The following is a 56,856-nucleotide window of genomic DNA, read 5'->3' as shown; positions in this document are numbered from 1 at the left end:
TCTGGACGTCGCGATATACGCGTCTGGCGATGAGACCCGAGAATCCGGGCAACAAATCCAGGACCTTGCCAGTATTGCCTTGGCTGCTGCCTCTCCCGAAGCGGATTACCGTGAATTCCCCAAGCAGTTTGAGCAAATGGTCAAGGGCACACCTTACACCGTAGACGCGGTTAAGTTCGAAGCCGGTATGGCCGGATTGCTAGGCGTTTGGTTTCGGGCGACACCGCAGTAGGTACGCGCAGCCCAGCGGCAAAGGTCAACCCGCCCTTGACCAGCAGCGGGTGACCTGGCACCAAGTTAGTTGCAGCAAGGAAGAGCGATCCCGTCTCGGGTGGGCGCTCAGCGCGGATTAACGACGGCAGCTGAAGTGCGCAGTACCAGCACGCCGCCTAGCGCGATCACCAGGGACAACAGGTACAGCGCCAGGCTGGCGCTGTGCGTGTTATCACGCATCCAGCCGATCAAATAGGGGGCGACAAACGCGGCGACACTTCCCAGTGAGCTGATCAGGGCGAGCCCCGGGGCGAGTATCGGCCCTGCCAGATAGGCCGGTGGTAGCTGCCAGAACATCGGCAGCGCGCTGCTTGCCCCCATGCCTGCAATCGACAAGCCGACAATGACCAACAGTGGCGACTGCGGTTGTAGGCCGGTCAGGGTCAATCCCAGCGCACACATCAAAATGGGCATGCACAGGTGCCAACGCCGCTCTTTGTAACGGTCGGAGGAGCGCCCGATGGCCACCATGAAGAAGCAGCCCGCCAGGTAGGGCAGGGCGCTAAGCAGGCCAATATTGCTATCGCGAGAGATGCCCGAGCCATGGATCAGAGTGGGCATCCAGAACGCGAGGGTGTTGACCGCTAACATCACTGCGAAATAGATCGCCACCAGCAACCAGACTTGCGAATTGCGTAAGATACCGCGCCAGGAACTGATCTGTTTGCCGGCTTCTTCAAGGTGTAACGCCTGGCGTAGAGCGTGCTTCTGATCCTCAGTAAGCCAGTGAGCATCTTCTACCCGGTCGTCCAACCGTGCCAGCACGAGCAAGCCCAGCAGTACGACGGGAAGCCCCTCGAGAAGGAACATCCACTGCCAGCTTTTCATTCCGGCGGTGCCTTGCAGGTGTTCGAGAATCCATCCGGAGAGCGGCCCACCGATTACCCCGGCCATCGGCACTGCAATGGCGAACAGTGCCGTGACCGAAGCGCGGCGTTCGGCCGGGAACCAGCGATTGAGGTAGACCAGGATACCGGGGAAGAAACCAGCCTCGGCCACCCCCAGGGCAAAACGCAGGGTATAGAAACCTTGAGCGCTTTCGATCAGTAGCATGGCGCTGGATAGAAGCCCCCATGTCACCATCATGAAGGCGATCCAACGCCGCGGACCAAGCTTGTCCAAGACCATATTGGCCGGTACGCCGAACAGCGCGTAGGCGACGAAAAACAGGCCCGCACCGAGGCCGTATACGGTGTCGGAGAATTGCAGGTCGGCACTCATTTGCAGTTTGGCGAAGCCGATGTTGATACGGTCCAGATGGGCGAAAATATAGCTGACCAGGAGCAACGGCATCAGCCGCCAAGTGATGAGCCGATAGGTACTGTTACTGGCTTCAGACAGCGGCAAGGATTCGATGGTCTGACTCATTGGACATACCTCGTGGGATGAACGTGAAGGGGATTACCAGAGCTTCAGGGTGTAGGAGAGAATCAGACGGTTCTCATCGATGTCGCTGGCGTAGCTCGACCGGTAGACCGCGTTGCGCCAACGCAGGCTCAATCCCTGGAGGCTGCCACTCTGAATGACATAGGCGAGGTCGGTGTCGCGCTCCCATTCCTGGCCGCTGCCGCTGCTGGTGCGAATGTCATCGCCACTTACATAGCGGCTCATGAAACTCAGTCCGGGTAATCCCAGGGCGACGAAATCAAAGTCGTACCGCGCCTGCCACGATTGCTCCAGGGCATTGGTAAACGTACCAATGGTCACCAGGTTGGCGGTGTAAGGAGGGGTGTAGCCGTTGAGGGTGGGGAAGGCGTCGTCACCGTACATACGCTGGTAGGCCAAACCGACCTTGTGCGCGCCGAAGGCCAGGGTGCTCATCACGTTGAAGTTTCGGTTGTCGACACTGCCAGCCTTGGCGGAGCCTGCGCTGTCGCTGTCGAAGAAACGCAGGTCGGTGAGCAGATTCATGCTCGGGCCCAGTGCCAGTTTGTGCACCAGGCCGTAGAAGTTCTGCTGGTATACGTCACGCAGCTCCCCGCGAAAGACGCTGGCGCTCAAGCCGTGACCGACGTCGTAACTGGCGCCGAGTACATCGAAGGCGCCGCTGTCGAAGTCAGCACTACGCCCGGCCAGGTACATGCGGTCGCTGCCGGCGGATTCTCTAGTACGTGAGCGCCAGAGTTGGCCCCCGGTCAGGGTCAGTTGCGGTATTTCACGGGATTCCACCAAGGCCCCATCGAATGTCTGCGGCATCAACCGCGCGTCATCACGAAAGACGACGGGGAGGGTTGGGGTGAGAATGCCAACATCGAGCCGGGTTTTGGACAAGCGCAGCTTGCCGGTGACACCCATGTGACTAAAGTCGTCCACGGGTCGCTTCGAGTGTGGCCCGAACGGCAGGGTGCCATCGCCGCTGCGACCGCGCCCGGAGTCGAGCTTGACGCCCAGCAAGCCGAGGTAGTCGAGACCAAAACCGACCGGCCCTTCGGTAAACCCCGATTGCATCCTAAGCATGAAGGCTTGTGACCAGTTGCCCACCCGAGATTGCTTGGCAGCGCTTTGGCGAAAATCGCGGTTCTGGTAGAAATTGCGCAGTTCCATACTGCCCTGGCTATCGGCGATGAAGTCGGCGTGAGCCAGCACTGGTAACGTCAGTCCGACCGCCAGCGCTAGGCGCTGGAGGAAGATTGCACGCACGGGTTTGAGCATCTCTTTTCTCTTTTATTGTTGTTATGGCTGGTGTTTCAGCATGCCTAGCGATTGCGTGGTTGGCGCTCGGCGTCGGCGCGTTTTTTCAGGTAGATACGGGTGGCTACAGCAGGGGCATCACTGGCCACAGATATTTCGTAATGTTGCTCGTCAGGGTCGTCGAGCACCGCCTCCAAAGCCCCGAGACCTTCGACATCCTCATTGAAGGCGGCGAAGAGTTGCTCGTGCATGAACTCGCCCAGTGACTCGTCGTGTTGGGCGAAGTCGCGCCCGTGGACGATGAAGTAATGCAGGCTGTTTTTAGTTTCCGGGGTCAGAATGTGCGCGGTACGAATGTGGAACTGTTCGCGGCGTTCGACCGGCAGTGCACTGTCGTAGAACGTAACGCTAACTCGGTGCAAGGCTGGCGAAAGAAACTCTGAGGTGGCAATGCGTGCAGCCGTTGCACAACCTTCCAGCCCTGTAGTCTTGCCCCAGACTGGCGCCAGCGTGGTTGGTACGACCTCGCGGATCAGCGTGTAGTGACCTTCTTTGAGGTCAAGCTTGTACGGCGCACTGGCATAGTCTGGAGTGCCAATGGTGTTGGCATGGAGAAAGGTCAGGTGGGTCAGGTCCATGAGGTTCTCATGCATGCTGACGTAGTTGCCCGGGTGATGAAAGTAACCGGAAGTACAGGCCCAGGCCGGATCGTCAATCCACTCTTGATGCGGGATGTTCGCCGCATTGGCGAGGGTTTCATCGCCCAGCCAGATCCACAACAGCGGACCTTGGCGTACCAGGGGATAGCGCCGTACGCCAATACCGCGCGGGCAGTTCTTTTGCGAGGGTACATGCGTCAGGTCGCCGGCCTGGTCATAGCGAAAGCCGTGGTAGCCACAAACGATGTTGTCGCCCTCAAGGTGGCTGCGCGACAACGGGAATGAACGGTGAGCGCAGCGGTCTTCGAGGGCGATCGGCTCTCCCGCCTCGGTCCGGTACATCACCACCCTGCGGTCCAGCAGTCGGCGACCGAGTAAATGCCGGCCGACTTCATGGTCGAAGGCGGCGACATACCACTCGTTGTAGATGAACGGTGTTTCACGATCGGCCATGGTCTCGCTGGCTTTGCGAGCGTGCGCGATCAGGTTGTCGGTGGGTAGTGACATCGAAAAATACCTCTTGGGGTTTGCGGCAAATCAGAGATCCAATTCCAGGCTTTCGCTTAGCGCCCGTGAGACGCAGATCATCAGGCTACGTCCCTCGGCCTTGTCGGCATCCGAGAGGATCAGGTCACGGTGGTCCGCCTGTCCGGCGCAGAGGGTGGTCTGGCAACTGCCGCAAATGCCGGATCGGCAAGAAAACGGCAGCTCGATTCCATGGGCCTCGAGGGCTTCGAGAATGCTTTGCTGTGGGGGCACCCAAAGGCTGCGACCGCTGCGGCGCAAGTGCAGGGTGAAACCTTCATCACCGCGATTACCTTCGGCGCTGGTTGCCGGGGCGCTAAAACGTTCGACATGCAGGCGCTCGGCACGTGGGCCGGCCGCTGCTTGCAAAGCGTCAAGCAAGGGTGCCGGGCCGCAGCCATACAAGTGCTCGCCGTCGCGCAGGGAGTCGAGTAGTGCAACGGTATCGAGATGGCCGCCGGCCTCGTCGCTAAAGTGCAGGTGTACCCGTTCTGTATCCAGCTCGCGTAGCGTTTCATAGAAGGCTGCCCGCTGCCGGTTACGGGCGCTGTAAACCAGGCGCCAGTCCTTGGCATGCGCCTGGCACCAACGAACCATGGCGAGGATCGGGGTAATGCCGATGCCCCCGGCAACCAAGCAGTAACGCTGTAGTTGCTCATCCAGCGGGAAGTGGTTGCGTGGCAGGCTGCTGACGAGGGTATCGCCCAGGCGCAGCTGTTGATGCAGGAAACGCGAACCACCACGGCTTTGCGCTGCCAGGCCCACTGCGATCAGGTAGCGGTCGCGCTCACTGGGGTCGTTCAGCAACGAGTAGTGGCGGGGCTGCTTGTCAGCAACCAGGATCTCCAGGTGTGACCCGGCGGTGAAGGACGGTAGCGGCCGACCATCGGCTGCGCGTAGTTCGATCAGCACGACGTCCTTGGCTTCGGCGGCAAGGTGAGTGACGCGCAGGCTCAGGGGATGAAGGTCCATGGGCAAATCCAGTCATTGTTGTCGTTCCAGCTTACGAGCGAGCACATGACGAGACTGTCCTCCGTGAGGTGGACAAGGTGGTTACAGATTGCTTGCAGATCTATTGTTAATACGTTAACTATATGACCTGATACAGACGCCCATCCCATAAAAACAATAGCGATCCATGAGCGCCATGATTCGTCTCAGCATCCCGCAGGTTTCAACCCTGCCTCAGGACATTCGTCATTTCAGCGAGTTGGCCTGCACCCTGGGCACGCCTAGCTTCCCAGGTGCGCTTCTGACGTGCCTTGGTCAGTGGGCGGATTGTCAGCATTTTTCGGTCTTGCGCATGGCGGGCGAACGACCGCAGCTGCTTGTTGCCGGAACTCGACACCATGATGCAGGGCTGGTGCTGCGCTGCGGTCAGGTCTACATAGAGCGCTATCATCGACATGACCCCTTGTTCGAGCCGTTGAAAGCCGCACCGGGCCAGGTCGGTCACCTCTTGGCTCAAGACATTCGTTTCATGCCGTACCGAGAAGCCATCTACCTGCGCCACGGCATGATCGAACGGCTGTCGAGCGTGTACTTGGACGAACAGGAGCGTCCCGTGCTTTTCAACCTTTACCGCCATCGTGACCAGGGTTTTTTCAGTGACCGTGAATTACAGATGTGCGAAGCCCTGAGCCCGGCGCTACTGCAACTGCTGCGGGGGCATTTGGCGCTGACCGGCCTGCACCCTATCGTCGACCATCCGCAACGGCTGCTCCAGCATTGCCCAGAGCTCACTGCACAAGAGCTGAATATCTGTAGCCGTTTGCTTCAGGGAATGACCCATGCTGGCATAGCCGCTGATCTGGGCCTCAAGGAAAGTACGGTGAAGACCTACCGCAACCGGGCATTTGATCGACTAGGGATCAACTTCCGTAGCCAGTTGTTCGCGCTGATCGCCTCATCCGCTGGGGGCAGATAGCGCCCTTGAATACTCAGAAAAATCCTTAGCGCAGCCGGTCCAATTCGCAGGCAGCGCGACAAGTTGTCTGCTTGACTTTGCCAGAAGGGGCTTGAATGCGGTAAAGTTGACGCCACGGTCAGCTTTATAGATTTTTACGCCGACCTTACTTACGGAACGTCCAAGATTCCGCCCCCCAGTTTCTCCTGTACCCGAATTCGACATGGGCAGCCCGTTGCTGCCCAGAGGATGAGCCATGTCCAACCGTGATATATCCCGGCGTGCCTTGCTCCAAGGTGGGCTGATTGCCGGTGTCGGCGTAACCCTGGCACCGCTCGGCAGCCAGGCGTTTGCCGCACTGATGGAAAATGCTGTGACCACTTCGCCGCAGAAATGGATGAACCACGACGGTAAAGCGCGCTTTCGCAATGATGCGCTGTCCAAGGTGTGTGGCAACAAAGTATTCGCCCGCGACATTCGCGCCAAGGACATGCCCGGCTGGCCGCAGCAGCAGGGCCACGCTTTACTGCTCAAAACCATCAAGGCCGACCGCATTTATGAGGGCCATGATCTGTCCTGGCTGGGCGCCGAGTTGCAGCCGGATCGAATCGTCACGGCTGCTGACCTGGAAAAAGACGGCATCGCCTTCCCTGAAGCCCATTCACCGGACCCGTTGCTGCCGCCTGGCAAGGTACCGATGTTCATCGGCCACCCCGTGGCGATCCTGATCTGGAACGATTTCGAGCGGTATCGCCGAGCCAAGCAGAAACTGCAGTTCAACGATAAGGCCATTCGCTACGGCGCCCAGGCGCCTCTGTACCAGACCGACCCCTATGGCAGTTTCCGCTTCGTGCGGGTGGGCGGCAAGACGCCCTATGAGGACGATGAGTTCTCCAGCCTGAAGAATTCGATGCTGTTCCCGACCATTCTCAACCGCAAGCCGGTCTGGTCCAAGGAGCCCAAGCAACACGGTGACCTGACCGAGCAGGGGTTGTTCTATGCCACGCGTATGGCTGAGCAATTGCAAAGCCCGCCGCAGGAGTGGCTGGTGTTCGACGAGCGCTACAAGACGCCTTCGATTGAGCCGGCAGCACTGGAACCCGACAACGGTAACGGCTGGTACGACCCGCAGAGCGGCACCTTGCACTTCGTCGTCGCCACTCAGTGCCCGTTTGAAGTAGCCCACGAATGCGTGCACATGATCAAACCGTCGCGCTTCGCCCTGAACACGCTGAACATGCACCCTGGCTACACCGTCGGCTACGGCTCCAAAGACAACAACATCTTCGTTTTCTACGCAGCCCTTGCCGCGCTGTACGGCGCCGGCGTGCCAGTGCGCCTGGCCAACGACCGCTACGAACAGTTCCAGAGCGGTATCAAACGCCACCCGTTCGACATTCATTACCAGCTGGCAGTGGACAAGAAGGACATGACCTTCAAGATCTTCCGCGCGGACATGAGCGTTGATGGCGGTGGCCGCGCCAACTACAGCTCTTCGGTGGCGGCGGTGGGGGCCACGGCCGCGCAGTCGATCTACTACATGCCGCAGAACGACCTGGCTGTGACCGCGTACCACTCCCGTGGCGTCGAGGCGGGCTCGATGCGTGGTTACGGCACCCTGCAGACAATGGCGGCGACCGAAATGATGGTCGATGAGATCGCTGAACGCCTGGGCGTGGACGCTATCGAGTTGCGCCGGGTCAACGCCCTCAAGTCTGGCATGAAGAACACCCAGGGCGCTGTGCCCGCCGGTGCCTTGCGCCTGCACGAAATCCTCGACAAGGCCAGTGCCCACGACGGGTGGAAACACCGCGATGCACACAAGAAAACCATGGACGCCAAGGACCCGGATAATTGGTACGGCGTTGGTTTCGCCATTTGCCAGAAGGACTTTGGTACCGGGGCAGAGGCACCGATGGCCAGCATCGAGTTCACGGCTGAAGGCCATATCAGCCTGCGCCACATCGGCACTGAACTGGGCACTGGCATGTCCACGTCACAAGCCTTTGTGGTAGGTGACTTCCTCGGACGTTCGGCTGACGAGGTGACAACAGCTGAAACCCAATGGCCGGAGCTGCAACTGGCCACCAGCGGCAACCCCTATCTGATCAGCCAGGCTGAGCAAGATGCCGCGTTGCGCAACCCGCGGTGGGTCGGCAAGCTGGCCTCGCCGTCGTCGGCGACCAACTCGGCGTTTTACTTCAGCCATGCCACCCGCGAAGCGGCGCGTGTACTGTTCAATCACGGCTTGTGGCCGGCAGCGATGGCGATCTGGCGTCAAGGCCCCTTTGGCGGCCAGGCTAACCCCCTGGTGGTGCGCCGCGAGAACGCGGTGTGGGTTAACGGCGCGCTGACTGGCAACGGTCTGTCACCGATTCCGTTCGCGGAACTGGCGAAAAAAGCCCATGAGATGGGCTTGGTCACCGGCGTCAGTGTGCATGGCTTTAACCGCTGGAGCTGGGCTGAGGCCGATTTCGTCATCGACGGCGTGCGCGATCGACTGCCGCTCGATGCGTTGGCAGTGAAGTATGGCGACGGTGCGCCACCGGTGAAGAAAGCACAGATGGACAGTGCCGGTTACCACCTGTTGGATCGCCAGAACGCGGCCTATCCAGCCACCCAACTCAACAACGCCATGGTCACCTACTACAGCCCGGTGGCGACCCTCGTTGAAGTGAAAGTGAACAAGGGCAGTGGCGAAGTACAGGTCCTCAACCACCACAGCTGGGTGGAGTGTGGCCGTGTGCTGGTGCCAGAGCTGGTCAAAGGGCAACTTGAAGGCGGTATCGCCATGGGCATCGGCCATGCTCTGATGGAGGAAATGCCGCTTTACGAAGGAGGACCGGGGGAGGGTGACTGGAATTTCAACCGCTACCGCCTGCCGCATGGCAAAGACGTAGCGGTGTGGCAGCAGACGTCGGATATCCTGCCGCCGCTGTCACCTACCGACCCCTCCAAGGGCATCGCCGAAGTGGTGATGATCCCGGTGGTTGGCGCTATCGCCAATGCCGTCGCGCATGCCATTGGCAAGCGCGTACGCGACCTGCCTATCACTCCCGCTCGTATCAAGGAGGCCCTCAATGGCTAACCGTTCGCTTCAACTGACCTTGAACGGTCAATCCGTCGGCCCGGTCGAGGTTCCCGAGGACCTGGCGATGATCGACTACCTGCATGAATACCAGAACCTCACCGGTTCGCGCCTTGGCTGCGGTCAGGGCATCTGCCATGCCTGTGTGGTGATCGTCGACAACCCCGATGGCACCAGCGAGGAAGTACGCACCTGCATCACCGGCGCCAACTATTTTGACGGCAAGAAAGTGCGCACCATCGAGGGCCATGCCAAGTATGACGACGCGGGCGAACTCAGTGAACTGAACCCGATTCAGCAGAAGTTCGTCGACCGCTTTGCGTTCCAGTGCAGCTACTGTGCACCTGGTTTCGTCAATGCCGCCACCGTGCTGGTGGAGAAGGCCCAGCGCCAAGCGCTGAAGAAAAGCGAGCTTGAAGGGGTCATCGAGGCCAGCCTGGGCCACCACATCTGCCGCTGCACGGGGTATGTGCGCTATTACGAAGCCACTCGCGAGGTGCTCAGCGACCTCGGCCTGGTCAAGGAGGGTTGAGTATGTTGCGTGTCTTTTCCGGTCTCGCCCTGGCCGTTGGCGTTGCCCTGTCAATCACCGCGCAAGCGGCAGACCCTGACCAGTTCAAACGCGGGGAGTACCTGGCCCGCGCTGCCGACTGCATGGCGTGCCATACCGCCGAAGGCGGGGCGCCGTTTGCCGGTGGCCTGCCAATTCATTCACCCTTCGGCACCATCTGGGGCAGTAACATCACCCCGGACAAGGCGTTCGGCATCGGCGGTTACAATGCTGATGAGTTCTTCGCGGCCCTGACCCAAGGCAAGCGCAAAGACGGGGCCAATCTCTACCCGGCAATGCCCTATACCTCCTACCATCTGATCACGCGCGAAGATTCCGATGCCATCCACGCGTACATGATGAGTGTGGCCCCGATTAACCGTCCGGCGCCGGAGACTCGCCTGAGCTTTCCGTTCAATGTGCGTATGGGCCTGTCGGGCTGGAACATGCTCTACGGCAAAAGCGTCGAGTTGCAAAGTACCGAGGGTAAGAGCCCAGCGTGGCAGCGCGGCCAGTACATGGTCGAGGTGCTTGGCCACTGCGGCGAGTGCCATACCCCCCGCAACAGTATCGGTGCCCTGCAACAGGACAAGCGCCTGACCGGTGGACTGCTCAACGGCTACCTGGCCCCCAGCCTGCTGGCGCAGGACCTGGCTGAACGAGGCTGGACCACACCTGACCTGACAACCTTCCTCAAGCACGGCATGAGTGCCCAGGGCACTATGTTCAACGAGATGTTCCCAGTGGTGCACCACAGCACCCAACACCTCGAAGACGCCGACTTGGCGGCGATGGCCACTTACTTGCTAGGTGACCAGCCGCCACCGGCCAAGGTGGTCAATGCTGTGGCGTTGGAGCAGCTCAGTGATAGCGCCAAGCGCGGCCGTCAGCAGTACTTCAACGTTTGTGCCGGCTGTCATGGGGTCGAGGGGGAGGGCAAGCCACACATTGCCGTGGCCATGCAAGGCAATACGGTGCTGCGCCAGGCCGATTCCCGCAACCTGGCCAAGGTGATCCTCGACGGTATCGGCGAACAGCAGTTCACCGGCTTTGAACGCATGCAGCCAATGCCGGGGTTTGCCGACAAGCTCAGCGATGAACAAGTGGTTGATCTGATCAACTACCTGCGTGAGGCGTGGGGCGGCTTGCCTGGTGATCTTGGCGTACAACAGCTCGCGCAGCTGAAGGCAGAGTGATCTGTGCAACATCTTGACCTGCAAGTGGTTCGCCAGGCGCTGAAATGGTCTGGCGCAGGCCAACGTGTATGGCTGTGCACAGTCTTGTGCACTTACGGTTCGGCGCCTCGTGCGCCGGGCTCTTTGCTCGTGGTTAGTGACAGTGGGCAGTGGCTGGGTTCGTTGTCGGGTGGTTGCGTTGAAGATGACTTTCTCGAGCGTGTGGCCCACGGCGAGTTTGCCGAGCCGGTCGCCGTGGTGCGGTATGGCGACGCCCATGATATGCGGTCGAACATTCGTCTACCGTGTGGCGGTGTTCTCGACGTGCTGGTGGAAAACCTGCCCGCCGATTGCGATGTACGTGCTCACTTGAGCGCGCTGCAGTCGGCACTGCTTGGTCAGCGTCGAGTGCAGCGCGAAGTGGATTTGCGCGATGGTCAGCGCCGGCTGAACGAAGATCACCACCAGGGCCCTCGGGTGGAACGCGACGCCGTCAGCGTGCGCCTGCGCGTCGGCGCTGCGCAGCGGCTGTTGCTGGCGGGTTATTCCAGCGTTGCGCACTTCTGCGCCCAGTTCGGCAAAGGCTTGGGCTTTGACGTCATCCTGTGTGAGCCCCGGGAAGAAGTGCTCGAGGGTGTCGTGCTCGACGGGATCGAAATACGCCGAGAACTGCCGTCGGTGTTCATCGCCAACCGCGGTTGCCATGCCGACACTGCGGTGGTCGCACTGACCCACGACCCGAAAATTGACGACCTGGCCATGCTTGAAGCCGTACGTACCGAAGCGTTTTACATTGGCGTGATGGGCTCGCGCATCACCTCGGACAAACGCCGTGAGCGCCTGCAGCGCATTGGCGGCCTGGGCGAGGCTGAACTGGCGCGCATCCACGCGCCGATTGGCCTGAATCTGGGCAGTAAAACCCCAGCGGAGATAGCCCTGGCCGTGCTCGCCGACATCGTGCGCATTCGTAGTGGTATTGCTCGGGAGGAACTTTGAGCGTCGTGGCCTTGGTTCTGGCCGCCGGCCAGGGTACGCGCTTTGGCACCGACAAGCGACGTGCAGGCCTGGCGGACGGTCGCAGCCTGCTGGTGCACAGCGTCGAACGCGCCCGGACGGTGTTTGATGACGTGCGCGTGGTACTGCGCGAAGGTGAACAAGCGCAAGACTTTGGCCTGCCAAGCGAATGCCGGGTTGTCTACAGCCCTGAGGCTGCGCAGGGTATAGGACACAGTCTGGCTGCCGGCGTCGCCGCGCTGGTCGACAGTAGCGCGCAGAGTGTCGCGATCTTGTTGGCAGACATGCCCTGGATCGCGCCAGCGACCCTCAGCCAGTTGGCTGTTGCTGCGACGGCTTCGACGATTGTTTTTCCGCTCTATGAGGGGCGGCGTGGCCACCCGGTGTTGTTTGGGCGCGATCTCTGGCCCGCCCTGACACAGCTCAAAGGTGATGAAGGTGCACGCTCGGTGCTGCAGGCGCATGGGCAGTGTTGCGTCATTGTAGCGGTGACTGATCCTGGAGTGCTCGATGATGTGGATACGCTGGAGGTACTCAAGAATAGGGAGTAGTCGACTGCCACCGACTTTGTCCTCATTGGATTCACTTCACGGGGACTGTCGCGACGATGATCTACTGAATAAACAATCCTACCCACATCGAAGCAATGATCACTAGTTGGCCGATGATGACGTAGGCTGCAAATTTTGGCCCGCCACTGATCCAGGCCAGAACACACTTGGCCAGCGTGTTGCTGCTCATGGCCGTCACTGAGGGTAGCGCGATGTCAGTTATCGGTAGCTGCCCGGATTTCACCACCGAAGCGATGGAGGCTGCCGTAGCATGTGCGTCGGCCAGACCACTGATCAACGCAGCAATCAGTACGCCGCTGTGTCCAAAGACATAGAGCAGGCTTGAGGACAGCAAGGTTATTCCTGTTACCGCTGCAGTCACCGCCAGGGCGACTTTAAGGCTGAAGGCGCCATCAACGACGTTGGTGGTGGTGCTTGGCACAATAGAGGGTTTCCAGGGTGCTAGTAGCAAGGAGCCATAGACCACTGTTGCCAGTGCCGCCAGCAAGACCGGCGCCCACAAGGCCTGCAGGTACGCTAGATCAACGGTTCCCAGTACCAGGGACAGCATTGCAATCGTCGCCAGATTCGAGAATATCGCTGCCGCACTCAGCGCTTTGACCGACGCCTGTTCGCCACGGGCCAAGTGGCCGATCAGGGCGATGGTTGCCGACCCCGAGGCGAATCCTGAAGCAATGGCGCTCAGGGTATAGCCGTAGCGCGCTCCCATCATCCGCAAGGCAATATGCCCCAACGCTTGTGCACTCATCAGCAGCACCGTCAGGGTGCAGATTGTACGGGGATTGATGGCGCCGAACGGGCCGATGAAGCGGTCGGGCGTCAAGGGTAAAATGACCAAGGCGGCGGTCAGGAGGATCAACCCGTCACGCACTTCAGTTTCAGTCAATTGGTATAGGGCAAAGCGATGCAGCTCCTGACGAAGCGCCAGAATTACGGTAAGCACGACGCTGACGGCAACAGCCAGTCCGGGCTGCTCATGGCTTAAGGCGCCGAGCATCAAGACAATTAGCAGCGCGACTTCGCTGGTGATGCCTGAGTCCATGCCCACGTGTTTCCAGTAGGCAACGGCGATGATGATCGCCAGGGCAAGCGCCATAATGCCAACGAGCATCGCGCCCGCCACGGCCATACAGACATAACCCAGTACCGAGGTAATGGCAAAGGTTCTAAACCCGGCAAAGGCGCGACGTTCGTCACTGCCTTTTTTGCGTTCACGTTCCAGGCCGACCAGCATGCCGATGCCCAGAGCGGCGGCGAGATGGGTGATGTTCAGGGATTCAAGCATGGCGGTCGCAGCGAGGCACGCACAGCGGTAGGCACAAGGGCTTGCGAGGGCTCACATTGTTGCTGAACAGCGGTGTCCATAACCATGTTCCAAGGCCTTCAGGGCCGGCATGTTCAAAATTTCCACGGTACGCCCACTGAACGTCACGATTTCCAACTGGCGCAGGTGGGCGATGGACCTGCAGATGGTTTCAAGCCTCAGTCCAAGGTAAGAAGCAATGTCTTCCCTGGACATGCGCAAGACAAAGCCCTGGGCCGAGAAACCACGCTTGACGTAGCGTTTGGACAAGCTGAGTAGAAAGCTGGCCAAGCGCTCTTCAGCGGTAAAGTTGCACATCATCAACAGCCGTTTGTGGTCGCGGACGATTTCACTGCTGAGCAGCCTGTTGAGGTTTTGCTGCAGGAACGGGAAGTCGTGGGCCAGGGTTTCAAGACGCTTGTAGGGAACCAGGCAGACTTCGCTGTCTTCCAACGCAAACGCGCTGCAGACATGACGGTTGGTACTGATCGCGTCGCACCCCATGATGTCGCCTGGCATCCAGAAGTTGGTGACAAGTCCTTGGCCTTCTACATTGGCAAAGCAAGTCTTGAAGCTCCCGAAGCGAACTGCATAGAGGTACTCCAGCGGATCGTTGGCCTGATACAGGCCACCGCCTTTGTAGATCCGTATCCGCTGGCTGATCAATTCGCTGAAGCGGTCATTGCCTTGCCTGGACAGGCCTTCCGGCAGACACAAAGCACTGACACGGCAATCGATGCAGGCTGTTTTGCAGGAAAGTAAATCAACTGTACGGGTCAACCCTATGGGCTGCTTGAGGTTTTCACGGACGGCATGCAATGAACTATGCATTTCTAACCTCCGTCACGCCCTTGGATGAGTCTGCCAGGGCGAGCGGCTCAGGTAGGCGACGGTAAGTGAGCGTATGTGGTGAGGGGGCACGCGCAAGCATCGACAGGGAGTGCGGAGCGTTCAGACGAGTATTGAGTCGATCAACAAAGGCTGTCGCTTCGTCAAGACTGCGAAAACTTACCTCCCAGACATCCAGATGAACCCACCACCGCGCCTGTCGAGGATGTTGCTCAATGTACACGTTCATTGATGGTACTCCGTCGTGGCGGCAGGTGTGTGCACCGGGTGCCATTTGAGTGAGTTTTTTTCGATACGCTGAAGATCAGTTGTCCTTGCTGGTAGTGGAGCGTGAAAGGGGCAAGAGCAGGTGCATCACTCTTTAACGTAGGGTGCGCCAGAAAAAGACGATTCAATTGATCGTGATCAATAAATCGACCTCAATTATTGTGCTTGGCACTACCGTGCGTCGGGAGGAACCGGTTGTCGTTCTTATGTCACCGGCCCATGTGTTTTACCTGGCTTGCAGCGTGTTTTTGATACAGGTCAAACACACCGCGTTGGACGGATGCAGGATGGGACGTACTTACTCATCGCGCCGTGCGAGGTGTGCCATGTCTGACTATCAACGCTTGTTGTTCATAGCCCCCACTTTGATGCAGCACACTGACGCCTTCGACCGTGCTGCTGCCTTGGCAAAAGCCAAAGGTATTGCATTGCATATCCTGGCTTTTGATTACCTGGAAGGGCTCGCCACCGCTGGGCTGATGAATGAACAGGCGCTAACGGCGATGCGTCAGGCCTATGTCGAAAAGCACCGTGAGTGGCTGGAAACCCAAGCCGCACCGCTGCGTCGGAACGGGCTTACGGTCACCACAGAAGTAGTCTGGGTGAACAATGTCCTCGACGAAATCCAGATCCATCTCAAGGAACAGCCATTTGCGATGGTGGTTAAGGATTTGGAGCATGAGTCGCGCTTGATGCGGGCGATGTTTACGACGCTTGATGTGCGCCTGCTACGGGAGTGCTCGGTACCCTTGCATTTTGTCGACAAGGCCAGCCACGCCATGCCGCGCAAGGTACTTGCTGCCGTGGATCTGTCACGCCCCGAGGACCAGTTCCAAGGGTTCAACGACCGCCTCATCAATGAAGCATTGAAATTGGCCATGCAGTGCAAGGCCCAGGTAGAGATCCTTTATGCCTACGACATGACGTCCATGCAAACGGATGCAGAAAACCTTGGGCATAAATCGTTCTGGTTTGGCTCAAATCTTGCCGAAAGCCTGCATGAAGCCCAGAGTGAAGCCTTCAGGGAACTGACCGAACGCAATGGCATTGAGCCGGAGGCGTGTCATATGGTCATGGGTGACCCGGCAAAAGTCTTGACGATTTTTTGCGAGGCTCAAGGCATCGACATCGTTGTCATGGGGCGAATTCATCACCGTGGCCTGGCTAAGTACGTTGGCAGTACCGTCGAGCGGGTACTGTACAAAATGCCTAGCAGTGTACTGGTTATTACGCCACAAGCCCCTACGGTATGACTCAGAGCTTGCCTCAGCGTGGCGTGCGGGGTACGTCGCGCTAAGGCAATGGTTTACCGTTGCAGATCCAGCTCATGAATGATTTCACTGACGTCGCCGGCCAGGTAGCGCGATGAAAAACCGAGCGCCTTGGCAAGTCGATGCATGCCATAGTTGTTGGACATATCATGTGAAATCATGCAGGCATAACCATTACTGCGCGCAGCGTTGATCAGGTGATTCATCAATAACCTGCCCAGGCCCTTTCGCTGCCAAGGCGCGTTGACGGCAACGGCACACTCGCAGTTCTTGCTGCCGGGGACAGCGGCATAGCGGCTCTCGCCGATCTGGCGCAGTTGACCATTGTCATGCACCAACGCGACATAGGCCATACGTCGACGGTAGTCCACATCTGCCAACTGCTCAAAAAGCGAATGTGCCTCGCTACTAAAGCCAGCCAGGAAGCGAAAGCGCCGCGACTCGTAGGGCACTTGCCCGACGAACTGATGATCCCGCTCATGGTCCGACTCGCTCAGCGGCCGAATCAGCACGGCAGTGCCGTCATTCAACGATTCAATCCAGTGTTCCTGACATAGCCCGCGGTTGTCGAGATCGTTACTCATCGCGTTCTCCTGGCTGGTTGTTCTCAAATGGAACGGCCTGCTGTTGTTGTACTGCGGGCGAGCAACCCTGTTCTGATTTGCATCAACTTTGCAGCGTGTCACGGTCTTTCTGATCAAAATCAAGTTTGGTGCACGCTCAAGGCACAGAATGCAGTACCTGAACAGTGTTTGTGGGCGCTCAGCAATAACCACTTTGGAGGTGTGCGATGAGTCAGTACCAACAACTGTTGTTGCTGGCACGGGATGTCGATTTGGCCTCTCCTGCAGCGCACCGCGCCAGGGCTCTGGCTAAAGCGACGGGTGCAGGTTTGCATGTCCTGGGTTTGTTTGAGCCCCAGGGCGTGAGCAACTGGCGGGAAGAAAAGGAGGTTGAAAAACAGATCGCCGAGCAGTTTTCACTGTATCGCGACCGGTTGTCCGAAGGGGTGGAGCGATTACGTGCTGACCATGCCGGTACAACCAGCCAGGCCATACTGAGCGATAATCCGGCCCAGGACGCGCTTGACTACCTGTTCGAGCTTGGCCCCGACATGGTCATTAAAGATACTGAAGACGTTTCAACGCTCAAACGAATGTTTGGGTCGTCGTTCGATTCTCAGCTATTGCGCGAGAGCCCGGTACCGGTTCACCTCGTCCCGGCGGGTTGCAAGGCTGTGCCCACGGTAATTCTGGCTGCGGTTGATACCGCGCTTTTGTCGCACAAGAACGGCTTCAACCACGCCATCATCCGCACAGCCATCGCCATGGCGCTGCAGTGCGATGCTCAGTTGCACCTGGTGCATGCCTATGACATTTCGCCAGTTTTTGTTCCGGACGCCACTGCGACACTCGACTGGGTTGAAGAGTTCATAGCGGCATTGCGCGAGCCTTTTGACGAGCTCGCCGATGCCTACGGTGTTGCTGCGCAGTGTCGACACTTTGTGCAAGGTGCACCGGTCGCTGTCATTGGCGACACGGTGCTTAAGCTTGCGGTTGATGTCGTGGTCATGGGGGTAGTGCAACCTAAAGGCTTGGGCAAACTGCTCGGCGATACGACAGAGCGGATGGTGAGCTCGGGGCTGTGCGCAGTTCTGGCGGTCAAGCCCGGCACCGCCAGGGGCGATGCCGCCACCGGTTGAGGGTTACATCATGCAGCTCACTTTTCTTGGTGCAACAGGTACGGTTACCGGTAGCAAGTATTTGCTTGAGCACAATGCTAAGCGGGTACTCATCGATTGTGGCTTGTTCCAGGGTTACAAGCAGCTGCGCTTGCGCAACTGGCAATCACTGCCCTTACCGGCAGGCCAAATCGATGCCGTTGTGCTGACCCATGCCCACCTGGATCACAGCGGGTATTTACCCGTACTGGTTCGCAACGGTTTTCGCGGGCCGATTTACGCAACAGCGGCCACGTGCGAGCTGGCCAGAATCCTGCTGCTCGACAGTGGTCGGCTTCAGGAAGAAGAAGCCGACTATGCCAACCACCGGGGCTATTCCAGGCACCATCCTGCCCAAGCGCTTTACACCGAAGAGGAGGCCAAGCAGGCCCTTGCATTACTGCGGTCGCTGGAGCTGCACCATCACGTTGAGATCATCGAGGGGCTGAAGGTCTACCTGCGTTCAGCCGGTCACATTCTCGGTGCGGCAACGGTTGAGGTGCAGGCGCAAGGGCAAACCCTGGTGTTTTCCGGGGACCTCGGACGCCCCAATGACCCCATCATGAAAGCGCCAGAGGTGATTGAGCACGCCGACATTCTTCTTGTTGAGTCCACATATGGCGATCGACAGCACCCCAAAGCGTCGCCAGAGCAGTACCTGGCCGATGTCATTAATCAAACGCTGTTACGCCATGGCATCACCTTGGTGCCGTCATTTGCCGTTGGTCGGGCTCAATTGTTGATGTATTACCTATATGCGCTGAAAAAGGCGCATCTGATTCCGGATGTTCCGGTCTACCTAAACAGTCCAATGGCCTCGGATACTACGGCGCTGTATCAACGTTTTCACCGTGAGCATCGTCTGTCTGCTCAGACGTGTGCAGCGATGTGCCAAAGCACGCACATCATCCGCACTGTCGACGAATCCAGAGACCTTGACCAGCTTCGCGATCCCGCAGTGATCATCGCCGCCAGCGGCATGGCAACCGGTGGCCGGGTGTTGCATCACCTCAAGGCACTGGCCCCCAATCCACGCAATAGCTTGCTCTTCTCCGGTTTTCAGGCCGGTGGTACGCGCGGTGCGGACATCATTGCCGGCGCACGGACAATCCGTATGCACGGTCAGGATGTTCCAATACGTGCCCAGGTGTTTGCCATGGAGAGCCTGTCGGCGCATGCCGATGCTGACGAGATCATGCAATGGCTGCGCGGCTTCAAGCAGCCCCCGCGGCACACCTTTGTCGTACATGGTGAACCCCATGCAGCCGATACGTTGCGCCGTCGTATCAGTGTGGAGTTTGGTTGGTCGGTTTCAGTGCCCGAACACCTTGAAACCGTCTCACTCAACACCGACGCACCTGAGCCGCGAGTGAAAACAGGCAGGTTCGCAATCTGAGGGCCAAAGTCATGAACGCTACCCGTAAGCAGAAACTCACGGCCTGGCTGAAAAGGCCACGCGGCAGCTTCGGGATTATCGCCGCAGTGATCAGTTTTGTGGTGTTGGTGTCCATCGCAACCGGGTTCGAGGGCATAGCAGCGTTGCTGGCAGCCAAACCGTGGATTCTGCTGGGGTTTGTTGCAATCAGCCTGGCCATAGGCGTTGTTGTGCAACACCGTTTTACCATGCTGGTGGGTCAATCAATCTTCAGCCCTGGTGCTTCAGGATGGCGGCAGAAAATGGAACGTCTTACAACCTGGGCCAAGGAGTCGAATGTTGCGTTGTGTTTGTTGATAGCAGTAGGGGTGGGGTACCCCACCACCTTGTATTTTGCTGCTCGATCAGTGCGCACGATCATTGCCGCTTGCGAGGTCAACCTCAGTGACAAACTTGAGTTGCCGGGTGAGGGCGAACGGTCAATCTCTATTGCTTCGCCCTTGTGCGTCTGCCTGTCCGAATTGTTTCTAGATAGAAACGGCGTAGTGAGGCTCGCCCTGTTCAATACGTCAGTCCTGGCGGTCACTGATTTTCAGGGCATTACCGAGGAAGACGAGCAGCAATGTCTGAACCGGGTGATTCCAACCGGGCCGTTGCCCACCCCGCAAACCTCATCAAGTCAATGAAAGGCGATGGATGACCTGGCAGTTGTCGTCCGGGTCACGGGTGGTCGAAAAGCCAAGCTCGCGGGCCAGTTCGTACATCGCCGTATTGGCAGCGGAGTCGATTGAATACATCGTTGTGTAGCCATTGGCCCGTGCCTTGTCGATCAGGTGGCCAAGCAGCAGCGAGCCCAGGCCGCGATGTTGCCACTGATCATCAACGGTTACGGCGCATTCACATTCACCGGGCTCGGCGCACGCGGCATAGCGGCTGATTCCCACCTCCTGCAGTTCGCCATTGACGTGGGCCAACGCGACATAGGCCATATGCTCGCGCTGATCGACGGTCATCAACTGATCAAGCATGGCCTCTCCAGGCTCCTTGATCTGGCACAGGAAGCGAAAGTGTCGCGACTCGGGTGAAAGACGCATGATAAAGGCTTTTTCTCGCTCGCGATCCTCGGCACGCAGAGGCCTGATGAGAACATGTCCGCCTTCTTTCAGCGGCTCGATCCAGTGTTCGCCTGCTTCAGGCGCAAAGGCGGAGATGGAAGGGGATTGTGCAGTGGATTGAACAGGCGCCATGAGAGTTACTCCGAAGGGGGAGAGAGGTTCATAAAGCACCCTTACTTATCTACACCTGTCCAGGCGCCCCTGTTTGATGCAGGTCAAACGCGAGGCATCTACGGGCAGGGGAGGTCCAACGTTGCACGCATGCCACCCTGCGGGCGATTTTCAAGGCTTATCTGACCACCCAGACGGTCAGCAATCCGCTTTACGATCGCCAATCCCAACCCTGCGCCCTGGTCGTTTCCGCGGCTGTAGAAGCGCTCTAGCAATCGGCTGTGCTCAGACGCCTCGATTCCCGGCCCTTCGTCTTCCACTGTCAGCGTGTAGTGATCAGCATCTTTGCTCAGGCGCACGGTGATTTGCCCTTGGGGCGGAGAAAAGTTGGCAGCGTTGGTCACCAGATTGTTCAATGCAATGTTGATGACCGTTGGATCTACCCTGAGCGGATACACGCCATCGTCGACGTCGAATACCAGTTCCAGTCCTTTGCTCAATACCCAGGGGGTCAATTGGGCAAGGCTGTCGCGAACGCAGGCGGCAAGGTCAGTGGGCGACGGCACAGGCATCGCCGACTGCGGTTCGATGCGGGCCAAGGTCAGCAACTGATTGACCAATCGGCTGGTACGATCAACACCGGCAATCAGATGCGCCAGTGATTCGCGTCGACTTTCTTCGGTTTGTGCTTCCATCAAGTTCTGTGCATGCACCTTTAGCACGGCCAAGGGTGTACGCATTTCGTGTGCTGCATCGGCAATAAAGCGACGCTCTCGCCCAAGCACTTCCTGAATGTGCGCCAGCATGCGATTGAGCGCGGCCTGCATCGGCTCCAGCTCGCTCGGCAGGGGTGTCAGTTGCAGGGGCTCGAGCGACCCACTGTGGCGGGCGCGGAGGATGGCGGCCATGTCCGCCAACGGCTTGAGCCCCCAGCCAATGGCAAGCCAGACCATGGCCGCAAGGATCAAGCTGCCCAGCACGTTGGGCCACAAGGTATGGCGTACGATACGCTCGACCAGGTCATCGCGGACGTCGTCGCGTTCGCCCACCCAAATGCGCATGCCGTTTTGTTTGTCTTCCAGTACGAACGCGCGCCAATGGCGATTGTTGACATCCACAACATCGCTGAAGCCGGGCTTGTCAGGGGCTGCCGACAGTGTCGGCGCACTGGTTGTGTGCACCAGAATCTCGCCGTCGCCGCTCCAGACCTGGAACGCGATCTTGCTTTCATAAGGGTGTCCGTCGACCTTTGGCACCGCCTCGGCCAACGCCGAGTTGAACGCTTTATAGAGCGTGGCATATTCCTTGTTGGCCAGGGGCATACGCATGACGCCCTGCAATAGCCGTGCGTTCTGTGCCAGCTGAGCGTCGTAGACCTCTGTGATTTCGTGATTGCTGTCGTGAAGATTGAGCACGCTGATCACGGCGAACCCCAGGAACATCAGGCCAATGATCAGTGTGAGGGTGCGACGCCGGATTGACGTCATCGACGCTCCTCCACCAGATACCCTACGCCGCGAACGGTACGGATCAGGTCGGTAGAGAACTTTTTGCGCAGGTGATGGATGTGTACTTCAAGGGTGTTGCTTTCAGCTTCTTCGTTCCAGCCATACAACAATTGGGTCAGATGATCGCGGGTCATCACGCGCCCGGGAGGTGACAACAGTTCATGCAGCAACTGGTATTCCTTGGGGGTCAGTGCCACCGGAAGGCCCCGATAGCTGACCTGTTGCGTACCGGGATTCAAGCTGATCCCGGCATGTTCGATGACCATCTGTGCACGTCCCGCACTGCGGCGTAGCAAGGCGCGCAGGCGCGCCTTCAATTCGGCCAGGTCGAACGGTTTGATCAGGTAGTCGTCGGCTCCGGCGTCCAGACCGGCGATGCGGTCTTCAGTGGCATCACGTGCAGTAAGGATCAGCACTGGCAGCTTGGCGCCACTGGCGCGCAGCCGCCGCAGGACTTCGAACCCGTCCATGCGTGGCAACCCAAGGTCGAGCACGGCAAGGTCGAACGTCTCGCTGAGCATGGCGTGCAGGGCGCTACTGCCGTCCTTGAGCCAGTCGACGGTATAGCCCTCACGTCCCAACGCCTGATGAATGCCTTCGCCGAGGGCGATATCATCCTCGATCAGTAGTAAACGCACACAGACTCCTGTCAGTTGAGTTTCTTGTTAACGTCCGCCAACAGTGCGGAAATTTCTTTGCGCCGCCCGGCGTCGGCACTTTCGCGGCCTTGGCGAGGAGCCGCTTGCAGCGCCTTTTGCAGCGCAGTTCTGGCTTCGGTGTAGCGCTGTTCACGGTAAAGGTGGTCACCCCAGAAATATAGGCTATCGATGCCGTTGGGGTTGAGTTGCAACGCTTTCTGCAGCAATTGCTCGGCCTTGTCGGCATCACCGAAGCCGATCGGCCAGCCGGGAACCCTGTCGTAGAGTGCCGCCAGGCTGGTATAGGCTGAGCCTTGCAAGGCAGCGGGGTCCAGGGTCAGGGCTTTTTCCAGATCCTCCTTGGCATCCTTGACCTTGCCAAGGGCGCCAAGCCCACCCTGGGCCCCGGCCCAACTGCTGGTGACGATCCCGGACCAGATCCAGGCTTCCGCCAGCGCTGGACGGTCATGGGTAAACGATGATGTTTTTATTGCCAACTGCTCGAAAGCCGCCACGCGCTGCGATTCCGGCACTTCATATTGAATGTGTGCCCAGCCTTGCTGGATATCATTGAGCCGTTGCTGATCGGCATTATCGAGCGCCCAGACACTTTGGCTCAAGGCGCCGAGCAGTAGGCAGGCAATAAAGTTTTTCATGGTTTGAGGTGCTCATTGTCGGTTTTGGTGCTCAGGCGACGGATCAGCGGCAGCTGTTTGCGCAGGCTGCGATCCACCAGGTTGGGGAGCAGGCTGTTCAGGCGTACAAAAAAGCGCTCAGGCCAGCCCAGATACAGCGTGGTGCGGTCACCGGCAATGGCGTGGATCACCGCCGCCGCTACCGCCTGGGGGTCATCAACACTGGCCTTGAGTGCATCGTTGAGCGCCTGGGCGGCCGGGCTGTTCATTGAGGTATGGGTGGCGCGGGGTGCAACATAAAGGACGCCGACGCGGGTGTCGGCAAGTTCACGGCGCAGGGCTTCGGAAAAACCGCGAAGGGCAAACTTGCTGGCGCAGTAGCTGGCGTAGCCAGGGTAACCGATCGAGCCATAGGTTGACCCGACGTTGACCACCATGGCGTTGTCGGCCTGTTTGAGCAATGGCAGCAGCAACTTGGTCAGACAGATTGGCGCGCTGATGTTGACGCTCAAGAGGGCGTCGATGTCATGGTCATCCAGCTGGTCAAGCATGGCGAAGTGGTTGATCCCGGCAGCGTTGATCAGCAAGTCGAGGCCGCCAATAGCCTGGACGGCGGCCAGCACCTTGCGCCGATCAGTGTCATTGGTCAGGTCGGCGGCCACCCAGCACAGGTGCTGGGGATAGCGCTCCAGCAACGGCATCAGGGTTTTCTGATGGCGCGACACGGCCAGCAGCCGGGCGCCGGCGGCGCACAGCCTGCTGGCGATGGCTTGCCCGATGCCGCCACTGGCACCGGTCAACACCACGCGAGCATCACGCAGCTGCATGGTGAGCCTCCGCATTTCGAGGCAAGCCTCGAAACATATCGGTGTACAGCCGGTAGACAACGTTTGAAGCATGGATAACGGCCGCTTGATCTGCGGGGTCTTGTAGCTGGTTCATCAGCGTGCGGTAGGTCTGCATATGCTCGATGTCCAATGAACCGTGGGAGCTTAAATAGCTGAAGGCGCTTTCTGGTAGCGCCAGGCGCTGGCGGATACTGTCTGCCGCGTGCGTGGCCAAGGCAATGCTGGTGCCTTCGAGCACGTTGACCATGCCGAACAGCCCTACCGGGTTGCCTCGGGCAATCAGGTCGTACAAAAAGCTCACCATCAGCTCGATGGGCAATGAAGGCTGGCCGTCGCGCACCGCATCACGGTTACCGCCGCAAGCGGCTATATCGTTGAGCACCCACTGTTCATGGCCATACTCTTCTTCAATGTACTCGCACACTGCTTTACGCAGCCATTCGAGGCGGCTGGGTAGACGCGCGCCACAAGCCATCATCAGGGGCACTGTGTGCCGGACGTGATAGTAGGCTTGTGCAAGAAATGCCCGATAGCTTTCAAGGCTGACCTTGCCTGCCAATGCATCGACAATAATCGGCACAGAGAACAGCGCTTGGCGTTGCGGCTGTGTGGCGTCTTGAAGGGTGTCGAAAAAACTCATGGTGCAGACTCCTCGGATACGGCGGATTCGGTCAGTTGTGCGCGAAACATCGCAACGATGGCGTCGCGGCGGGGGCGGCCATTGGCAGTGAGCAAGCCATTGGCTGCGGTGAAGGGGTGGGGCAGGCGTGACCAGTGATGCACGCGGGCATAGTCGGGCAAGGCGTCGTTGGCTTGGTCCACGGCATCAGCCAGCTCCGCGTCGGAGCAGTCCGAGCGACAGGGCCACAGCAGCGCATGGTTGTGTGGCAGCGATTCGCCGTACACGAAAGCCTGGGCGATGTGGCGCCGCTGAGTGAGCTCCGCTTCTACCCACTCCGGATTGACGTTGCGCCCGAAACTGGTGACAAACTGATGCTTTTTACGGCCTTTTAGGTAGAGGAAGCCTTCCGGGTCGAACTCGCCGAGATCGCCGCTGGGCCACCACGGATCGGCCACGGCAGCCTCCCCCAGATAGCCGAGCAAGGCTGAACCCTTGATCAGCACTTCACCATCCTCAGCCAACCGCACCTGGACGTGTGGGAGGGGCTTGCCAACACTGCCAAGGCGTTGTGCGCCTGGTCGATTGAGGCACACTACCGAAGCGCATTCGGACAAACCGTAACCTTCGTAGACGGGCAGGCCGACGCGCTGGGCACGATGCAGCAAGTCTTGCGAGACGCGTGCGCCACCCACGGCAGCAAAACGCAATGACTGGGGGGCGAAGGCGTGCTGTTCAGTGGCGCCGACCAACAGCTGCAACAACTGCGGCACCAGAATCAGGCTTTGGGGGGCACGGGCGGCAAGGCAATGCAGCAGACGCTGCGTATCGACGCCACTGGCACCTTCAATACCGAGGGTTTTCTGGCCAGGTACGCTCAGTGTGGCGCCGGCATACAGCGCCGCGTAGCAACCCAGGTTCTCCAGTAGGATCGCCAACGGCAACAGCGCCAAGTGATGCTCAGGGGCGACGGGTTTGCTGGCTTGATCCAGCTCTCGCGCTACGCGCAACAGGCTCTCGGCGCCAAGGCACACCCCCTTGGGGGTGCCAGTGGTGCCGGAGGTAAAGGTCAGTTTGGCCGTACCCGCAGTCATCTGGCGGGGACCGGTAAATGTGCGACACCAGAATTCGCCGCATTTTGCATAGCCCATAGCACACAGCTCAGCATCAAACGACGGTTGTGCAATGACCCTTTGCGCCTGGCTCTGCGCCAGGCAGTGGGCACGTTGTGCGGGGCTGAAGAACGGGGGTAGGGTGACGCACACCAGGCCTTCGAACAGCGCCGCAAGATCCCAGAGCATTGCCTCGGTGCTGTTATCAAGCGCCAGGGCGATGACCTGTATGTGCTCATCCCGCAGGCATTGCTTGCGCTTGAGGACTTCGGCGTACAAGGTTGCGTAATCGAGCTTCACCTCATCATCCCAAAGCGCGATCGTGTGTGGAGTGCGCTCAGCATGGCGACGCAGGGTCTGCTGGAAATCGTGAAGCTCAGGCGACATGGCTGATGCCCTCCAGGGAAGACGGCAGGCCGAGGCGGGTGAACATTCCAACATTGCGCAAGTGAATGAAGCCCGCACGTATGTTGCCGACGTGCACCCAGGGTTTGCTCTCGTAATAGCTGCCCCAGCTGTGACGCTCGACACCCAGCCGGGCTGGATCGGCTTCGCAGAGCGTGACGGGCTTGAGTCCGAGCCGGTGGAAGCTGTTGACCAACCCCACATTGCCGGTGAACGCTACCCACTCCAGGCCGCCCATGGCCAGCAGATAGGTGATAGCGATGATGCTCAGCCGCGCACTGCCTGTGTCACTGGCGGCCAGATTGCCGACCTCGACGATATTGGCTCGATCCACCTGGCATTGAGCCGTGGCGCAGATCAACGGCTCGATGGGCTGGTCCAGATAGCGTTCCAGAAACAGCGGTTCGTCATACGCCAGGCGTACCCCGGCGGCCGCACAGAGCTCACCAGCGGCGTTGGACATGCCAAACAGTTGGGGCATAAAAGAACGGATCTCGGCGCCATGGGCCTTGAGAAAGCGTTGCGCGATGAACGCTTCGAAAAGCGATCGTCGGTCGTCACCTGCGGCGGCGCTTTCCAGTGTCATCTGAGGCGTTTCTGCCTGGCCAAAACGCAAGGGCAGGGGGATGTTCCAGTCAAATTGGGGCATGGGCAGATCACCTCCCGGTATAGAGTGAGGAGGAGTATCCGAGGTATTTCTTAACGAAGTCTGAAGGTGGGGCGCATGCTTAGGCTGGTACCTGCCGTTGATCACCTTGAATGGGTATGGGCAGGTAGACGGATCAAACACAGCGAGGTGAGGGTGAAAAACAGTGTCTCTAAAGTACTGCCTATATAATCGCAATTTTAAATAACTCAACTAAATAGATATTTAGTTGAGTTATTTAAAATACCTTCGATAAAGCAGGGGAGGACACTACGTTTAATCGTGGTTCTGTTCAACAGATGCGTCTGGAAATTCCTCGCGCAATGATGCGTTCAGCCACTCTATAAACCACTGCCCATCTTCCGAAACTGTCTGCGCGGGGGTCAGTACCTGATAGGTTTCCAGCGCCACAGCTTCATCGCAACACCGCAGCAAATGCCCTTTGGCAAGTTCCCGTTTGACCAACACTTCGGTTGCCAGCGCAATGCCGTGCCCGCGCGAGGCGAGGCTCAAGGCGATGTCGTTGCTCATGTGCGAGGCATTGGACCTGACCTTGAGCGTCACCTTGAGCGCGGCGAACCAGCTATTCCACCAAGTGCCGTCATCAACGTGAATCAGTGCGCAATTGGCCAGTGCCTGAATCGGCAGCCTGTCACGGCCCAGGCTTGCAAGGTAGTCGGGTGAGCACACGGGGAACACCTTGGGCCGGAGCATCCTCAGGTGCACACCAGAATGCTCGCCGGGCAAACCGTAGGCGATACCCAGATCGGCTTGCCTGGCGTCAACACTGGTGAAGGAAGCATTGGGCTCGATGGCGAGCTTCAAGCCAGGCCGCAGGCTGCACAGGGTGTCGATATGCGGGGTCAGCCAGCGCGAGGCGAACGCGGGTACACACAGAATTCGCAACCAGCGCTCCTGTTTGTGCCGGGACAAATGCGAACCGGCATCGGCGAGGATCTGCAGTGCCTGTGTAGCCGCCTGAAAGTACGCAAGCCCCGGCGCGGTCAGCGTAACCCCGCGGGGCGTGCGCTCGAGCAACCGCACACCCAGCCAGTCTTCGAGGTTCTTCACATGCCGACCAATCGCCGGTTGAGTCACATGCAGGGCGCGTGATGCCGCGACATAACTGCCCAGCCGGGCCGCCGCCTCGAAGGCCCGAACAGCATTAAGCGGAGGTAATCGGTCGTTGGACATAGAGTTCACAGTTATTAGTTTTTTTAATATTGGACCAAACTTTATTGTTCTTTTACAGATTCAGCAAGTTGGTAAGCTCGACAAGGATGTAGAGAAGTTCATCGAAGTGTTGAGGAGTAACAGATGTTGCGTAAAAGAATAAAAAAGCAATCTACCCAGGCTATTTCTGTTTTGACCCTGGCTGTCGCCGCGTTGGGTGTAACTGGAACAAGCCTTGCGGCCGAGCGCCCCCCATGCGGCGTTCCGGGCCTGACGGTATGCCCGCAACCTTTCGACAAAGTACTGCCAGACCCGCACAACATGCTGACCTGGGATCAGGCGAGTCGTGTTGTGGGCTTTCGCAATACTTATCGCCTGTACGAAGGCGACGTATTCAGCACCCAGGGCAGCAAACCATTCCCGCTGCTACAGGCCAGCCATCAATTGCCGACCATCGAATACTCAATGAATGGAAAGCATTACAACCTGGATAACTATCTTGCCAATCAAAGCGTCACCGGCTTATTGATTCTCAAAGATGGCAAGATCGCCTATGAGTATTACGGCAAAGGAAATACCGCCAATACATTGTGGACGTCGCGCTCTGTCGCAAAATCCGTTGTCAGCGTGCTGATCGGCGTAGCGATAAAAGAGGGCAAGATCAAATCGGTGGATGACAACATCACGCGGTATATCCCTGAGCTCAAGGGAACAGCCTGGCAGGATGTGACCCTGCATCAACTGATGCAGCACACTTCAGGCGTGGTCTGGGACGAAAACTACGCCTCAAAAGATTCTGATTTCTCCCACATGACGCAGTGCGAAGCCAAGCCTGACCCGTATGACTGCGTGTTGAGTCTGGTCAAATCGGTCAAACGTAAACCTGGGGTTAAACCGGGTGAAGTCTGGTCGTACAACACTGGCGGCGCCTGGCTGGTCGGCCGCGTACTCGAAAATGCCACTGGGATGACCATCGCCAAGTACCTGGAAAGCCGTGTATGGAGCCGCTATGGCATGCAGCAGGATGGTGTCTGGCATGCACTGGTCAAAGACAAGGTTGACATGGGTGGCCACGGCTTCAATGCATCGCTGCGTGACTGGGGCCGGTTTGGCCAATTTGTACTCAGCGGCGGCCAGCTGCCATCGGGTGAAAAAATCCTGCCGCAAGACTGGATCGCACGTTCGACACACTGGACCACCGCCAAAGGTTCAGTAACGCCATCGGCACCCAATGGTCAGTATGGCTACCAATGGTGGTACTCGGCGCCGGCGCCGGATGCGGACGCTGAACCAAAGACAACCGTCACGAGTGATCAGACGTTCTGGGCGCTGGGCATCTTTGGTCAGAGCATTGCGATCAACCCCGCGGAGAAACTCGTGCTGGTTCAGTGGTCAACCTGGGAGAACGCAGAGACACCGAGTTCGCTGTATGACGAACAGGCGTTGTTTGTGAATGCGGTGAGCGAGGCGCTGGATGGGAAGCGGTAAGCGCTGATAATGGAGGTCGTGCCAGGATTGAAATCTGTCCTGGCACTGGCCGTGTTCTGTAATACGACACTACGCATAATGTATATTATGTTAAATCAGGTGCTATGCTGTCTCGGATTACATTGTGCTTTCGTGCATCTCATCCATCGCGGTCCCATTCGACAATTTCGAATACCTGGGCGTTTCCCGAAGCGTACAATCTGCTGGAGCTTTGCCGCGGTGATGGGCATGTGTTGGTTTGCAAGACTTCCGATTAGCGGCCCGAACCAAATAATCAGTCAGTCGCGAGCTAGGCATCAAAAGATGAAGCATGGCGACTTCTAGATCTGTTCTCGGTCAATCCGCATATCGCCGACGACACTGTCGCGCATTTACTACCCCTGTAGAGCTTTTGCTCTGTCGGACATCTCAAACGTCATCTATAGGCGTGTTGGCTATCAGGATGAGTGGCTGTGGCATGGTTTTCTAGTTGGAGTCACCCAATCCGTATTTGGGGGGCAACTGCCGAAGGACGTCATATCGTGCGACCCTGACTTGGCTGTCAAAGCCGCTCAGGACAAGATAGGCGGGATTTCGCATGGCTAGCACCGCAAGTGGTTCGTGTTCAGGCGCAAGGCTACGCCCTCCTCCGTCCACACTTCCAGCCTGCAGCCGTCGCCATTCATCGCGACCTGGGCTCGATACCGCATGCATCGACTGATTTTTACAGGCATCCAGCGCAATTTCTAAGGCGTTGAGTAGCCAGTCAAAGCTCCAAAGCGCCCCTGAGCAAAGCATCCAGTTTCAAATTAGCTCCAACGTTTCGCTCATCCAGCAGCACGAGCGGAATATCGTGCAGAATTGCAACCGAGTCAGCCAAACCGTCCCCAATCAGTGCAAGTGGACAGGCAATGTCCATCTGTAAAGAACATAATTTCTTGGCCAGTGCCGCGTTTACGGGGCCCTGGGGAGCGAGCACGAGTGCTGCAGGCTTGAGAGTCGCGCACAGCAATGGCAACTCCTCGAGCGGCTGCCCACTGCCTAACACCTCGATACGCCACCGCTCACTAGTGAGAAGTAAGCCTTTGCTCAGCAATTCCAGCTCAGCGCTTTCTTCAATCCCAGTCAGCAATACACAAGGGGCGTCGAGCTGATTTAGTTGCAGACGCAGCAATAGGCGAGCACGCAGAAAAGTATCGAGGAACAGCCATTGGCTGCGCTGACCGAAAGCGTTGCCAGACAGCAGACTGCGCCATACTGGCATCAGCACATCGAGCAACACCATAGCCTTTGGGTACAAGGTGAAAAGCTGACCATGAATGCCCTCGAGCGCCTGCCGGTCGAATGCCTTCGTCGCTTGTAGTACAACAGCGCGCCAATGCTCAATGGAATCGGCGTTGGGCCCGCTCGGGAGTGAGACTTCGTCAGACCGGCGCGCGAGCAACTCACCCACCTTGCTGATCGGCAAGCCACTACCGGTCCAGCGCAGTATGTCGCGTATGCGCTGTACATCCTGGGCCGTGTATAGGCGGTGTCCGCCTTCGGTGCGCTGGGGGCGAATCAAACCATGACGACGTTCCCAGGCGCGCAAGGTCACTGGATTTATGCCAGTCAGGTTGACGACATCGCGCATGGGCAGCAAATCGGTGGAGGTCGCTTCAGTCATCGCAAGTGATCATCAGGGCGGTTGCACATTCTAAACCCATACCAACCTTCTTCGGCGATCGTTCTTGCGTCATGATTCCGACAACCGCACCTTAGCCTTCCCGCACAAAGGACTACGCTGCGCATATCGAAAACGCTACTTGAGTGAGTGGGCCACATGATCGACGCAAAACTCTTGCAATTAATGGTCGATAGCTCCAACGATGGCATCGTCGTCGCTGAGCAGGAAGGCAACGACAGCATCCTGATCTACACCAACCCTGCCTTCGAGCGCCTCACCGGATACGCCACGGACGACATCCTCTATCAAGATTGCCGCTTCCTCCAAGGCCAAGACCACAACCAACCAGGAATCGCGGCCATCCGCGAGGCGATCCGCCAAGGGCGACATTGCTGCCAGGTGCTGCGCAACTATCGTAAGGATGGCAGCCTGTTTTGGAATGAGCTGTCGATCACGCCCGTCCACAACGATGCCGATGAATTGACTTACTACATCGGCATCCAGCGTGATGTTACGGCACAGGTCTTCGCCGAAGAGCGGGTTCGCGAGCTGGAGGCAGAGGTAGCCGATTTGCGTCGACAACTGGCATCAGGCAGCAACTGACCTTGTAAGAAATCTATACAAGGATGTTGACTTGTATAATTTTAGACGTAAGCTCCCGAAAATCCTGTACAACATTTCACTGTTGTACAGGATTTTCGGGAGCCTTGCATGTCTACTTATCTGCAGTATTTCGCCGAACGCTTTGCCAGGCTTGATGGGCAGAGCCTCGATAGCCTCGAAAAACTATACAGCGATAACGTAACGTTCCGTGATCCGTTGCATCAGATAGATGGTCTAGCAGCGCTTCGTCGTTACTTCACCGAGCTTTACGCCAACGCACAGGACATCCGTTACGTTATCGCCGGCGCGGACGAAGTTCAGCCGGGCCAGGGCTACCTGCGCTGGACGCTAGAGTTCCGCCACCCCCGGCTCGCCAATGGCAGGCTGATCAGTCTACAGGGCTGCAGTTTCCTCAAGTGGCAAGAGCGTGTCCACTTCCACCAGGACTACTTTGACGCAGGTGCACTGCTTTACGAGCACGTACCAGTCATGGGCGGCGCTATCCGCTGGCTCAAGGGCCGGCTGGTATGAGCCGTTACTGGCTGACGGGTGCAAGTAGCGGAATCGGCGCTGCGCTTGCCGTTCAATTGCTGGACCAAGGGCACCAGGTTGCCTTGGGTACACGAGATGGCAACCGCTTATCGCACTTGATGCAACGATATCCGGGGCAGGTATTGGCGGCCGTCGGTGATGTCGATTGCGCTGAGCAGGTTTGCAGGATCACCGCACAGATCGAGCACACCTGGGGGGCGCTCGACATGGTCATCCTCAACGCCGGAACGTGCGAATACCTCGAGCCAGGGCGCTTCGACCCGGCACTGGTTGAGCGTGTGGTACGCACCAACCTGTTTGGTGCAAGCCACTGTCTTGCAGCGGCCCTCCCTTTGCTGCGCCGCGGTGAGCGCCCGCACCTGGTCGTAATGGGCAGTGCGGTGACCTGGTTGCCGCTCCCTCGTGCCGGGGCCTATGGCGCCTCCAAAGCGGCCGTGCGCTACCTGGTGGAATCTCTTCGCATCGACCTGATCAATGAAGGTATTGCCGTAACGCTGGTCAGCCCGGGCTTCGTCGATACGCCGTTGACCCGTCGCAACGACTTCCCCATGCCTCAGTTGTGGACCGCCGAGCGTGCCGCCGCCCATATCACTGCACGCCTGCCCCGACGCCCGCTGGAAATTAACTTCCCCACTGCATTTACGCTGGGTCTGCGCCTGCTCGGCGCCCTGCCGGTGCGCTGGCGACTGAAGCTAGGCCAGCGCCTGGCGCGTGCCCAAAAGGACTAAAACTCATGCGTATCGCCATCATCGGCACCGGCATCGCTGGACTAACGTGCGCCCACCTTCTATCCCGCCGGCACGAGGTTACGGTATTTGAGGCCGCCGACTGGGTCGGTGGCCATACCCATACCGTCGATGTGCAATGGCAAGGACAGCGGTACGCGGTGGATACCGGGTTCATCGTATTTAACGACTGGACCTACCCCAATTTCATCCGCTTGCTCGACCATCTCAAGGTTGCCTCGCAGCCCACGCAGATGAGCTTTTCGGTGCATGACCCGCGTCGAGGCTTCGAGTACAACGGCCATCGCCTGGACACCCTATTCGCGCAGCGCCGTAACCTGGTGTCCCGCGGATTCTGGGGCATGCTGTGCGACATCCTGCGTTTTAACCGCGAGGTTATTGCCGACCTGGATAGCCAGCGTATCTACAGTGACACTACCCTCGGTGCCTACCTCAAGAAACAGGGCTACGGGCAGCGCTTCATCGACCATTACATCGTGCCCATGGGCTCGGCAATCTGGTCTATGTCACGTGCCGACATGCTCGCTTTTCCCTTGCAGTTCTTTGTGCGCTTCTGCCGCAACCACGGTCTGTTATCGGTGAGCCACCGCCCGCAGTGGCGGGTGATCGAGGGCGGCTCACGCGGCTATGTGGCGCCGTTGTGCCGACCCTTTGCCGAGCGCATCCGCTTGAACTGCCCGGTCGAACGGGTCGAGCGTGACGAAGGCGGCGCAACCCTCTTCAGCGCGGCTGGCATGGAGCGTTTCGACAGCATCGTGTTCGCCTGCCATAGCGACCAGGCCCTGGCCCTGCTAGGAAGACCCAGCGTGGCCGAACGCACGGTGTTGAGCGCTATCACCTACGCCAGCAATGACGTAGTGCTTCACACCGACACCCGATTGCTGCCGCGCCGGCGCAAGGCCTGGGCCAGTTGGAACTACCGCCTGGGCGGCGAGGAACATGCCCCCGCGGCTCTGACCTACAACATGAACATCCTTCAAGCGATCGAAGCGCCGGCAACGTTCTGTGTGAGCCTCAATCAGACCGCGCTGGTGGATCCAGCGCAGATTCTGGCCCGCTTCGAATATGCCCATCCCCAGTACAGCCTCGCAGCATTGGCAGCCCAGGCCCGCCACGGCGAACTACAGGGCAGGCAAAACAGTTACTTCTGCGGAGCCTACTGGGGCAATGGCTTTCACGAGGACGGCGTGCTCAGCGCACTTAAAGTGGCCGAGTACTTTGGAGAGCGCCTGTGAACAGCAGTGTGTGCCAGGGCTGGCTCAGCCACCGTCGGATGACCCCGCGCCACCATGTCTTTCGTTATCGAATTGGCATGTTCTACCTGGACCTGGACGAACAAGCCTGGCTAACAGGTCTTTCTCCCTGGCTGGGGCGGTCGCGGTTTGCGCCCCTGAGCTGGCGCGAAAGCGATTACCTGCCGGGGCTGACCCGTGATGGCGAATCATTGGCGCAGGCCGCACGCCTGCTGGTGGCGCAAGCCACTGGACAGCGCCCCGAAGGCGCCGTGCACTTGCTCGCCCAGCCGCGCTGCTGGGGGTTGTCGTTCAACCCTGTGAGCTTCTATTTTTGCCATGACCTTGACGGGCACCTGGCAGCAATCCTGCTAGAGGTGCGTAACACCCCTTGGCGCGAACGCTTCCACTACGTGCTACCGGTACAGGAGGGTCAAGGACGTTCATTCGCCATGACTAAAGCCTTCCACGTCTCGCCGTTCATGCCGCTAGACATGGATTATCGCCTGCATTTCCTCCTCGATCAGCAACGCGTGCGCATCCACATGGAGAACTGGCGTGCGGGACACAAAGTGTTCGAGGCCGATCTGGCATTGCAGCGCCAGCCGCTCAATCGCGTCGCCTTGCACCGGCACATTTTGGCCTTTCCGTGGATGAGCCTACGCACCGTTTCATCCATCTATTGGCAAGCGCTGCGCCTCTTGCTCAAGCGCACCCCCATTTACGACCACACTGCCGGCCAGGGCGACCTAGTGCTAGGTAAACCTTGTGAGGACCCCGATCATGTCCAATCCCACGCTGAGCGTTAGCAAGTCAACAGGCATCACCCCATTCCTGGGCGGCCTCACCCGAAACACGGTGCTCGCTCAGTTACGGCGGTTGAGCCAAGGGCATTTACGCGTGCTCAGCAAGGGGCAGCAGTGGAGCTTCGGTGACCCGGCGAGTCAGTTGCAAGCCGAGGTGGAGATCCTCGACGACGCGACCTGGAACCTGATCGCAGGTAATGGCTCGATCGGTGCTGGGGAAGCGTATATCCACGGCTATTGGCGCAGTCCTGACCTAGCGGCTGTGACCCGCCTGTTCGTTGCCAACCTGGATGTGCTCGACGCCATGGAGGCAGGCCTGGCGCGCTTCGGACGGCCGGTCCTGCGTTTGCTGCACCGGCTCAACCGGAACAGCCGACGAGGCGCTCGACGCAACATTCTCGCCCATTACGACCTGGGCAACGCCCTGTTCGAGCGATTGCTCGACCCGACGATGATGTACTCCGCCGCTCAGTTCGACTGTGCCGAACAGACCCTTGAAGAAGCCCAGCTGAACAAGCTCGAGCGCATCTGCCAGAAGCTTGAGCTCAAACCCCACGAACATCTTCTGGAGATTGGCAGCGGCTGGGGCAGCCTGGCCATCCATGCCGCTACCCGCTACGGCTGCCGAGTTACCACCACGACGCTCTCCGAAGCGCAGTACGCATACACATGCCAACGCGTGAAGGCACTGGGCATGGAGCAACGCATTACGGTGTTGCGCGAGGACTACCGTGATCTGCGTGGACGCTTCGATAAACTGGTATCGATCGAGATGATCGAGGCCGTCGGACACCGCTATCTACCCACCTATTTTCGCCAGTGTGAGTCGTTGCTCAAAGACGATGGCCTGATGCTGTTGCAGGCCATCACCATTCGCGACCAGCGCTACGCACTGGCCCGCCGCTCGGTGGACTTCATTCAACGCTACATCTTCCCCGGAGGCGCGCTACCTTCGCTGAGCGTGATGCTCGAAACCGCTAGCCGCCAGACCGCGCTGAATCTGGTACACCTCGAAGACTTCGGTCTGGACTACGCACGTACCCTACGTCATTGGCATGACAACCTGCGTCAAGCGCGGACGGCACTGACGGAATTGGGCTACGACGACACCTTCCAGCGCTTGTGGGAGTTCTACCTGTGCTACTGCCAAGGTGGCTTTGAAGAGCGCGCGATCGGCGTGTCGCAGTTGCTTTGGGCTACGCCGCGGGCTCGCCGGGCGCCATTGCTGGGCACGTAAAATTGAGCCGCGGGTGGATGATCGGCAATGCCCTTTGGCTTCAGGTCGGCTGGTGGGCATGCGTCCTGGGTGCACAGGTTCAATGGCTTTTGCTCATTGTGCCGATTGGTCTAGCTGTGCACCTGCGCTTTTGTCAGGAGCGTAACGCCGAAGTGCGCGCACTTTTGCGCGTGGCACTTGCAGGGTGCTTGCTGGACAGTCTGTTGGGCGCTGTGGGGGTGTTCGACTTTGATCAGCGGCCCTTGCCTGTGTGGCTGGCCTTACTGTGGCTGGTGTTGGCCAGCGGCTTGCGCCATAGCCTAGCGTGGACAGGACGCCCCTACTGGCGGGCGGCGCTGGTGGGCATGCTCAGTGGCCCGCTGGCATATCTGGCCGGCGCCAGGCTCGCCGACGTTGATCTGCCGATGGGGGACGTCGGCACAGGCTTGTTGCTAGCGCCGATCTGGGCCTTGGTGTTGCCCCTCGCCGTGCGGGTCGCGTCGTGGCGCTGAGCGGCGACATCGACCAGCAATTGCCGCAACTCGGTGGTCGAACGCCGGCGCAGGATGTCGCCGTTCGCGTCGCACAACTCCGACTCGGTCAGCTGCTTCAGGTTCATTGTGTGCCCTCCGGCAAGCGGCGGAAGAACAAGGTTATCTGCCCAACCTCCACACCGAGTTTGCTCATGCTAGAGCGGTTGATGAGAGTGTCTTCGTCGATCAGGTACATCCAGTCATCCAGGTCCACCTCCCAGTGCTGCCCATCAACAGGCAGGTCCAGGCGGTAGCGCCAGCGCAGCGCATTACCCGCCACTTCACCGGTGGCCTCGCCAATTACGTCACCCGCGGTACCGCGCCAGCGACTGGGGCCGTCCGGGGTTAGGGTCCAGGTTCTCTGCTGGCGCGTACCGTCACTGTACAGAAAGTGCTCGTCGAGGATCAGTCGTTCACCCTCACGGCGGGTGTCGATACGCACTTCAAAGCGCTTGACGACCTCTCCCGAACGCTTCTGGAACATGCCCCAGGCATGCACAGGTCGAGAGAAAAACGCTACAAGGTCCAGGCGTGGCTGCTCTGCGGCGTAACGCGCCACGTCGACGTTTCCGCAACTGCTCAGCAACAGGCAGCCAATCAACAAAAGCACTTTGTACATGTTTCAGTCTCCTCGCTCGCTCGCGGCCAGCCCGAGCAGGCGCTGGCGCAATTGCGCATCGCGGGCCCGGGGATCGAGCCAGATAGCGAAGAACGCGCGGGAAAAAGCCGGGTCGATGACCTCAAGGCTCAATTGGCCATCGACATAGAAGCGGCAACCTCGGCCCGGCAGGTAAAGCCCGGTGATGCGCATGCCAGGCCGCACGTCCACAAACGCTTCGCGCATCGATTGTGACCATCTCGTCAAGGTTTCTGCGCTTATTGGTTTGTCAGCCAGGCGGCGCATTTCATTCACACTGGCCTGCACCAGCGTGTCCCGCGACAACGCCCGATGGTAGATCAGCTCCAGGGCGAACGGCTCGTGCCAACTCCACGTGGAACCGGCGTTCCACAGGCGGGCGGTATAAAGGTGCAGGCCGAACCAAGTGAAGTCGCCGCTGCCAGCCAAACGCGCCCCTGACAGCGAGGGCCGCCAGTCTGACGATGCGGGCTGCGTCATCGTCATTAGAACGGTCAAGGCGAATAGGCTGAGCGCTGAAGTTCTGCTTGCCATGTGCGAGACACCGGGAAGACAAAATACTGTACAGGTATATTATAGTGTACAGTTTTTCGTATAACTATCGATGGCGAAGCTGAATTTCGTCTGAACCGGGGCCACACCGCGGCAATCGCTTGCTGGGAGCGCTAGATGACACTGATCGCCGATCTACGTGTGGCAGCAAACGCCGTTGTCTGCGGGGCCAGCCAAGGCATTGGCCTTGCGCTTTGCTCACAGCTGCTCGCGCGCGATGACGTAGTACAGCTATTCGCGGTCTCGCGCCAAGCGACCCACAGCAACGAACTATTCAGTCTTGGTGAAACTTCGCAGTCTTCTCAGACTTGATGAATCCCTAACCCTATTTCTCTGCTTCAGCCATCTCCGGATACCCGTCTGACTTTCCGGATTTTGATTTGGATGGCTATGCGCTCGGCGCTGAATGCAGGTTGATGAAGCCTTAAATTCTGATGTATCGAAAAGTGTGCACGATGTTAGGTGCAGAGCCTGAGAAACTATTCAGCTCAAAAATTGGAACGTGCTAATGCTTGGAGACTCAATGAAGTGAGACGAATATAGCCCGCGCGCATGTGGGATTTATGGCAGTCATGTGGAACCTGGCGCATTAAAAGTTGGAGCTGGAAGCTCCAACTTTTATTTAAGGAATATTATACTATTACAACCACATCAATAAGCCGATTTCCCATGCAATGAACCAGCCATGCTTGATCTGAATTGAGCGCCCCAATGGCCATCTACATTTGTAATAATATAGAACGAGTCAAAGGTATGACCTGGGATAGGTTTTCCAGCTTTGTCCAGGCGTGTAAATGAAAGGGCCACATGATACTTGTTTGCACTTCCCTTCCCATCACTACCGGACTGAACAACATATCGGTAATTCCAACGTGTATTTTCCCATCCAATTGCTTTGGATAGCTGTTGCAAGTTTTGGTCTTTTGCATAAGCTTCAGGTGTTTGCCAAACAGTGACTTGGTTGCCAGACATGCGCACGTGTGGGTAGTTCAATGTCTTAGCCCAAGCCAATTCATTTTTAGCGTTGAATGTTGTTAAGAATCTGTCCAAAGCTTTACATGGAACATCAAATTCCTGGCTATAATTGCCCTTCGCATCTTTTGCACAGCTATCTGGCAAATCAGTTTGAGTAGACGCTGCAAAAACTTGGGATGTTGCAATCCCTGCAGCCAAAAACAAAGATGCCTTCAATACAGATTTCATAATTAGTCCTTATTATTTTTTACGTTAAACATCTGGCAAAACCTGCGATAAAACAGGTTTTTAAGTTTACTTGAATACTCAAGCACTTTAAGCGCGAACCATTTCATAATGATTCACAAATTTCATTGCAGTCTAGCTAGTGCCTCTGAGTTAATTCTGCGAATTGACCCATCTGTAAGTAATTTCGACTGCTCTGGATCATGGCCATAGAGTACAAATGCCCCTTTAGACTTGAGCTGCTTAAACAAATTAAAGTTATTAAGCATTCCTTGAGCATCATTCACCACCATTGCATCGGGAAGAGTCATTTTTTCAAGAGAAGCCTTTAAGTAGCAAGCATCTGCGGTAATTACGACATCTACACCATCTACTTTGACTTTAAGTGACTGGTGCCCGGGCGTGTGTCCAAAACTAGGAATTAGTACAATCGAGCCATCACCAAAAAGATCATGTTCGCCATCAATTTCAAGGCGGTCGTGACCTAAGTCATAGTGGCGAGGCGCATAAATTTCATTTTTAATGTTTTCTTCATTTTTAGCAGCTTCCCACTCACGCTTTTGAATAACTAATCGTGCATTAGGGATGCAAGCATTACCACCGCAATGATCGAAATGTAGATGAGAATTAATGATGAAATTAATTTTCAATGGATCGACACCGAAAGCTTCCAAGCGTTTAGCTACATCCTCACCAGGTACAAAATTAACCGTAGTTAAATCAGCAAAAACCCCGAGTGATTTTTTTACCACTTCTGGATCTTCCGATTGCAAAGACAACTCGAGCCCAGTGTCAAACAAAACAGTACCTTTAGGATGTTCGATTAAATAGCACGGTACTGGAATTGCTAGATCCCCTGCTTCACCAGCCATAAAGAAACCATAAGGCATAGTGATCCAGCCACACGTCATTGCATATAGTTTAACTTCTTCCACAGCAATAGCCCTTTAAGTCATGATGGTTAGCCTTAAAATTTCAGGCACCGATATATTTCAGCTCGACTCGTTCTGTCACACTACATATTGAGCTGTTCGAGAATTTTATTTGTAGATGGGTGATAAATCCTGTCAAGGTTGCATACTTTATTAAAGCATTCAAGTTGGCTTTAATTAAAGGTTCATGGCGCCCACTTCCGGGGGCCAGATTTATCAGGTAGTTACCAGGCAGCCCGGTAGATCGCCTCGATATCTGCAGGCGTGAGCTTGCGGGGGTTATTACGCATCAACCGGTCAATCTTGCTGGCCTCCTCGGCCATCGGTGCCAAAGCGTCCTCCGGAACGTTGAAAGTACGAAGGCCGCTAGGAATGTCTACCGCAGCACACAGTTCAGCCATCGCATCGACACTGGCGTCTGCAGCCTGGCTATCGCTTAAACCGGCGATATTCACGCCCATTGCCTGAGCGACGTCGCGAAGCCGCTCTGCACAGGCAAGCTTGTTCCAGCGCATTACATAGGGCAGCAGCAAAGCGTTGCTAACGCCGTGTGCTATGTTGAAGCGCCCGCCCAGCGGATAGGCCAGCGCATGTACTGCCCCCACGCCTGCGTTTCCAAACGCCATGCCGCCCATCAGACTCGCCGTAGCCATGTCTTCCCGAGCAACAAGATCATCGGGGTTGGCATACGCTTTAGGCAAAGCGCGAGCAATTACCTTGATGGCTCCAAGAGCAATGGCATCGGTGATCGGCGAGCGATTGATCGAAAGGTACGCTTCGATCGCATGCACAAGCGCATCGACACCGCTGGCAGCGGTTACGCTACGTGGGCAAGTGCGCGTCATAACTGGACTCACGAGAGCAACATCAGGCAGCAGGTAGTTGCTCACAATGCCTTTCTTGAGCTGCGCTTTTTTGTCGGAGAAGATTGCCACGTTCGTGACCTCCGAACCTGTGCCTGCTGTAGTAGGAATCGCGACCAGTGGAGGCCCCTTGCGGCTTACTTGATCGACGCCGAACAACTCGGCCAGCGTGCCATCATGTCCCGCGAAGGCCGCGACACCTTTCGCGATGTCGATCACACTTCCACCGCCCAGCCCAATGAGGCCATCATGGCCACCCTCGCGAAAGGCGCGGGTACAATCTTCGACCAAACTGATTTCAGGCTCTGGTTGAACTTGGTCATAGAGGCCATAACGGCGGCCACCCAGGTGGGCCAAGGCGAGGTCAACTGTGCCCGATTTGACCAGGATCGCATCAGTAACGATTAATGGATTATTAACCTTCAGCCGGGTCAACTCAGCGTCCAGCTGTTCAACCGCGCTGGAGCCGGTCAGGAGTTTATTGGCGATTTGAAAGGCAGAAACACTCATCGGCTCATCCTCGTTTTTTATTTGAGATGAACCACCAGATAACAAAACATGTGCCAAATTCTTGGAAGGCCTGTGTTTGCTGGGCTTTGCCTCGTTCTTGTTAGCCTCCGACACGGATGGCGATCACGATTTCAATCGGAAAAACGGCTTCCGATCAGAAACCTAATCAGATCTCTCCCAGCGCTTCATCTTCTGGACGATGGTTGCCTGGCTTACCCCCAGCGCCTTGGCTGCTAGGCGCGTGGTCTTGTGGACGCGCATTGCTGAAAGGATCGCGCTCCGCTCTGCGTTTTCTAGAACCTTGCGCAGCGGCAGGCGATTTTGATTTAAGCGATCATCGTGAAGATTAAGGATTTCCTCAGGGAGATCCAACGCCTCGATCGTGTCACTTTCGCAGATAACTACCAAACGCTCGACCAGGTTGATCAATTCGCGAATATTCCCAGGCCATGCATACTCACAGAGCAGGTCTAGGGTCTCTAGCCCCCAAGTCATGTTGCGCTCATAGCGCTCGTTGAACTGCCTTAGGAAATGCTCCAATAGCGTGGTGATCTCTCCGGCGCGCTCGCGAAGCGCGGGAATGCGGATGGGCACCACGTTCAGTCGATAGTACAGGTCAGCACGGAACAACCCCTGCCCTACTCTCTGTCGCAAGTCATGGTGGGTGGCGCTTATGATTCGGATATCTACTTCGCGCAGTTCAAGCCCACCCACTGGTATGAACCGCTTCTCCTCGATAACCTTCAGAAGCTTGACCTGAAGTGACAACGGAAGATCGCCAATTTCGTCAAGGAACAACGTTCCGTGATTCGCCAGCTCTAGGAGCCCTCGCTTCCCTTTGGCCGCTGCGCCAGTAAACGCCCCGGGCGCGTAGCCAAACAACTCCGCCTCGATCAGATTTTCTGGCATTGCTCCGCAGTTGAGCGGTATGAAAGGCTCCTTGGCTCGAGCGCTAGCATTGTGGATGTACTGAGCGACGAGGCTTTTGCCGACACCGGTTTCCCCTAACAGCAGCACCTTCACGTCACTGCCTGCTACACGTCGTGCCTGTGCGAAAAGCGGGCCTGTTTGTGCCTGGTCAAAGACCAGCGAAGACTGAGCCAGTTTTTCATACTTGCCAGCATGCAACTGTGCTGTACTGTGACGCAGCTTCTTGAGCCCAGCGAGCTCATCCCTTTCATGCTTCATGCGTAGAAGCTCGGTCATGTCACGTACGGCGCTGACGACGTAACTGATGCGGCGATCCTGGAAAATAGGTGTTGCGCTCACCAGCAGCTTCTTACCGTCACTGAGGCTCTGCATAACGGAAACCGGAGCGCCTTGCTGAAGTACGCGTAAGGATGCGGATTGCGAAACGACTCCGTCGCGTACCAAGTCGTGCATGCTGCGTCCAATGAGCTGTTCGCTCTGCAGTCCAGTCAGACGCTCGTACGCGCTGTTTACCTTAACGGTAATCCCTGCCCCATCCGTGATGTAAACGCCGTCATGCAGTGCGTTCAGAATCGTATCGAAGGTTTGATCAGTGAAGTTCACAGCGACGCTCTGAGCTAGCAAAAGCGTCAGTGTAAGACGTTTGTTAGCGCAGTGGCCTTAAACTTTCAGAGATAGCGGCAAGCGTGAAGTTCGGTTCACCGTTATCCAGCCCCCCTATTGCCGCAGGCCAGGCGCTTGAGGTGATCAAAAAACCTGGCTGCGCAGTATGACGCTCCAGCTACAAATCAATAACACCGTATGGCACTCAGTCACTGAAACCGCCCAGCGTCCTGGAACGGCAGGTCACCTTCGCAGTAAACCAAGGGCACCTACAAATATGACGCCAAAGTTAGCGAAGATTTGCTGGTCTGAGTTTTTGCTTATGTCTCCTAACTACGCCACATAAAATCACCACCTACAATTGCTTGTCGGCGACAGTGATCCTAGGGCGAGCCGCTCCGCGTTTTTTGGATGCTGCCTTGCCTGGGCGCCGAGGAGGCTCCGCCAGCGTATCGATGTTGGCTGCCGTCAACTGATCGGCCAGCATTTCGGCCCGCGCCTGCGCCGCTGCCGCCCGTTCGCGCGCGTTAACCAACTCGGCTTCGACCTGCAGCAAGCGCTGCTGCAGGGTGTGGCGCTGTTCAGATGCGTCCACGCCTGCCAGGCGATGCTGCTCCAGCTGATCCTGCAGGCTCTGGGTTTGACTCAAGGCCGCGACGCGTTGCTCACGTGCCTCGGTGAGCTCCGCCTGTCCCGATAGCAGCGACTGCTGCAGAGTCTGCAGCCGGCCGTTCGCTTCCTTGAGTTGGGCGGCCAACGTCTTGCTCTCTTCGCGAGCCCGATCAATTTCCCGATAGGCCCGGTCTTCGACATCGCGACTGTAGCGTTGCTGTGCATCGCGCGCCTGCTCCGCCTGCTCGCGTTGGGCCTGCAACTGCTGGCGCGCCTCGGCCTGCTGCGCTTGTGCTTCATCGCGCTGACCAATCAGTTCCTCACGCTGCTCTCGCAAGTCATCGATTTGCTCTTGGCGCTGGCGCAACAAACATTCCAAATCGGCGAGCCGGGCCTCAGAAACTTGACAGGCGGCCTTGGCCCCGGCGGTTTGCTGGCGGGCCTGGGCAACCTCCAGATGCGCTCGCGCCTCCAGTGCGGCCAACTGCTCACGCTCCTCCACCAGCACCTGGCGTTGGCCGGCCAGCGATTGCTCGACCACACCCTGAGCGAGGGTAGTCGCCTGCTGCCACACCGCGACAAAGGCTTGCGCCACTTCCGTCGGTAGCCCGGGCAGCCGCGTTTCGCCGCGCAGACGCCCAGCCAGCTGTTCCCACCATTGATCGAGCAAGGCGCCGACCCGCGCCGGACTGCCGCGGCCGAGTTCCAGGCGCACCCGCTCCACCGTCGGTCGCTCCCCCCGCGCCAACACTGCGTCCGCCGCGGCGAACACGTCATTTTCCGGTACACCTACCGCCATGCGCTGCCCTCCGCTATATTAGGTCTGATAAATAAATGTTATCCGACCTTATGAATTCAATAATTAAAATATAATACGTTGAACGTAATGAATAATACAGATCCATTCGAAGTGCTGCCAATTGCCCCACTGGCGCTGCACGGCCTGGCCGACAGCACCCAGGCCGCCGCCGAGGCCTTTATTGCCGCCGGCACCGCGGCCAACACCGTGCGTAGCTACCGCAGCGCCCTCGCCTACTGGGCCGCCTGGCTGCAACTGCGCTACGGCCGCGCGATCGGTGACGGCGCCCTGCCCTCGGATGTCGCTGTGCAGTTCATTGTCGACCACCTGGCCCGCCCAGACGCCGATGGCGATTGGAGCCAGCTGCTTCCCGCGCAATTGGATGCGGCCCTGGTCGCCGCTGGGGTCAAGGGCAAACTCGGGGCCCTGGCGTTCAACACGGTGAACCATCGCCTGGCGGTGTTGGCCAAGTGGCATCGACTCAATGACTGGGACAATCCCTGCGAGGCACCGACGGTAAAGACCCTGCTGCGCGAGGCACGTAAGGCCCAGGCGCGCCAAGGCGTCGCGCTGCGCAAGAAAACCGCCATGGTGTTGGAGCCCTTGCAGGCGATGCTCGCTACCTGCACGGACGGCGTGCGCGGGGTGCGCGATCGTGCCCTGTTACTGCTGGCCTGGAGCGGCGGCGGCCGACGGCGCTCGGAGGTGACCGCCCTGCGGGTGGAAGACCTGCGCCGCCTAGACGCCGACACCTGGCTGTATGCCCTCGGTGCGACCAAGACCGACACCGGCGGTGTACGCCGCGAGAAACCGTTGCGCGGGCCTGCGGCGCAGGCACTAAACGCCTGGCTGGCGGCGGCCCCGGCGAGCAGCGGGCCACTGTTCCGGCGGCTGTACAAGGGCGGCCGCGTCGGCTCGGCAAGCCTCTCCGGCGACCAGGTCGCGCGCATCGTCAAGCGCCGTGCCCAGCTGGCCGGGCTCGAGGGCGACTGGGCGGCGCACAGCCTGCGCTCGGGCTTTGTCACCGAGGCCGGGCGTCAGGGTGTGCCGCTAGGTGAAGTAATGGCGATGACCGAGCACCGTAGCGTGACGACAGTGATGGGCTATTTTCAGGCAGGGGCCTTGCTGGAGAGTCGCGCCAGCCTGTTGTTTGGCGAGTCGCCGGTGGCCGAGACGGTGAACGAAGCACCACCTACAGACGTTCAAACGTAATTGCCTGGAACATACACTGCTTTGAAATGGAAGGATTCCCTCTCCTGTGCTTGGAGAGGGAGACCCACTCACACCTTTTTTCGTTTACCACTGGAAAACCTAATGAATAAACTAATCCTACCTTTCGCTATCTTCGTTAGCGTGATCATCACTGGAAAAATATGCGAGCACTTCGGGGTGGAGGGCAGCTGGAAAATCGGCTTGCTTTGCCTCGTAGCTGCCGCCGTCCAGATCGCAGTTACTCGTTACCAACGCACACAGCGGTCAAAAGCTCAAGGCTAATGAACCCCTTGCATTGCGACATCGACCGCCTCGATAAGCATCTCTGCGTGCTCTTGCGTAAACGCCAATAACGGTCGAATCTTGAGCACGTTTTCGAGCGGGCCGGCGGCACTAATCAGCACACCCTGTTCACGCATTGAGTTGACGACCTTGCGAGCCTGCTCGGCTGCTGGTCTCTGCGTCGCCCGGTCAGTGACGAGCTCAATGCCGAGGAACATGCCAGCCCCCCTGACGTCACCGATCATTTCATGGCGCTGCGCAAGCTTTGTCAGGCCGGCCAGCAGATAGCCGCCAATGTCATGCGATCGCTGCTGCAGATGCTCGTCCTGGATGACGTCCAGGACAGCTTGGCCTGCTGCACACGAGACTGGGTTGCCTCCAAACGTATTGAAGTAGCGCATGTGCTTTCCGAAGTCATCGACGACCTCAGCGCGTCCAACGATACCAGCAATGGGCTGACCATTACCCATGGGCTTACCGAGCGTGACAATATCCGGACGCACGTTATGCCTCGAATAACCCCACATGTTCAGACCAGTACGCGCAAAGCCTGGTTGTACCTCATCGGCGATGTACAACATTCCTTCTGCCTGGGCCAACGCAACACCTTCAGCGAGGAAGCCCGCCGGCCCGGGGAGGACGCCATCGCTGGAGAAGATGCCGTCCAGCAAAATAGCTGCGGGACGGATGCCGTGCGCTTTCAAGTCATCGATTGCGGCACGTATGTCTGCGGCGAAAGTCGACGCCACGTTTTCGGCTCCCAGACGGTACGCGTCAGGTGCGCGTACGGTACGGACATGCTCCGGGAGCACCATGGCGCGACCGAGCGATGGCGAAAGCTCGGCAATGTCGCCCGTTACACCGTGGTAGGCAAATTGGGTGATGATGACGCCGGTACCGCCTGTGTACTGCTTGGCGATCCGAAGCGCGAGGTCATTCGCTTCACTCCCGGTACACGTGAACATGACTCGATTCAAGTCTCCAGAGAATGTGCCTAACAACTGTTCGGCATAGTCGAGAATCCCCTCCTGCAGGTAGCGAGTGTGCGTGTTCAGCAAACGCGACTGCCGATACATTGCCTCAACCACGCGGGGATGGCAGTGACCGATGGACGCGACGTTGTTATAGGCATCCAGATAACGACGCCCCTGTTCATCGAAGAGCCAAACACCCTCTCCTCTAACGGTATGGAGCGGTCGTTCGTAGAAAAGACGGTACGCCGGGCCCAACAGACGCTCGCGGCGCTCAATCAAGCGTCGTTCCGTTTCCGAAAGCCGGGCTGCGTCCTCTGAAGTGAAACTGTTGATCATGCTCATGTGTTGACCTCTCGCAGGCACACGGAAGAAATTCGATCTTCAATTTCAGGTCGAGACAGAGACGACATTGCATTCAAATTTGCCCACGCGCGCTGGGTATTTCGAAGGATGTACTGACGATTCTCAGGGTGCAGCTCGGCGCGCCATGAGTTGATGCAAAGGGCTAATGCCAACCGCGTGGTCAGCAGCGCCGGCAGCAGCACCAACTCATCATGGGTAAGCCGATTGTGTTGGTGGTAAGCGCCAATGACATCCAATGCTGGCGCTAGCACATCGCCGACCTGGCCAAGGTGATATGAAGCGGCAACCGCTACCTCGTTGACCAATGGTGCGTACACCATGTCACCGAAATCAAGGATGCTCCGCAGGACACTAGGGCTCTTGGCATCCACGATAATGTTGTGCGGGTTCGTGTCATTATGAATAACCTGCTTTCGGAGTCGAGGGATCTGGGGCAAGACGACGGATTCGTACAAGTCAAGACTTTGCTCGACTAGGCTTCGCCCCTGACCTGGCTCGATGTGAATCAGCAACGGTCGAAGGTGCGCGGCATGCTGCATGTCCCAGAGCAGAGCATGTCCGGCGGCAGGATGAGTGAAGCCTTCGAGCGCTACGTCCAGCCGAGCAATGGACTGCCCAATTACTCGGCGAAACGCCGTTGTGGTGCGACTCACACAGTGAAGGGGCATACCGTCTTCAAAAGACAATAGTCGGGCCAGCATGTGCTGCCCATCAATCTCGACAAAGGTGGCGTACTGACCTTCACGCGACGGATGCACGCGCTGAACCGGAAGACCGGGATCTCGAAGCTCGATTCTTCGCATCGCCTGGTTGTGGAAGTCGACCACATCGGGGTTCTCAAGCGGGTGGGAAAGCTTGAGCAAACGAGATGACCCGTCTTCAAGAATCACGCGGAAATTGAGGTCTCGCTCTCCGCCCAATTTTTCAAGCTTGCCGCTTAAACCAAATTGCTGCTGGAGCACTGCGATCGCTTGCACATCAGTGACCAGAGCTGGAGCAACTTCCAGCAACTTGTCATCAACAGCTAAATTCTCAAGTGGCATGACTCACGTCCTCATCCGCCTTGCAAACGGCGCCCCAGTTTCCAGGGGCGCCATGCATCACTTATTGACCCAAGCGTTGAATCGCTCCTCCAGATCCTCACCATGATCGATCCAAAACTCGGCGTCGGTAGCCCGGGCGTTTTTTAGATTTTCAGGTGCAGTCGGGAGTTTTTCGCCAACACGCTTATCTACCAAGCTCATCGCATTTGTGTTGCTGGGCCCATAAGGGATGGCTTCGACGAAATTCTTCTGTTGCACAGGCTCGCTAGCGAAAGCGATAAAGCGCTCTGCCAATTCCTTTTTCGCAGAGCCTTTGACGATCGCCCAATGGTCGAGGTCGTAAAGGCTCCCATTCCATTGCATTGCAAATGACTGGCCTTCCTCCTGGGCAGAGGTGACGCGACCGTTGTAGGCGGAGGTCATGACCACGTCACCCGCCACCAACCATTGCAGAGGCTGCGCGCCGGAATCCCACCATTGGATGTTGGGTTTGATTTCGTCGAGCTTTTTGAACGCGCGCTGAATACCCGCTTCAGTGCCCAGAAGCTTGTAGATATCTTGGTTGCTTACTCCGTCCGCAAGCAGCGCGAACTCCAGTGTGAATTTCGCTCCGCGCCGAAGGCCGCGCTTACCGGGATATTTTTTGGTGTCCCAAAAGTCGGCCCAGCCTTGCGGGCTTGCGGCGAGCTTCTTGGGATCATAGGTAAGCACTGTCGACCAGATGAAAATGCCGACACCACAGTCGCTGACTGCGGCAGGAATGAAATCCTCCCTCTTCCCTATCCGGCTCCAGTCCAAGGGTTCGAACAACCCCTCACTGCAGCCACGGATGAGCTCGGGTGATTCGACCTCCACAACATCCCAGCTGGTTTTACCGGTGTCGGCCATCACCTTGATTTTGGCCATTTCGCCATTGTAGTCATCCGCCGTGATGGTCGTGGCGCTCTCGGCAGTGAAGGGTTTGTAGAACGCCTTCTCTTGAGCCTGGCGATTGTTCCCGCCAAAGGAAACCACGGTTAGCTTTTCAGCGGCGTTCAGCGGGCCTGCAAGTGTTCCAAGCAAAAGTACAGCTGCGATTTTCTTATTCATGCGTCTCTCCAGGTCAGCTACGGGTCGTGGGCAGCTTTAAAGGGATGGCAGTTTTCTTGTAGTGGCAGCAATCGATTGAATGTGACGCTTCCCCGGTGGGGACAAAGTCCATTAAAACACATTAATAATATGATGCATCATATTTTAGCCTACACTCCTCCTCACCAATCAAAGGGATCCCGCCATGACCGAACAACGTACTCTGCTGCTAACCGGTGCAAGCCGGGGCATTGGCCACGCGACCGTGAAACATTTCAGCGCCGCAGGTTGGCGAGTTTTTACTGCTTCGAGGCAGGATCTGGGCGAAGGCTGCCCGTGGGCCGAAGGACTGGCTAACCACATTCACCTCGACCTCGGCAACGTGGAGGACGTACAGAGCAGGCTTCCAGAAATAAGGGAGAAGCTCGGCGGCCGACTGGATGCTCTAGTTAACAACGCCGGTATTTCACCAAAAGGCTCAGATGGAGAGCGACTAGGGGTTTTGGAATCCGACTATTCGACCTGGCTGAAGGTTTTCAATGTGAACATCTTCTCGACTGCACTGCTGGCTCAGGGGCTTTTCGAGGAGCTCAAGACGGCGAGAGGCTCTGTTATCAACGTCACCTCTATTGCGGGTTCGCGTGTCCACCCGTTTGCAGGTGTCGCTTACGCCTGCTCGAAAGCGGCGCTATCGGCCCTGACTCGCGAGATGGCGCATGACTTCGGGCCTCACGGTGTTCGCGTAAACGCGATCGCTCCCGGGGAAATCGATACCTCCATCCTATCTGCCGGCACCGAGCTGATAGTTGAGCGATCGATTCCAATGAAACGCATGGGTAAGCCCGAGGAAGTCGCCGCACTTGTGCATTTCCTCTGTACGCAGGGCGCTTCGTATATCAATGGTGCAGAAATCCACGTAAACGGTGGGCAACATGTTTGAGTTACTCGATAATCGCTGCCGGTAGCCTCCCCTCTCCAGCCGGGCATGTGCCGCACACGAGTACGCGATGAATTACCCTATTGAGAACCTAAAACACTCATACCTTGGCAGCGGTATCTATGGCTTGCTCCGGGAAGCGTTGATCACAGGCCGCTTCCAGCCTAACGACCGGCTACGCATACGCGACCTTGCTGAACAATTGGGTACGAGTGTCACACCGGTACGGGACGCCATCCTTCAATTGGCAAAGGAGCAGGCGCTGGTTCTCAAGACCCCGAGAGACATTCGCGTCCCCGTGCTGACCTCCAAGCAGTACCTGGAGATTAGAAGCATTCGGCTCTCGCTCGAAGGATTGGCAGCCGAGACAGCCGCATCGTTAGCGACACCGCAACAACTGATGCGCCTGGAAACCTGCATTCAAAACAACCTCGCAGCGATTAAAGACAATGACTTGACGTCAGCATTGACCTTCAATCACGCCTTTCACTTCAGCTTGACGGAAATCGCTGATATGCCAGTACTTGCCGGCCTGCTGGACGGCTTGTGGATGCGTACCGGGCCGCTCATTGCTCGCGCCTATGGAAGCTTCAACGAGCGCATGGCGATTGACCATCACTGGGATGTACTCGAAGCACTCAAGAAGCGGGATGGCGCAGGAGCTCGCAATGCCATCTGTAGTGACATTCTTGATGGAAGTCAGAAAATGTTGGAATACGTACAACTTGAGCATGATTGATTACCCTGGATTCTTTGATGCTGGGTAATGGCAGCCTGTACAGATAACCGCTGCTCAAAAAGCGAGCTGCTGCACGCCAGCGGGCCGCGCACAGGCACACGGCGTGCAGTCCCGCTCCGTCGGGTGAGTGTTGCTGTATGTCCCAGCCAAGCGCCCAACCTGCTTGGCCTCCCCTGATGACAACCACTCCTCGAAACCTGTCTGCCCGCTTTGCTGGCCTTCACGATACTCACACATGTAAAGCAACCTGTTCTTGCCAGGTTGCAAAATATTCGATTTTGCGTATATTCGAAATAACATATATTTAGGCGCTACGAGATCCACAATCGAATACCTCGTGATAACCCAACACCGAGAGCGACCATGACTGAATCGCTGACCCCAACCAAGGTCTTCAAATGCCTCGCCGACGAGAACCGCATTCGGATGATGCTGATGATCGCTCGCGAGGAAGAGCTGTGCGTCTGTGAACTCATTTGTGCCCTGGAAGAAAGCCAGCCCAAGGTTTCCCGCCACCTGGCGCAACTTCGCACTTGCGGTTTGCTGGAAGACCGCCGGCAAGGCCAGTGGGTCTACTACCGGTTGCATCCAGCGCTGCCCGTCTGGGTGCGCGAGATCCTGACAACAACGCTGGACGCCAATCGCGAATGGTTGAGCACCAGCGCCAAACGCCTGGACAGTATGGGTGAGCGCCCACTGCGCGTCGCCACCTGCTGCTGATCACTGCCAAGTGGGTAGACATCGCAACGCTCTGACGCTAAGGGAGATTCACCATGAGCAAAAGCCGACTTTCATTCCTCGACCGCTACCTGACGGTCTGGATCTTTCTGGCCATGGGGCTTGGCATCGGCCTGGGCAGCCTATTCCAGGGGCTGCCAGCATGGCTGAATAGCCTGTCAGTAGGCTCGACGAACATTCCCATTGCGATCGGCCTGATCGTCATGATGTATCCGCCACTGGCGAAGGTGAAATACGAGGAGTTACCACAGGTTTTCAAGGACAAACGCATCCTCACCCTGTCGCTGATTCAGAATTGGGTGATCGGCCCGGTACTGATGTTCGGGCTGGCTGTCGTGTTCCTCCGCGACAAGCCTGAGTACATGACCGGGCTGATCCTTATCGGCTTGGCGCGCTGCATCGCCATGGTGCTGGTGTGGAACCAGATCGCGGGCGGCAACAACCAGTACGTGGCGGGCTTGGTCGCCTTCAATAGCATTTTTCAAATCCTGTTCTTTAGCCTGTACGCCTGGATCTTTCTGGGCCTTTTGCCTCCACTGTTCGGCCTGCAGGGTAGCGTCATCGAGATTAGCTTCCTCGAAATTGCCCAGTCAGTGCTGATCTATCTGGGTATCCCGTTTCTGGCTGGTTTCCTGACCCGCAAGATCCTGATCAGTCGCAAAGGCTCGACCTGGTACCAGGAGCGCTTCATTGCCAAGATCAGCCCACTGACACTCGTGGCGTTGTTGCTGACCATCGTCGCCATGTTCAGTCTCAAAGGCGACAAGGTGGTGCAACTGCCACTGGATGTACTGCGCATCGCCATCCCGCTGGCCCTCTACTTCGTGGTGATGTTCTTCGTCAGCTTCGGGATGGGCAAGCTGCTGAAGGCCGACTACCCACGGACCACAGCGCTGGCCTTTACCGCCGCGAGCAACAACTTCGAACTGGCCATCGCCGTGGCCATTGCCACCTTCGGGCTCGCCTCACCGGTAGCCTTTGCCACCGTGATCGGGCCGCTGGTGGAAGTCCCTGTACTGATCTCGCTGGTTGGCGTCGCCTTGTGGCTCAAACGTCGCTGGTTCGATCAAGCATCTGTACCCCTGCCCCAGGAGTAAAATCATGACCGATGACTGTATCCCCAATATCGAACCAGACCTGGTCGATCTGCCATCGCCTGACAAAATGGCGATAGAGCAGGCGTCCACACACAAACCGCGCATCCTGCTCCTGTATGGATCCACCCGTGAACGCGCCTTCAGCCGTTTACTGACGGAGGAAGCGGCTCGGCTGCTGGAGCACTTCGGTGCCGAGACACGGATCTTCAACCCGTCAGGCTTGCCGCTGGCGGATGACGTGGCCGATGACCACCCCATGGTCAAAGAGCTGCGGGACTTGGTGCTCTGGTCTGAAGGCATGGTCTGGTGTTCACCAGAGCGCCACGGCGCGATGACCGGCGTATTCAAGTCGCAGATCGATTGGATTCCGCTGAGCATGGGCGCCGTGCGCCCGACGCAGGGCAAGACCCTCGCGGTGATGCAGGTCTGTGGCGGCTCGCAGTCGTTCAACGTGGTCAACCAACTGCGCGTGCTCGGCCGCTGGATGCGTATGTTCACCATCCCCAACCAGTCGTCAGTGCCGAAGGCCTATCTGGAGTTCGACGATGCCGGTCGCATGAAGCCCTCGGCGTACTACGACCGTGTCGTCGACGTGATGGAGGAACTGGTGAAGTTCACCTTGCTGCTTCGTGACCGTGCCGACTACCTCGTCGATCGCTACTCCGAACGGAAAGAGTCGGCTGAAGAATTGTCGAAGCGGGTCAATCAACGATCCATCTGAGCCTTACTTCAATCCGTTCACCAATATCCCTCTGCCCCCGCTCACTGCAATTCGAGAACCACAACATGGCAATCAAAGTAGGCATCAATGGGTTTGGACGTATCGGTCGCTTGGCGCTACGCGCGTCCTGGGACTGGCCGGAATTCGAATTCGTACAGATCAATGACCCGGCCGGGGATGCTGAGACCCACGCCCACCTGATCAACTTCGACTCGGTCCACGGACGCTGGCACCGTGAAGCCGGTGCAGCAGGCGATTCGGTGGTAATCGATGGCAAGCACATCAAGGTCACGGCCAACAAGGCCATCGCCGACACCGATTGGTCGAGTTGCGACCTGGTCATCGAGGCCAGCGGTAAGATGAAATCGGTTGCCGTGCTCCAGGCCTACCTGGATCAAGGCGTCAAACGCGTGGTGGTGTGTGCCCCGGTGAAGGAAAAAGGCGCACTGAACGTGGTGATGGGGGTCAACCAGCACCTGTTCGATCCGGCCCAGCACCGCCTCGTCACCGCTGCCTCCTGCACCACCAACTGCCTGGCTCCGGTGGTCAAGGTGATTCACGAGAGCCTGGGTATCCGTCACGGCTCGATCACCACTATCCACGACCTGACCAACACCCAGAGCATCCTCGATACACCACACAAGGACCTGCGACGCGCCCGTGCCTCGGGCATGAGCCTGATCCCCACCACAACCGGTTCGGCTACAGCAATCGCCGAAATCTTCCCCGAGCTGCGCGGGAAGCTGAATGGTCACGCCGTGCGCGTACCGCTGGCCAACGCCTCGCTGACCGACTGCGTGTTCGAGGTGGCGCGTGCAACCACAGCTGAGGAGGTCAACTCGCTACTCCAGGCTGCTGCCGAAGGCCCGTTGAAGGGGATCCTGGGTTATGAAGCGCGCCCATTGGTGTCCATCGATTACCGCACCGATCCACGGTCCTCGATCATCGATGCGCTGTCGACCATGGTAGTGAACGGTACCCAGGTGAAGATCTACGCCTGGTACGACAATGAGTGGGGCTACGCCAATCGTGCCGCGGAGCTGGCCCGACTGGTCGGCGCGGCGGAGTAAACGGCGATCATGAAAGCGTTGTCAGCCCTGTCTACGCAAGTGCGTCAGTACCTGCTGGTTACCGGTAACTACTGGGCCTTCACCCTCACCGACGGCGCGTTGCGCATGTTGGTGGTTTTGCACTTCCATACGCTGGGCTACACGCCGCTGCAGATCGCAGCGCTGTTTTTGTTCTACGAAATGTTTGGCGTCATCACCAACCTGGTGGGCGGCTACCTCGGCGCCCGTCTGGGCCTCAATCGCACCATGAACATCGGCCTGGGCATGCAGGTACTGGCCTTGTTGATGCTCACGGTGCCGGGAACCTGGCTGACTGCACCTTGGGTGATGGCGGCCCAAGCGTTGTCCGGCATCGCCAAGGACCTCAACAAGATGAGTGCCAAAAGCGCCATCAAACTCTTGGTACCGGATAGCCAGCAGGGCACCCTCTACACGTGGGTGGCCATCCTTACAGGCTCGAAAAACGCGCTCAAAGGGGTGGGTTTTTTCCTCGGAGGTGCCCTGCTCGCGCTGCTCGGTTTCAGCATGGCGGTCCTGGCAATGGCGGCAGCGCTCGCATTGATTTGGGCAGGCAGCTTGTTGATGCTGAAAAAGGACCTGGGCAAGGCCAAAGCCAAACCGAAGTTCCGCGATATGTTGTCTAAAAGCCGAGCGATCAACATCCTCTCGGCCGCACGACTGTTTCTCTTTGGCGCGCGTGACGTCTGGTTTGTCGTAGCCCTTCCGGTGTACCTGAGCAGCGCATTAGGCTGGGATTTCTGGCTGGTTGGTAGCTTTCTTGCTGCTTGGATCATCGGCTACGGCATCGTACAGTCATTTGCCCCCCGCATTACCGGCAACAAGCGTGGCCAGGTACCGGACGGCCGAGCCGCCTTTTCCTGGGCCATCGCGCTGGCTGGGCTGCCCGCACTGATTGCGCTGGGGCTGACCGCAGGTTGGTCGGCTAAAGTAGTGCTGCTCGGTGGGCTTATGCTATTCGGCGTGCTATTTGCGGTGAATTCCTCGCTGCACAGCTACCTGATTGTCAGTTATGCCAAGGAAGATGGGGTCTCCCTGGACGTGGGCTTTTACTACATGTCCAACGCGTTGGGCCGGCTAGTCGGCACGTTGCTCTCGGGTTGGGTATTCCAAGCCTATGGCCTAGAAGCCTGTTTGTTAGTATCGAGCACTTTTGTACTGGCTGCCGCGCTTATCTCCCTTGCCTTACCCAAACACAGCGAGACTACACAGAGCGTCCACTGATACAGCCTACCCTTGGATGGGACACCTCGTCGTGGAGTGCCCGCACCGCCCATATTCGGTTTTTCCTCGAAGCCATGGCTGCCAGAACCCGCCAGAAAAGCCGCCACTTGCTAGCGCAACGATCAAATCAGACCGATTTTTCATAACTTCGTTGCGTCAGCGTGGAACTCCCGGCAAATCAGCGTCTATGCTGCCTAAGCGTATCCCGACCCTGGTGACGAACCGCGAGGAGCTAGACAATGTTGCGCACGAACATTTCTGCAAGGGCGCTATCCGGTGGGTTGCTCGATGTTTTAATTCGCGCCGGACTGATCACAGTACTGGTGCTGTTCTGCTTCCAGATCTTTCATCCCTTCCTCAATCTGATGCTCTGGGCAGTTATCCTGGCCATTACCATCTACCCGCTGCACAACATGCTTAAAGGCAAGCTGGGCAACAAGGACGGTCGCACCGCTACCCTTATCATCGTTGTCGCCCTGGCCTTGCTGATGGTACCGATATACCTGCTGGGCACGTCGGTCAGTGATTCGATCGAAGGCGCTCTGGCCATACTCAAATCCGACAGCCTGGAAATTCCGCTGCCGAACGAAAAAATCGCCACCCTGCCGATCATTGGCAAACCGCTCTACAACTTCTGGATGCAGTCGGCCACTGACATGAGCAGCGTGCTGATGAAGTTGATGCCTTACATCAAGACCGTCGGCTTGACCTTGCTGGGCAAGATGGCCGGTGTTGGTGTGGGCTTTCTGTTGTTCATCGGTGCCCTGATCATTGCCGGTGTGCTCATGGCCTACGGCGAAAACGGCGAACGCAGCGCCATCGCCATCGCCACCCGCCTTTCCGGCCCCGAGCGCGGCCCGCGCATTACCGAACTGTGCACCGCGACCATCCGCGCGGTCGCCCAGGGCGTGGTGGGTATCGCC

56 protein-coding genes and 1 pseudogene (2 of these 57 cut by a window edge) are annotated in these 56,856 nt (G+C 57.9%); 30 read left to right on the top strand and 27 right to left on the bottom strand.

Annotation, left to right across the window (positions count from 1 at the left end):
* On the top strand, positions 1–232 hold the final stretch of the coding sequence (locus CX511_RS13530) for a zinc ribbon domain-containing protein (RefSeq protein WP_101293586.1). 446 nt of this gene lie to the left of the window's left edge; the window shows 232 of its 678 coding nt (coding positions 447–678); its start codon lies off the left edge, out of view; its stop codon occupies positions 230–232.
* Positions 233–339: 107 nt separating this feature from the next.
* Here the strand turns inward: CX511_RS13530 and CX511_RS13525 are convergent, their stop codons facing one another.
* Genes CX511_RS13525 through CX511_RS13510 form a run of 4 tightly spaced genes read right to left on the bottom strand, consistent with a single transcriptional unit; the run spans position 340 to position 5,060 of the window.
* Positions 340–1,641, bottom strand: coding sequence for an MFS transporter (locus tag CX511_RS13525; protein ID WP_101293587.1), 1,302 nt, complete (start codon positions 1,639–1,641; stop codon positions 340–342).
* Between the two features lie 33 nt (positions 1,642–1,674).
* On the bottom strand, positions 1,675–2,925 hold the full coding sequence (locus CX511_RS13520) for an OprD family porin (protein WP_101293588.1): 1,251 nt from the start codon (positions 2,923–2,925) through the stop codon (positions 1,675–1,677).
* Positions 2,926–2,969: 44 nt separating this feature from the next.
* Positions 2,970–4,070, bottom strand: coding sequence for a Rieske 2Fe-2S domain-containing protein (locus tag CX511_RS13515; RefSeq protein WP_101293589.1), 1,101 nt, complete (start codon positions 4,068–4,070; stop codon positions 2,970–2,972).
* Between the two features lie 30 nt (positions 4,071–4,100).
* Positions 4,101–5,060, bottom strand: a complete 960-nt coding sequence (locus tag CX511_RS13510; RefSeq protein ID WP_101293590.1) for a PDR/VanB family oxidoreductase — start codon at positions 5,058–5,060, stop codon at positions 4,101–4,103.
* Between the two features lie 175 nt (positions 5,061–5,235).
* On the opposite strand from CX511_RS13510, the gene CX511_RS13505 reads away from it, so the two are divergent.
* The 6 genes from CX511_RS13505 (at position 5,236) to CX511_RS13480 (ending at position 12,372) form a co-directional block, all read left to right on the top strand.
* Positions 5,236–6,015 (top strand): helix-turn-helix transcriptional regulator, encoded by a 780-nt coding sequence (locus CX511_RS13505; RefSeq protein ID WP_101293591.1) that lies wholly within the window; start codon positions 5,236–5,238, stop codon positions 6,013–6,015.
* A gap of 235 nt (positions 6,016–6,250) precedes the next feature.
* Positions 6,251–9,082, top strand: coding sequence for a xanthine dehydrogenase family protein molybdopterin-binding subunit (locus CX511_RS13500; protein WP_101293592.1), 2,832 nt, complete (start codon positions 6,251–6,253; stop codon positions 9,080–9,082).
* A complete protein-coding gene (locus CX511_RS13495) occupies positions 9,075–9,614 on the top strand; it encodes a (2Fe-2S)-binding protein (RefSeq protein ID WP_045185273.1) in 540 nt (179 codons plus the stop codon). Before CX511_RS13500 ends, CX511_RS13495 begins: the two co-directional genes overlap by 8 nt.
* Positions 9,615–9,616: 2 nt before the next feature.
* Complete coding sequence (locus CX511_RS13490; RefSeq protein ID WP_101293593.1) at positions 9,617–10,828, top strand: cytochrome c; 1,212 nt, start codon at positions 9,617–9,619, stop codon at positions 10,826–10,828.
* A 3-nt stretch (positions 10,829–10,831) separates the two neighbouring features.
* Positions 10,832–11,803, top strand: a complete 972-nt coding sequence (locus CX511_RS13485) for an XdhC family protein (RefSeq protein WP_101293594.1) — start codon at positions 10,832–10,834, stop codon at positions 11,801–11,803.
* Positions 11,800–12,372 carry a nucleotidyltransferase family protein gene (locus tag CX511_RS13480; protein ID WP_101293595.1) on the top strand — a complete coding sequence of 191 codons (573 nt, stop codon included), beginning with the start codon at positions 11,800–11,802 and terminating at the stop codon, positions 12,370–12,372. Before CX511_RS13485 ends, CX511_RS13480 begins: the two co-directional genes overlap by 4 nt.
* Positions 12,373–12,433: 61 nt before the next feature.
* On the opposite strand, the gene CX511_RS13475 is transcribed toward CX511_RS13480, so the two are convergent.
* A complete protein-coding gene (locus CX511_RS13475) occupies positions 12,434–13,678 on the bottom strand; it encodes an MgtC/SapB family protein (protein ID WP_101293596.1) in 1,245 nt (414 codons plus the stop codon).
* Between the two features lie 51 nt (positions 13,679–13,729).
* Positions 13,730–14,527, bottom strand: coding sequence for a helix-turn-helix domain-containing protein (locus CX511_RS13470; protein ID WP_101293597.1), 798 nt, complete (start codon positions 14,525–14,527; stop codon positions 13,730–13,732).
* 611 nt (positions 14,528–15,138) lie between these two features.
* On the opposite strand from CX511_RS13470, the gene CX511_RS13465 reads away from it, so the two are divergent.
* On the top strand, positions 15,139–16,065 hold the full coding sequence (locus tag CX511_RS13465) for a universal stress protein (protein ID WP_101293599.1): 927 nt from the start codon (positions 15,139–15,141) through the stop codon (positions 16,063–16,065).
* 53 nt (positions 16,066–16,118) lie between these two features.
* On the opposite strand, the gene CX511_RS13460 is transcribed toward CX511_RS13465, so the two are convergent.
* Entirely contained in the window at positions 16,119–16,667 is a 549-nt protein-coding gene (locus CX511_RS13460; RefSeq protein WP_101293600.1) for a GNAT family N-acetyltransferase, read from the bottom strand.
* A 206-nt stretch (positions 16,668–16,873) separates the two neighbouring features.
* On the opposite strand from CX511_RS13460, the gene CX511_RS13455 reads away from it, so the two are divergent.
* Genes CX511_RS13455 through CX511_RS13445 form a run of 3 tightly spaced genes read left to right on the top strand, consistent with a single transcriptional unit; the run spans position 16,874 to position 19,864 of the window.
* The gene (locus tag CX511_RS13455) at positions 16,874–17,785 is read left to right on the top strand and encodes a universal stress protein (protein WP_101293601.1); all 912 of its coding nucleotides are present in this window, start codon (positions 16,874–16,876) and stop codon (positions 17,783–17,785) included.
* Positions 17,786–17,795: 10 nt separating this feature from the next.
* The gene (locus CX511_RS13450) at positions 17,796–19,199 is read left to right on the top strand and encodes an MBL fold metallo-hydrolase RNA specificity domain-containing protein (protein WP_101293678.1); all 1,404 of its coding nucleotides are present in this window, start codon (positions 17,796–17,798) and stop codon (positions 19,197–19,199) included.
* Positions 19,200–19,210: 11 nt separating this feature from the next.
* Positions 19,211–19,864: a hypothetical protein gene (locus CX511_RS13445; protein WP_101293602.1), complete on the top strand. Its 654-nt coding sequence runs from the start codon at positions 19,211–19,213 to the stop codon at positions 19,862–19,864.
* On the opposite strand, the gene CX511_RS13440 is transcribed toward CX511_RS13445, so the two are convergent.
* The 9 genes from CX511_RS13440 to CX511_RS13400 all read right to left on the bottom strand — a co-directional run bounded on the left by CX511_RS13440 (position 19,853) and on the right by CX511_RS13400 (position 28,009).
* A complete protein-coding gene (locus CX511_RS13440) occupies positions 19,853–20,425 on the bottom strand; it encodes a GNAT family N-acetyltransferase (protein WP_045185258.1) in 573 nt (190 codons plus the stop codon). The two genes, CX511_RS13445 and CX511_RS13440, sit on opposite strands and share 12 nt — an antisense overlap.
* Before the next feature lie 98 nt (positions 20,426–20,523).
* Positions 20,524–21,891: an ATP-binding protein gene (locus tag CX511_RS13435; protein ID WP_101293603.1), complete on the bottom strand. Its 1,368-nt coding sequence runs from the start codon at positions 21,889–21,891 to the stop codon at positions 20,524–20,526.
* On the bottom strand, positions 21,888–22,550 hold the full coding sequence (locus CX511_RS13430) for a response regulator (protein ID WP_101293604.1): 663 nt from the start codon (positions 22,548–22,550) through the stop codon (positions 21,888–21,890). Before CX511_RS13430 ends, CX511_RS13435 begins: the two co-directional genes overlap by 4 nt.
* An 11-nt stretch (positions 22,551–22,561) precedes the next feature.
* Positions 22,562–23,206, bottom strand: coding sequence for a tetratricopeptide repeat protein (locus tag CX511_RS13425; RefSeq protein ID WP_101293605.1), 645 nt, complete (start codon positions 23,204–23,206; stop codon positions 22,562–22,564).
* Positions 23,203–24,012: an SDR family oxidoreductase gene (locus CX511_RS13420; protein WP_101293606.1), complete on the bottom strand. Its 810-nt coding sequence runs from the start codon at positions 24,010–24,012 to the stop codon at positions 23,203–23,205. Before CX511_RS13420 ends, CX511_RS13425 begins: the two co-directional genes overlap by 4 nt.
* Entirely contained in the window at positions 23,999–24,673 is a 675-nt protein-coding gene (locus CX511_RS13415; RefSeq protein ID WP_045185244.1) for an iron-containing redox enzyme family protein, read from the bottom strand. The genes CX511_RS13420 and CX511_RS13415 overlap by 14 nt, the downstream gene beginning before the upstream one ends.
* Positions 24,670–26,151, bottom strand: coding sequence for an AMP-binding protein (locus CX511_RS13410; RefSeq protein ID WP_101293607.1), 1,482 nt, complete (start codon positions 26,149–26,151; stop codon positions 24,670–24,672). Before CX511_RS13410 ends, CX511_RS13415 begins: the two co-directional genes overlap by 4 nt.
* Positions 26,141–26,818: a thermostable hemolysin gene (locus CX511_RS13405; RefSeq protein ID WP_045185237.1), complete on the bottom strand. Its 678-nt coding sequence runs from the start codon at positions 26,816–26,818 to the stop codon at positions 26,141–26,143. The genes CX511_RS13410 and CX511_RS13405 overlap by 11 nt, the downstream gene beginning before the upstream one ends.
* A gap of 273 nt (positions 26,819–27,091) precedes the next feature.
* Positions 27,092–28,009 carry a LysR substrate-binding domain-containing protein gene (locus CX511_RS13400; RefSeq protein ID WP_045185233.1) on the bottom strand — a complete coding sequence of 306 codons (918 nt, stop codon included), beginning with the start codon at positions 28,007–28,009 and terminating at the stop codon, positions 27,092–27,094.
* A gap of 123 nt (positions 28,010–28,132) precedes the next feature.
* Between CX511_RS13400 and CX511_RS13395 the strand changes: the two genes are divergently transcribed.
* Positions 28,133–29,476, top strand: a complete 1,344-nt coding sequence (locus CX511_RS13395; RefSeq protein WP_101293608.1) for a serine hydrolase domain-containing protein — start codon at positions 28,133–28,135, stop codon at positions 29,474–29,476.
* A 745-nt stretch (positions 29,477–30,221) separates the two neighbouring features.
* On the opposite strand, the gene CX511_RS13390 is transcribed toward CX511_RS13395, so the two are convergent.
* A complete protein-coding gene (locus CX511_RS13390) occupies positions 30,222–31,121 on the bottom strand; it encodes a MerR family transcriptional regulator (protein ID WP_045185190.1) in 900 nt (299 codons plus the stop codon).
* 156 nt (positions 31,122–31,277) lie between these two features.
* Between CX511_RS13390 and CX511_RS13385 the strand changes: the two genes are divergently transcribed.
* From CX511_RS13385 to CX511_RS13355, 7 genes are all read left to right on the top strand, one after another.
* Positions 31,278–31,724 carry a PAS domain-containing protein gene (locus tag CX511_RS13385; RefSeq protein ID WP_045185187.1) on the top strand — a complete coding sequence of 149 codons (447 nt, stop codon included), beginning with the start codon at positions 31,278–31,280 and terminating at the stop codon, positions 31,722–31,724.
* Between the two features lie 108 nt (positions 31,725–31,832).
* Positions 31,833–32,255 (top strand): nuclear transport factor 2 family protein, encoded by a 423-nt coding sequence (locus CX511_RS13380; protein WP_101293609.1) that lies wholly within the window; start codon positions 31,833–31,835, stop codon positions 32,253–32,255.
* On the top strand, positions 32,252–33,004 hold the full coding sequence (locus CX511_RS13375; protein WP_045185181.1) for an SDR family NAD(P)-dependent oxidoreductase: 753 nt from the start codon (positions 32,252–32,254) through the stop codon (positions 33,002–33,004). The genes CX511_RS13380 and CX511_RS13375 overlap by 4 nt, the downstream gene beginning before the upstream one ends.
* A 5-nt stretch (positions 33,005–33,009) precedes the next feature.
* Entirely contained in the window at positions 33,010–34,257 is a 1,248-nt protein-coding gene (locus tag CX511_RS13370; protein ID WP_101293610.1) for an NAD(P)/FAD-dependent oxidoreductase, read from the top strand.
* Positions 34,254–35,063, top strand: a complete 810-nt coding sequence (locus tag CX511_RS13365) for a DUF1365 domain-containing protein (protein WP_101293611.1) — start codon at positions 34,254–34,256, stop codon at positions 35,061–35,063. The genes CX511_RS13370 and CX511_RS13365 overlap by 4 nt, the downstream gene beginning before the upstream one ends.
* Entirely contained in the window at positions 35,038–36,297 is a 1,260-nt protein-coding gene (locus CX511_RS13360; protein WP_101293612.1) for an SAM-dependent methyltransferase, read from the top strand. Before CX511_RS13365 ends, CX511_RS13360 begins: the two co-directional genes overlap by 26 nt.
* Positions 36,298–36,299: 2 nt before the next feature.
* A complete protein-coding gene (locus tag CX511_RS13355) occupies positions 36,300–36,788 on the top strand; it encodes a DUF2878 domain-containing protein (protein WP_101293679.1) in 489 nt (162 codons plus the stop codon).
* 103 nt (positions 36,789–36,891) lie between these two features.
* Here CX511_RS13355 and CX511_RS13350 read toward each other — a convergent pair whose 3' ends face one another.
* Entirely contained in the window at positions 36,892–37,428 is a 537-nt protein-coding gene (locus CX511_RS13350) for a DUF3833 domain-containing protein (protein ID WP_101293613.1), read from the bottom strand.
* Between the two features lie 3 nt (positions 37,429–37,431).
* Positions 37,432–37,932, bottom strand: coding sequence for a chalcone isomerase family protein (locus tag CX511_RS13345; RefSeq protein ID WP_409077861.1), 501 nt, complete (start codon positions 37,930–37,932; stop codon positions 37,432–37,434).
* Between the two features lie 183 nt (positions 37,933–38,115).
* Between CX511_RS13345 and CX511_RS13340 the strand changes: the two are divergent.
* A pseudogene (locus CX511_RS13340) lies at positions 38,116–38,286 on the top strand (SDR family NAD(P)-dependent oxidoreductase); the annotation flags it as partial.
* Between the two features lie 363 nt (positions 38,287–38,649).
* Here CX511_RS13340 and CX511_RS13335 read toward each other — a convergent pair.
* The 5 genes from CX511_RS13335 to CX511_RS13315 form a co-directional block, all read right to left on the bottom strand.
* Positions 38,650–39,201, bottom strand: coding sequence for a hypothetical protein (locus tag CX511_RS13335; RefSeq protein ID WP_082071357.1), 552 nt, complete (start codon positions 39,199–39,201; stop codon positions 38,650–38,652).
* A 122-nt stretch (positions 39,202–39,323) separates the two neighbouring features.
* Positions 39,324–40,133 carry an N-acyl homoserine lactonase family protein gene (locus tag CX511_RS13330; protein ID WP_082071356.1) on the bottom strand — a complete coding sequence of 270 codons (810 nt, stop codon included), beginning with the start codon at positions 40,131–40,133 and terminating at the stop codon, positions 39,324–39,326.
* A 221-nt stretch (positions 40,134–40,354) separates the two neighbouring features.
* Positions 40,355–41,503 (bottom strand): iron-containing alcohol dehydrogenase, encoded by a 1,149-nt coding sequence (locus CX511_RS13325; RefSeq protein WP_045185157.1) that lies wholly within the window; start codon positions 41,501–41,503, stop codon positions 40,355–40,357.
* 162 nt (positions 41,504–41,665) lie between these two features.
* Complete coding sequence (locus CX511_RS13320) at positions 41,666–43,036, bottom strand: sigma-54 interaction domain-containing protein (protein WP_045185154.1); 1,371 nt, start codon at positions 43,034–43,036, stop codon at positions 41,666–41,668.
* 355 nt (positions 43,037–43,391) lie between these two features.
* Entirely contained in the window at positions 43,392–44,447 is a 1,056-nt protein-coding gene (locus CX511_RS13315; protein WP_045185152.1) for a DNA-binding protein, read from the bottom strand.
* Between the two features lie 87 nt (positions 44,448–44,534).
* Here CX511_RS13315 and CX511_RS13310 point away from each other — a divergent pair, with 87 nt between their 5' ends.
* Positions 44,535–45,659, top strand: coding sequence for a site-specific integrase (locus tag CX511_RS13310; RefSeq protein ID WP_101293615.1), 1,125 nt, complete (start codon positions 44,535–44,537; stop codon positions 45,657–45,659).
* A gap of 102 nt (positions 45,660–45,761) precedes the next feature.
* Positions 45,762–45,941 (top strand): hypothetical protein, encoded by a 180-nt coding sequence (locus CX511_RS25490; protein ID WP_101293616.1) that lies wholly within the window; start codon positions 45,762–45,764, stop codon positions 45,939–45,941.
* Here CX511_RS25490 and CX511_RS13305 read toward each other — a convergent pair.
* Genes CX511_RS13305 through CX511_RS13295 form a run of 3 tightly spaced genes read right to left on the bottom strand, consistent with a single transcriptional unit; the run spans position 45,938 to position 49,410 of the window.
* On the bottom strand, positions 45,938–47,257 hold the full coding sequence (locus tag CX511_RS13305) for an aspartate aminotransferase family protein (RefSeq protein WP_101293617.1): 1,320 nt from the start codon (positions 47,255–47,257) through the stop codon (positions 45,938–45,940). The two genes, CX511_RS25490 and CX511_RS13305, sit on opposite strands and share 4 nt — an antisense overlap.
* Complete coding sequence (locus CX511_RS13300; protein ID WP_101293618.1) at positions 47,254–48,321, bottom strand: phosphotransferase; 1,068 nt, start codon at positions 48,319–48,321, stop codon at positions 47,254–47,256. The genes CX511_RS13305 and CX511_RS13300 overlap by 4 nt, the downstream gene beginning before the upstream one ends.
* A gap of 57 nt (positions 48,322–48,378) precedes the next feature.
* Complete coding sequence (locus tag CX511_RS13295; RefSeq protein ID WP_101293619.1) at positions 48,379–49,410, bottom strand: polyamine ABC transporter substrate-binding protein; 1,032 nt, start codon at positions 49,408–49,410, stop codon at positions 48,379–48,381.
* A 184-nt stretch (positions 49,411–49,594) separates the two neighbouring features.
* On the opposite strand from CX511_RS13295, the gene CX511_RS13290 reads away from it, so the two are divergent.
* From CX511_RS13290 to CX511_RS13255, 8 genes are all read left to right on the top strand, one after another.
* Positions 49,595–50,329, top strand: a complete 735-nt coding sequence (locus tag CX511_RS13290) for an SDR family NAD(P)-dependent oxidoreductase (RefSeq protein WP_045185142.1) — start codon at positions 49,595–49,597, stop codon at positions 50,327–50,329.
* 67 nt (positions 50,330–50,396) lie between these two features.
* Entirely contained in the window at positions 50,397–51,065 is a 669-nt protein-coding gene (locus tag CX511_RS13285) for a GntR family transcriptional regulator (RefSeq protein WP_045185139.1), read from the top strand.
* Positions 51,066–51,428: 363 nt separating this feature from the next.
* Positions 51,429–51,785: a metalloregulator ArsR/SmtB family transcription factor gene (locus tag CX511_RS13280; RefSeq protein ID WP_045185136.1), complete on the top strand. Its 357-nt coding sequence runs from the start codon at positions 51,429–51,431 to the stop codon at positions 51,783–51,785.
* A gap of 53 nt (positions 51,786–51,838) precedes the next feature.
* Positions 51,839–52,900, top strand: coding sequence for an ACR3 family arsenite efflux transporter (gene arsB / locus CX511_RS13275; RefSeq protein WP_101293620.1), 1,062 nt, complete (start codon positions 51,839–51,841; stop codon positions 52,898–52,900).
* A gap of 4 nt (positions 52,901–52,904) precedes the next feature.
* Positions 52,905–53,621: an arsenical resistance protein ArsH gene (gene arsH, locus CX511_RS13270; protein WP_101293621.1), complete on the top strand. Its 717-nt coding sequence runs from the start codon at positions 52,905–52,907 to the stop codon at positions 53,619–53,621.
* A 65-nt stretch (positions 53,622–53,686) separates the two neighbouring features.
* The gene (locus CX511_RS13265; RefSeq protein WP_101293622.1) at positions 53,687–54,691 is read left to right on the top strand and encodes an ArsJ-associated glyceraldehyde-3-phosphate dehydrogenase; all 1,005 of its coding nucleotides are present in this window, start codon (positions 53,687–53,689) and stop codon (positions 54,689–54,691) included.
* Positions 54,692–54,700: 9 nt separating this feature from the next.
* A complete protein-coding gene (gene arsJ, locus CX511_RS13260; protein ID WP_101293623.1) occupies positions 54,701–55,933 on the top strand; it encodes an organoarsenical effux MFS transporter ArsJ in 1,233 nt (410 codons plus the stop codon).
* Between the two features lie 239 nt (positions 55,934–56,172).
* Positions 56,173–56,856, top strand: partial view of an AI-2E family transporter gene (locus CX511_RS13255; RefSeq protein WP_045185122.1) — the 5' portion only. It continues 462 nt past the right edge of the window; the window shows 684 of its 1,146 coding nt (coding positions 1–684); it begins with the start codon at positions 56,173–56,175; its stop codon lies off the right edge, out of view.

Origin of the sequence: Pseudomonas sp. S06B 330, from assembly GCF_002845275.2 — a bacterium.
Classification (GTDB): Bacteria; Pseudomonadota; Gammaproteobacteria; order Pseudomonadales; family Pseudomonadaceae; genus Aquipseudomonas.
This window is presented reverse-complemented; position numbering and strand designations above follow the sequence as displayed.

Bases quoted from the DNA above. Each gene is read 5' to 3' on its own strand.
- CX511_RS13490 (WP_101293593.1), top strand. From the start codon at position 9,617: ATGTTGCGTGTCTTTTCCGGTCTCGCCCTGGCCGTTGGCGTTGCCCTG.
- CX511_RS13475 (WP_101293596.1), bottom strand. From the start codon at position 13,678: ATGCTTGAATCCCTGAACATCACCCATCTCGCCGCCGCTCTGGGCATC.
- arsH (WP_101293621.1), top strand. From the start codon at position 52,905: ATGACCGATGACTGTATCCCCAATATCGAACCAGACCTGGTCGATCTG.
- CX511_RS13445 (WP_101293602.1), top strand. From the start codon at position 19,211: ATGAACGCTACCCGTAAGCAGAAACTCACGGCCTGGCTGAAAAGGCCA.
- CX511_RS13265 (WP_101293622.1), top strand. From the start codon at position 53,687: ATGGCAATCAAAGTAGGCATCAATGGGTTTGGACGTATCGGTCGCTTG.
- CX511_RS13370 (WP_101293610.1), top strand. From the start codon at position 33,010: ATGCGTATCGCCATCATCGGCACCGGCATCGCTGGACTAACGTGCGCC.
- CX511_RS13455 (WP_101293601.1), top strand. From the start codon at position 16,874: ATGAGTCAGTACCAACAACTGTTGTTGCTGGCACGGGATGTCGATTTG.
- CX511_RS13280 (WP_045185136.1), top strand. From the start codon at position 51,429: ATGACTGAATCGCTGACCCCAACCAAGGTCTTCAAATGCCTCGCCGAC.
- CX511_RS13390 (WP_045185190.1), bottom strand. From the start codon at position 31,121: ATGACTGAAGCGACCTCCACCGATTTGCTGCCCATGCGCGATGTCGTC.
- CX511_RS13345 (WP_409077861.1), bottom strand. From the start codon at position 37,932: ATGACGATGACGCAGCCCGCATCGTCAGACTGGCGGCCCTCGCTGTCA.
- arsJ (WP_101293623.1), top strand. From the start codon at position 54,701: ATGAAAGCGTTGTCAGCCCTGTCTACGCAAGTGCGTCAGTACCTGCTG.
- CX511_RS13470 (WP_101293597.1), bottom strand. From the start codon at position 14,527: ATGCATAGTTCATTGCATGCCGTCCGTGAAAACCTCAAGCAGCCCATA.
- CX511_RS13440 (WP_045185258.1), bottom strand. From the start codon at position 20,425: ATGGCGCCTGTTCAATCCACTGCACAATCCCCTTCCATCTCCGCCTTT.
- CX511_RS13425 (WP_101293605.1), bottom strand. From the start codon at position 23,206: ATGAAAAACTTTATTGCCTGCCTACTGCTCGGCGCCTTGAGCCAAAGT.
- CX511_RS13420 (WP_101293606.1), bottom strand. From the start codon at position 24,012: ATGCAGCTGCGTGATGCTCGCGTGGTGTTGACCGGTGCCAGTGGCGGC.
- CX511_RS13305 (WP_101293617.1), bottom strand. From the start codon at position 47,257: ATGAGCATGATCAACAGTTTCACTTCAGAGGACGCAGCCCGGCTTTCG.
- CX511_RS13410 (WP_101293607.1), bottom strand. From the start codon at position 26,151: ATGTCGCCTGAGCTTCACGATTTCCAGCAGACCCTGCGTCGCCATGCT.
- CX511_RS13350 (WP_101293613.1), bottom strand. From the start codon at position 37,428: ATGTACAAAGTGCTTTTGTTGATTGGCTGCCTGTTGCTGAGCAGTTGC.
- CX511_RS13395 (WP_101293608.1), top strand. From the start codon at position 28,133: ATGTTGCGTAAAAGAATAAAAAAGCAATCTACCCAGGCTATTTCTGTT.
- CX511_RS13310 (WP_101293615.1), top strand. From the start codon at position 44,535: ATGAATAATACAGATCCATTCGAAGTGCTGCCAATTGCCCCACTGGCG.
- CX511_RS13380 (WP_101293609.1), top strand. From the start codon at position 31,833: ATGTCTACTTATCTGCAGTATTTCGCCGAACGCTTTGCCAGGCTTGAT.
- CX511_RS13415 (WP_045185244.1), bottom strand. From the start codon at position 24,673: ATGAGTTTTTTCGACACCCTTCAAGACGCCACACAGCCGCAACGCCAA.
- CX511_RS13290 (WP_045185142.1), top strand. From the start codon at position 49,595: ATGACCGAACAACGTACTCTGCTGCTAACCGGTGCAAGCCGGGGCATT.
- CX511_RS13520 (WP_101293588.1), bottom strand. From the start codon at position 2,925: ATGCTCAAACCCGTGCGTGCAATCTTCCTCCAGCGCCTAGCGCTGGCG.
- CX511_RS13285 (WP_045185139.1), top strand. From the start codon at position 50,397: ATGAATTACCCTATTGAGAACCTAAAACACTCATACCTTGGCAGCGGT.
- CX511_RS13505 (WP_101293591.1), top strand. From the start codon at position 5,236: ATGATTCGTCTCAGCATCCCGCAGGTTTCAACCCTGCCTCAGGACATT.
- CX511_RS13435 (WP_101293603.1), bottom strand. From the start codon at position 21,891: ATGACGTCAATCCGGCGTCGCACCCTCACACTGATCATTGGCCTGATG.
- CX511_RS13335 (WP_082071357.1), bottom strand. From the start codon at position 39,201: ATGAAATCTGTATTGAAGGCATCTTTGTTTTTGGCTGCAGGGATTGCA.
- CX511_RS13500 (WP_101293592.1), top strand. From the start codon at position 6,251: ATGTCCAACCGTGATATATCCCGGCGTGCCTTGCTCCAAGGTGGGCTG.
- arsB (WP_101293620.1), top strand. From the start codon at position 51,839: ATGAGCAAAAGCCGACTTTCATTCCTCGACCGCTACCTGACGGTCTGG.
- CX511_RS13515 (WP_101293589.1), bottom strand. From the start codon at position 4,070: ATGTCACTACCCACCGACAACCTGATCGCGCACGCTCGCAAAGCCAGC.
- CX511_RS13325 (WP_045185157.1), bottom strand. From the start codon at position 41,503: ATGAGTGTTTCTGCCTTTCAAATCGCCAATAAACTCCTGACCGGCTCC.
- CX511_RS13510 (WP_101293590.1), bottom strand. From the start codon at position 5,060: ATGGACCTTCATCCCCTGAGCCTGCGCGTCACTCACCTTGCCGCCGAA.
- CX511_RS25490 (WP_101293616.1), top strand. From the start codon at position 45,762: ATGAATAAACTAATCCTACCTTTCGCTATCTTCGTTAGCGTGATCATC.
- CX511_RS13525 (WP_101293587.1), bottom strand. From the start codon at position 1,641: ATGAGTCAGACCATCGAATCCTTGCCGCTGTCTGAAGCCAGTAACAGT.
- CX511_RS13400 (WP_045185233.1), bottom strand. From the start codon at position 28,009: ATGTCCAACGACCGATTACCTCCGCTTAATGCTGTTCGGGCCTTCGAG.
- CX511_RS13495 (WP_045185273.1), top strand. From the start codon at position 9,075: ATGGCTAACCGTTCGCTTCAACTGACCTTGAACGGTCAATCCGTCGGC.
- CX511_RS13405 (WP_045185237.1), bottom strand. From the start codon at position 26,818: ATGCCCCAATTTGACTGGAACATCCCCCTGCCCTTGCGTTTTGGCCAG.
- CX511_RS13450 (WP_101293678.1), top strand. From the start codon at position 17,796: ATGCAGCTCACTTTTCTTGGTGCAACAGGTACGGTTACCGGTAGCAAG.
- CX511_RS13385 (WP_045185187.1), top strand. From the start codon at position 31,278: ATGATCGACGCAAAACTCTTGCAATTAATGGTCGATAGCTCCAACGAT.
- CX511_RS13295 (WP_101293619.1), bottom strand. From the start codon at position 49,410: ATGAATAAGAAAATCGCAGCTGTACTTTTGCTTGGAACACTTGCAGGC.
- CX511_RS13465 (WP_101293599.1), top strand. From the start codon at position 15,139: ATGTCTGACTATCAACGCTTGTTGTTCATAGCCCCCACTTTGATGCAG.
- CX511_RS13315 (WP_045185152.1), bottom strand. From the start codon at position 44,447: ATGGCGGTAGGTGTACCGGAAAATGACGTGTTCGCCGCGGCGGACGCA.
- CX511_RS13300 (WP_101293618.1), bottom strand. From the start codon at position 48,321: ATGCCACTTGAGAATTTAGCTGTTGATGACAAGTTGCTGGAAGTTGCT.
- CX511_RS13375 (WP_045185181.1), top strand. From the start codon at position 32,252: ATGAGCCGTTACTGGCTGACGGGTGCAAGTAGCGGAATCGGCGCTGCG.
- CX511_RS13360 (WP_101293612.1), top strand. From the start codon at position 35,038: ATGTCCAATCCCACGCTGAGCGTTAGCAAGTCAACAGGCATCACCCCA.
- CX511_RS13460 (WP_101293600.1), bottom strand. From the start codon at position 16,667: ATGAGTAACGATCTCGACAACCGCGGGCTATGTCAGGAACACTGGATT.